This window comes from Marinactinospora endophytica (assembly GCF_054780875.1).
In genome coordinates this window covers 226,221-283,891 of the sequence record NZ_BAAGVM010000008.1, presented here as the reverse complement: position 1 = coordinate 283,891, position 57,671 = coordinate 226,221, and the positions used below count along the sequence as shown (strand labels likewise).

The window sequence follows — 57,671 nt, the reverse complement described above, 5'->3', positions numbered from 1 at the left end:
TCGCCGTCTTGGCCGGTGGCGCCGCGGAGGAGACCGCGGTCGAGCCGGAAGGGGACCGCGAGGAGGCGGGCAGGAAGGATGAGGAGAGCGGCAAGGACGGGGAGAGCGGGAAGGCGCCGGGCAAGGAGGGGCGAGCTCCCCGGCGCCGCGGCCTGTTGCTGCTGTGGCCGGTGTGGTGGACCGGGCTGGCGCTGGCGGGGACGGCGTTCGGCCTGGCCGGCGGATTCTCGGTGGACGCCCTGGTGGGGGCCGCGTCCGCGCCGGTCTTCCTGGGCGGGGTCATCGTGGCCGTCGGCCTGGCACTGCTGGTCGGGGCCTGGTTCGCCGACCCGCGCGGTCTGGTGGCGGTCGGCACGGTCCTGACCCTGCTGCTGGTGCTGGTGACGAGCGCGGACGTCGCCGCGATGCGGTTCGGCGACGTCACCTGGCGGCCGCGGGACGCCGTGGAGGCCGCGCAGGGGTACCGGTTGACGGCGGGCGTGGCGAAACTCGACCTGACCCGGGTCCCGTTGGAGCCCGGACGCGACGTGCGGGTACGGGCGCGGGTGGGCGTCGGCAGCCTGGAGGTGGCCGTTCCCGACGACGCCCGGGTCGTCGTGCGCGCCACGCTGGGGTTGGGGTGGGCCGAGGTGGAGGGGGAGTCCCGGCGGGGAAGCCGGCTGGAGATACGGGAGACGTTGGATCCTGGGCCGGAACGGGGCCGGGCCGTGGACGCTCCGGCGGAGCCGCCCACGCTCCTCATCGATCTCACGTCTCACATCGGCGATATGGAGGTGCGTCGTGTCTCGGCGTAGGACCGACTGGGGATCTCTCGTGGCGGGACTGCTGTTCGTCGGCCTGGGGGCCGCGTTCGTGGTCGCGGGCACGACGAACTGGGGTTTCGACGCGATCTGGGTGCTTCCGATCCTGGCGGTCGGCCTGGGGCTGGTGGGCATCGCCCGCGCGCTCTCGCGTACGCGGGACCGTCGCACCTGACCCCTTTCCCGAACAGGGGATCCGGGTGAACGCTCGCGCCGCACCCCTTCTTCCCACTTAGTTGGTAGGAAATATGGTTAAGTGGTCGCCGTGCACGTCAGCACCGATCGCCGCCGCTCCACGCCGGCCGGACGACCCCACACGGGCGTCCAACCCGGCACGCCGGAGCCCGGCCCCACCGACGTTCCCGGAAGGAGTCCGGCCCCATGAGCTCCATCGTCCACCCGTCCTCGCGCGCCGGCGGACCGACCCCGATGTCCCTGGACCGCCTCCTGGCCCTGACCCGCGCCACCGCCGAGGAGGTGCGCGCCGGCCTGCACGACCTCCGTTTCGACGCCGAGGAACGCTGGTCGACGCGGTTGCGCGGTGACGACTACACCGACATCTGGCTGATCACCTGGACCCGGGATCAGTCCACCTCGCTCCACGACCACGCCGGCTCGCTCGGAGCACTCACCGTGGTCTCCGGCTCCCTGACCGAGCAGGCGTGGCGGAGCGGGCCGCGCGGCGGAGGGCTGCGCGGGCGGAGGCTGACCGCCGGCCACAGTGCCGGATTCCCCGTGGGCCACGTCCACGACGTCCTCAACGTCGCGGACACGCCCGCGGTGAGCGTGCACGCCTACTCGCCCCCGCTGACCGCCATGTCCTACTACGTGGTGGACGACGCGGGCGCCCTGCGGCGCACCCACAGCGTCCTCACCCACGAACCCGAACCCGGCGCCCCCGTCCTCGACGAGGTGCCGAGGAGGGCGCGGTGAGCGCGGTCGACCGGCTGCTCCTGCGCAGCAGGGCCGGACTCGACCGGCTCACCCCGCACGAGGCCCACGCCGCCGCCTCCGCCGGTGCCCTCCTCGTGGACATCCGCCCGGAGGAGAACCGCCGCGCCGAGGGCGCCCTCCCCGGCGCCCTGGTGATCGACCGCAACGTCTTGGAGTGGCGGTTGGACCCCACGAGCCCGCACCGCGTGGCCGAGGCCGACCGCGCCGACCGACAGATCGTCCTGTTCTGCAACGAGGGGTACGCCTCCAGCCTCGCCGCGGCGACGCTGCGGGAGCTGGGACTGAGCCGCGCCACCGACCTCGTCGGGGGCTTCCGCGCCTGGGCGGCGGCCGGGCTCCCCGTGCTCCGGGACTGACCGCTTCACCCCGGCTCCCACGCGCCCGCCGGGAACACGATGGCCGGTCCCGGCCCTCGGCGGGCGCGCAAGTGCGGGAGGGGAGCCGGGTCGGCGATCATCGGGACGTTCGTTCCGAACCCACGCACCCGGTGTTCGGTGCCCCGACCCGAGGACCCCATGCCCCCTTCCCCGCCTCCCCACCCCGCCGCCGACGACTCCCCCCAACCGCCCCTTCCTCCCGAACTGTCCCCGCTCGAACCCGGAGCCCCCTCCTCGATCGGCCCCTACCGGCTGGTGGGACGCCTCGGCGCGGGAGGGATGGGCGTGGTCTACGGCGCCCTGGACCACACCGACCGTTGCATCGCGGTGAAGGTCGTCCACGAACGTCTCGCCGCCGATCCCGACTTCCGGGCCCGCTTCGAACGCGAGGTCGCGCTCCTGCGCAGGGTCGGCGGCCTGTGCGCCGCGAGCGTCCACGCCGCCGATCCCGGCGCCCCGCGCCCCTGGGTGGCCACCGACTTCGTACCCGGCGCGACGCTGAGCCGGCACGTACGGGAGAACGGCCCCCTCGACGGGGACAGGCTCACCGCGTTCGCCGCGGGCGTCGCCGAAGCGCTGTGCGCGATCCACGGCGCCGGGATCGTCCACTGCGACCTCGAACCCGGCAACGTGATCCGCTCCCCCTCCGGACCGAAGGTTCTGGACTTCGGGATCGCCCAGCCGCTCGCCGAGGCGACCGCGGCCTCCGGCGCGGTGTTCGGCTCACCCGGCTGGATGAGCCCCGAACGCTACTCGGGTGGCGCGGCCACCCCCGCGGCCGACGTGTTCGCCTGGGGCGCCGTCGTCGCCTACGCGGCGACCGGTCGGCTCCCCTTCGGGCGCGGCGACAGCGGTGAACTCGCCCGGCGCACCCGCGTGGAACCCCCCGACATCGTGGGCGTTCCCGAGGGGGTGCGCCCGCTCGTCGAACGCGCCCTGGCCAAGGACCCCGGCGAACGCCCCGGCTCCGAAGAACTGTTCGCGGCGCTGCTGGAACTCGCCGACACCGGGGCGGACGCACGGCCCCACCGCGCCCTTCCCCCGGTCGAGCGGCTGCGCGCGCTGCTCGGCGAGCGGTGGACGGGCTTCGGTGGCCGCCTGTACGACCCGGCGCTGTGGGTCGCGGCGGCACCGGTGCTCGGCGGGGCCGCGCTCGCCGGCGGTGCCGCGGTCGGTGGGGCCGCCTCCTCGGCGGCCGTCAGCGGGACGTCCGCCGCGGGAGCGGCGGGAGGCGCCGGCGCCCTGAGCGCGGGCGGCGCCGCCGCGGGCGTCGCCGGAGCCGCCACCGGAACCACCGCCGTCTCCAGCGGCGCGGTCACGATCACCGCGATCGTGGGCGCGGCCGTCGTCGTCACCGGCCTGGGCGCCGGCGGATACGTCGCCCTGGAGGCGGCGCGCAGCGACCCGGGGCCCACCGTCACCACGCCAAGCCCCTCCCCCTCCACCCCCGCGCAGACGGTACGCCACGCCGGGGAACTCGCGCTGGAAGCGGACAGCTTCGAGGTCGTCGTCACCCGCAGGCCCACGGAGGAGGCCGCCCTCGCCGGCGGCGGCACCATGGACGTCGAGGACCTGATCGCGCTGGGGACCGTCGTGGAACGCCACGCCTACACCAGCGGTCCCGTCCCCGTCTACACGAGTTCCATCAGCCAGGACGGCGGTGGCGTCACCCTCCAGCGGATCGACGGAGAGCTCTATGAGTACACCGTCGTCATGGACGCCTGGAACCGGCGGGCCGAGTCCGACGGGTCCCCCGGGACCACCGAGCACACCCCCGAGGCCCTGATGGCGCCGTTGGCCGCCGCGGCCGAGGCGACCGACCTCGCCGCCGCCGGCACCGAGGAGGTCGGCGGAACGCCCGCGACCCGCTACAGCGGAACGTTCCAGGTGGTCGAGTACCAGGGGACCCACCTGGAGACGACCAGCGACGATGTCCCGTTCGAGCTGTGGATCGGCGCCGACGGACACCCGCTCCGGCTGGAGTACGCCTCCTCGCACAACTCCTACGAGATCGACTACACCGGCTTCGGGGACCCGGTGGAGACCGGCTACTGCGGAACCGTGGACGGGCTCGGCCCCAACGGCGAGGTGATGGTGCTGACCCCCTCCTCCGCCGTCCCCTGCGACCAGGCCCGTTCCATCGTCGACCAGTACGTGGCCACCCCCCTGGAGCAGCGCGGCGGCAGCGGCCTGTTCGCCGAGATCGACGGCTGGGGATGCGCCCTGCGCTCGGCCGGCGACCTCGAACGGCGCCTCGACGAGCACGTGGGAGGCTGCTCGCGGCAGGACGCCGGATCGATCCACCTGCTGCGCACCGACTGACCCGACCCCTGGCATGCGACGGCCCCGGTCCCTGCCGGAACCGGGGCCGTCACGCGGCGGGATCACTCCCACTCGATCGTGCCCGGGGGCTTGCTGGTGACGTCGAGCGTCACACGGTTGATCTCGCGGACCTCGTTGGTGATGCGGTTGGAGATCGTCGCGAGCACGTCATAGGGAACCCGGGCCCAGTCGGCGGTCATCGCGTCCTCACTGGTCACCGGGCGCAGGACGACCGGGTGACCGTAAGTGCGGCCGTCGCCCTGGACGCCGACGGAGCGGACGTCGGCGAGCAGCACCACCGGGCACTGCCAGATGTCGCGGTCCAGGCCGGCGCGGGACAGCTCCTCGCGGGCGATCGCGTCGGCCTCGCGCAGGATGTCCAGACGCTCGCGGGTGACCTCACCGATGATGCGGATGCCCAGGCCGGGGCCGGGGAAGGGCTGGCGCCACACCATCTCGGCGGGGAGGCCGAGCTCCTCGCCGACACGGCGCACCTCGTCCTTGAACAGCTCACGCAGCGGCTCGACGAGCTGGAACTGGAGGTCGTCGGGGAGCCCGCCGACGTTGTGGTGCGACTTGATGTTGGCCGTGCCGGTGCCACCGCCGGACTCGACGATGTCGGGGTAGAGCGTGCCCTGGACCAGGAACTCCACCGACTCGTCGGACTCACCCGCCTCGGCGACGACCTCGCGGGCCGCCTGTTCGAAGACCCGGATGAACTCGCGGCCGATGATCTTGCGCTTGTCCTCGGGGTCGGTGGCCCCTGCGAGCGCGTCGAGGAACCGCTCCTGGGCGTCCACGACCTTGAGGGAGACCCCGGTGGCGGCGACGAAGTCCTTCTCGACCTGCTCGGCCTCGCCCTTGCGCAACAGCCCGTGGTCGACGAAGACGCAGGTGAGCTGATCGCCCACGGCGCGCTGCACCAGGGCCGCCGCGACGGCGGAGTCGACACCGCCGCTCAGCCCGCAGATGACGCGCTTGGAGCCGACCTGGGCGCGGATCCGCTCGACCTGCTCCTCGACGATGTTGACCATCGTCCAGTTCGGACGGCAGCCCGCCCCCTCGTAGAGGAAGTGCCGCAGGACGGCCTGGCCGTGCTCGGAGTGCAGCACCTCGGGGTGGAACTGGACGCCGTAGAGGCCGCGCTCGGGGTTCTCGATCGCGGCGACCGGCGTGCCGGCGGTGCTGCCGATGACGCGGAAGCCCTCGGGCGCCTCGGCGACGGAGTCACCGTGCGACATCCACACCGACTGCTGCTCGGGCAGCCCCTTGAACAGCACGGTGTCGCCCACCACGTCCAGGCGGGTCCGCCCGAACTCCGAGTGGCCGGTCCTGGCGACCGCCCCCCCGAGGGACTGCACCATGGCCTGGAAGCCGTAGCAGATGCCGAACGTGGGCACGCCCGTCTCGAACAGCGCGCTGTCGGCCTGCGGAGCGCCCTCGGCGTAGACCGAGGAAGGCCCGCCCGACAGGATGATGGCCTTCGGTTTCTTGGCGAGCATCTCCTCGACCGGCATGGTCGAGGGGACGATCTCGCTGTAGACGTGGCATTCCCGGACCCGCCGCGCGATCAGCTGCGCGTACTGCGCGCCGAAGTCAACGACGAGAACGGTGTCGAACGTGCTGTCGGCAGCACCGGCAACGGACACGTATCGGCCCTTCCCGCAGGTAGATGTGGATCGTTCCCAGTCTAGGGCCTGTCACGCGGATGTTTTCGTCCCGCTTCGTCGCCTGGGAGGGGTCCGGCACGTTCGAGGGCGGTTTTGGCGGGCGACCGGCCCGCCGGAACCGCCCAACGGGGAACAACGGGTGACCGGGAACACGGCGGCGCCCGCGGAACCGGCGAGGCGGGTCCGCGGGCGCTCCCCGGGTTCAGCGGATGCGCAGTCGCATCATCAGCCGGGCACCTCGCGTCATGAGCATGGCGAGCGTCTCGCCGTTCATTCCCGGCGGCCCTCCCAGACCGACGTAGTGCTGGCTGGCGATGGCCTGGGCCTCGGTGTAGCGCAGCAGCCCCTCCTCGCCGTGGCGGCGCCCCAGCCCCGACCTCTTCATCCCGCCCATGGGCGCCCCGTAGCTGGCGAAAGCGGCGCCGTAGCCCTCGTTGATGTTGACGGTCCCGGCCTGGAGGCGCTCGGCCAGGCGGCGGCCACGGGCCACGTCGCGGGTCCAGACGCTCGCGTTGAGACCGTAGGGGGTGTCGTTGGCCCGTTCGACGGCCTCGTTCTCGTCTGCGAAGCGGTAGACCGACACGACCGGTCCGAACGTCTCCTCCGCGCACAGCGACATCGAGGGGTCGACATCGGCCAGGACCGTCGGCTCGTAGAACAACGGTCCGATGTCCGGACGGGCCCGGCCGCCCGCCACGACACGCGCCCCCTTCTCCCGCGCCTCCTCGACGTGGGCGACGACCCGGTCGAGTTGGCGCTGGTAGGTCAGCGACCCCATGTCGGCGCTGTAGTCCAGGGCCGTGTTGAGCGTCATGGCCTCCACGGCGCGGGCGAACCGCCCGACGAAGTCGTCGTAGACGGCCTCGTGCACGTAGAGACGTTCCATGGCGATGCACAGCTGGCCGGCGTTGCTGAAGCAGGCGCGCAGCGCCCCCTCGACGGTGCGTTCGAGGTCGGCGTCCTCGCACACGATCATCGGGTTCTTGCCGCCGAGCTCGGCGGAACAGCCGACCAGGCGGGCCGCCGCGCGCTGGGCGATGTGCGCGCCGACGGCCGAGGACCCGGTGAAGGCCACGTAGTCGGCGAGGTCGACGAGGGGGTCGCCGATCTCCTCGGGGTCCCCGACGACCGGTATCCACAGGTCCTCGGGCAGGCCGGCCTCGGTCAGCAGGTCGATGGCCCACAGCGCGCTCAGCGCGGTCTGGGTGTCGAACTTGGCGACGACCGCGTTGCCCGCGAGCAGCGCGGGGATCGCGTCGGCCACCGGCAGCGCCAACGGGTAGTTCCACGGTGTGATGACGCTGACGACGCCCTTGGGCTGACGGTTGATGTAGGTACGGGTGGCGCCGGGGATCGCGCCGATGCTGCGGCGCCGGGCGAGCATGCGCGGGGCCCGGCGGGCGTAGTAGAGGGTCCCGGCCGCGGCGTCGTAGGTCTCCTCGAAGGCGTGCCTGCGGGCTTTGCCGGTCTCCAGCTGGAGGATGTCGAGGATCTGGCGTTGACGTTCCAGCACGAGGTCGTGGAAGCGCTGGAAGGGGGCGACGCGGTCGCGTGGCGGGCGCGCAGCCCAGGAGCGCTGGGCCGCGCGAGCCCTCTCGAACGCGGTGGCGACGTCGCCGGCGGAGCTGAGGGGGATCTCGGCGAGCGGCTTTCCGGTGAAGGGCGCGGTGGTGGCGGCGGCGCGGCCGGACGTGCTCAGGACGTACCGGGTGAGCCGGGTGACCAGCGCGGGGTCGAGGGATGCGGTCTCCGCGGAGCCGGCGGGGCTCCTGGTGGCGTTACCCATGCCGGGAAGCTTAATCCCGGGGTCTCGAATTGACTACCCGCCGGTAACCACCGTGTGGCAGGCGTTGCCCCCCTGACCGAATCATCCCGGCCGCCGATTTTCCCATTCGGGGATGGACATCCGGACCGCGGGGAGCTTTTATTTCATTAGGCGTTGAATTATTTTCCGCTAGCCGCCTGGAGGCCGCGATGACGCGACACGAGACCACCACCTGCGCCATCGCCGGCGGCGGGCCCGCCGGCATCGTGCTCGGCCTGCTCCTCGCCCGCGCCGGGGTCGAGGTCGTCGTCCTGGAGAAGCACGCCGACTTCCTGCGTGACTTCCGCGGCGACACCGTCCACCCCTCCACCCTGGAACTCATGGACGAACTCGGCCTGGGCGAACGGCTGGAACACATCCCGCACTCCAAGATCCGGCGGATCGGCATCCAGGCCGGCCCCCAGGGCGCCATAGGCATCGACCTGAAAGGGATGCCCGGCGCCTACCAGCACGTCGCGATGATCCCCCAGTGGGATTTCCTCGACATGCTCGCCGACGAGGCACGGCGCCATCCGGAGTTCACCCTGCGCATGCGCTCCGAGGCCATCGGTCTCCTCGACGAGGACGGCGCCGTGCGCGGCGTGCGCTATCGCGACGCCGACGGCGAACACGAACTGCGGGCCACGCTCACCGTCGCCGCCGACGGACGGCGCTCCACCCTGCGCGTCGCGGCCGGGCTGACCGTGCGGGACCTCGGCGCCCCGATGGACGTGCTGTGGGTACGGGTCTCCCGCGCCCCCACCGACCCGACAGGGCTCCTCGGCCGGATCGGCACGGGGAACATGGCCGCGGCCATCGACCGGGGCACCTACTGGCAGATCGCCTACCTCATCCCCAAGGGGTCCTACCACTCGGTACGAGCGGCGGGCCTCCCCTCACTCCAGGAGGCCATCCGCCGGCTCCTGCCCTTCCTCGCCGAGCGGGTCGCCGAGATCGACTCCTGGGAACACGTCGCCTTCCTCGAGGTCGGCCTGGACCGGCTCGCCGACTGGTACCGGCCCGGCCTGCTGTGCATCGGCGACGCCGCGCACACGATGTCGCCGATCGGCGGCGTCGGCATCAACCTCGCGGTACAGGACGCGGTGGCGACGGCCAACCTGCTGGCCGTCCCCCTGCTACGCGCCCAGGAGGACCCCGACCGGTTCGCCCGGACCCTCAATCCCGCCCTGCTCGCCCGCGTCCAACGGCGTCGGCTCCTCCCGACCGCCGCGACCCAGGCGATCCAGCGGGCCCTGCAGAGGCGGATCATCGGCCGGGCCCTGGACCGCCGGCCGCGAATCCCTCCGGCGCTGCGCGCACTGCTCTCCAGCCCCGCGGGGGGAATGGTGGTGGGCCGGGTGATGATGTACGGCATCCGCCCCGAACACGTGCGCTCCCCCGGACGATCCGGCGCGCGGGAAGAACGGACGACGCGGGAGCCGGCGACGGCCGGCCCGCCTCTCCCGGGGCAGGGGGCCGCGTCACCGCCGGGGCGCGGACCGGATCAGCCCGCGTAACCGCGGGGATTGGCCGACTGCCAACGCCAGGCGTCCGCGCACGCCTGCTCGATCGTGCGTGTGCTCTTCCAGCCGAGGTCCCGCGCCGCCGCGGCCGGATCGGCGTAACAGGCGGCGATGTCGCCCGGGCGGCGGTCCACGACCTCGTAGGGGATGTCACGCCCCGACGCCCGCTCGAACGCGGCGATCGCCTCGAGAACCGACACCCCCTCGCCCGAACCGAGGTTGTAGGCCCGTGCCCCCGGCCGGTCGTCGACGTGCTCCAGCGCGGCGACGTGTCCCTGGGCCAGGTCGACGACGTGCAGGTAGTCGCGCACACCAGTGCCGTCAGGGGTGTCGTAGTCGTCCCCGAACACCAGGAGCCGGTCACGCCGGCCGGCGGCCACCTGGGCGATGTAGGGGAAGAGGTTGTTCGGGACGCCGGTCGGGTCCTCGCCGATCAGGCCGCTCTCGTGCGCGCCGACGGGATTGAAGTAGCGCAGGGAGACGACGCGCCATCGGGGGTCGGCCGCCGCGAGATCGGCCAGGATCTGCTCGGCGAACACCTTGGTCGCCCCGTAGGGGTTGACGGCCCGCAGCGGGGCGTCCTCGGGAACCGGGACGGTGTCGGGGTCGCCGTACACCGTCGCCGAGGAGGAGAACACCATCCTGCGGACCCCGTGCTCCTCCATGGCCTCGCACAGGGTCAGCAGCGCGTCGAGGTTGTTGCGGTAGTAACGCAGCGGCCGTTGCGTGGACTCGCCCACCGCCTTGAACGCGGCGCAGTGCACCACCGCGTCGATCCGATGCTCGGCGAACACCCGGGCCACCACCGCGGGGTCGGCGCAGTCGCCGGCGTGGAAGGGGATGGGACGACCGGTGATCCGCTCGATCCTGCGCACCGCCTCGGCGGAGGCGGAGTACAGGCCGTCGAGGAGGACGACATCGTGTCCGCGGGCCACGAGCTCCACCGCGATGTGCGTGCCGATGTAGCCGGCGCCTCCGGTGAGCAGGACGTTCACGGGCTCACCTCGTTCTCCAGGATCGGGGACGTCCGTTGCCGTTTCAGCCTAGGCCACGTCGAGATCCGCCCCGGTCAGGACCCCTGGACCGTGATACTCCCGTCGGCGCTGTCGATCTCGATGCTGGCACGCGCGTCCGGGTCGTGGGGCACGCCGATGTCGACCGCGCCGTCGGAACCGGTGGCGGTGACCGCATAGGGGCCCCCGTCGGCGGGGGTGCGGACGGTGACGTTGCCGTCGTTCGTGGAGACGGCCAGCCGGGAGAATTCGGCGTCCAGGGTGACGTCGACGTCGCCGTCGCGGGACGTGACCTCGATCTCGGACGAACGCACCACGTCGATGTCGACGTCACCGTCCGAGGTGACGATCTCGGCCCCTTCCGTCTCGCCGGCCAACCGCAGATCGCCGTCGGAGGCGTCGGCGACGACCTTGCCACGCGGGTCGTCGAGCGTGATGTCGCCGTCCGAGGAGACCACCTCGACGGAGGTGCCGTAGGGAACGGTCACCGTGTAGTCGATCTCGCACCAGTGCGGGTCGAACCGCGCTTCGCGGTGCGGACAGCCCTCGCCTCGGATCTCCAGCCGGCCGCCGCTCCCCTCGGTGATGGACTCGGTCGGGGGGTGGTCGCCGCGGTGGGTGAGGGTCCGGATCACCTGGACCTCGGTGACGTCGGCTCCGACGATGGTGGTGGACCCGTTCTTGTTGGTCAGGTGCAGCTTGGTGACGTCGGCGTAGGAGTCGTCACGTATCTCCTCGTGGATCTCGGCCGGTTCCGCCCCACACCCGGCGAGGGCGGACGCCCCCAACGACATGGTCAGCGCGATCGCGCCTCCGCGTACCACCGTCGCGGCCCGGCCTGTCACGTTGGACATTCCGCCTCCTGCCTTTCTCGTCTCGTCGATTCTCCCTGGTCATAGTGGTGGCCGCGATGTCCCTGGCACCTCGGTGTGAGGTGGTGCGTGCCCTACCTCGGACGTGGGGTCCCGCACCGCCGGAAGCATCAGGACGGCTCGGGGCCTGCGGAGCGGGACTGTAGAGCGAGGGCCGCGAACACGAGCGGGTGGACCCGCCACAGGGGTTCGCCGGCGGCGTGCCGGGCCAGGGCCTCCACCCCCAGCCGATGTCCCATCAGGGCCGGCCCCGCCGCGCGCCCCAGACCGCGCCGGCGCGCTGTGCCCGGTGGAGCGGGAGGGGAGGGATCGAGGCCGCGGTCGAGAAGGAGGTCGTCGGGTCCGCGCACCTCCAGCCCCGGCTGGACGAGCCCCTTACGGCCCTCGGCGAGGGCCCCGGCCAACGGTTTGACCACCATGCCCGCGCCTCCCGTGGTGACCAGGTCCCGCCACCACGCCGTGGCCGACGCAACGGCCCGCGGATCGACGAGGTCGACGGCGAGGTAGCGGGGGGCCCGCACCCGACCGCTGTGTTCGGCCAGCCGTTCGACAACGCCCATGTGCCACAGGTGGTCGCGGTCGGTGAGCGCGTTCCCTTCGACGGCGAGCACCGCGAACAGCGCGTAGCACAGTCCGGCCGTGCCGTCGGTGGGCCAGACGTGCCGCCGGTAGGCGGCACTGTAGGACTCGACGGCGGCGGCACGTTGCCGGACCCGGTCGGCCAGCGCCTCGACGTCCACGCCGCGGGCCGCGGCGGCGGCCAGCGCCTCGGCCGCGGCCGGGAGCGTGGCGCGGGCCACGACACCGGCCGAGGCGTGATGACGGATCTCCGCACCGGCGCGGAGCGACCAGGGAAGGAACTCTCCGTCCAACGCGACCCAGTCGGTGTCGAGCTCCTCCCACAGTCCGGCGGCCTCGATGCCGGCACGCAGCTCGGCCAGCACGGCCGCCTCGACCACCGGATCGGGGAAGAAGGGCTCGCCCCTGCGGGTGTAGACCGTGCCGGGCTCACCAGGGACGAAACGGCGGGCGGCGGCCGCGGAATCGCGACAGACGATGGCGACGGCCCGTGTCCCCTTGCGCGACTCCTGGCAGATGACCACGTCGATCCCCTGCTCCCGGTAGTGGTCGAACGCCTCATCGGGACGTTCGGGGAACATCGGATCGGGTGAGGCCGGCACGGTGACGGCGGGCGGCGGGAGATAGATCAGCCATCGGGGATCGACGGTGGACCAGCTGGCCGCCTCCAGGGCCGCCAGGACGTGACCCGCGGGGACCCGTACCGGACCGTGCGCGGTGTCGAGGGTGCCCCCCGGTGTTTCCGGACCGGCGAGCACGTCACCGATGTCGAGCAGCTCGGGGTCGCGGGGCGCCGGGGCGTCGTCGGCCCCCAGCGGCCGGACCGGTGGAGACCAGACGCGCCGGGCGGGGACGTCGACGAGCCGCCGCTCGGGGTAGCGCAGCGCGGTCAGGCGTCCCCCGAACACGCATCCGGTGTCCAGGCAGATGGTGTTGTTGACCCACCGGGCCCGGTCGGTGGGCACATGACCGTAGACGACGGCCGCGGCGCCGCGGTAGTCCTCGGCCCAGGGATGGCGCACCGGCAGACCGTACTCGTCGGTCTCGCCCGTGACCTGGCCGTACAGCGCGAACGCGCGCACCCGTCCCGACGAACGCCCGTGGTAGGCCTCCTTCAGCCCCGCGTGCGCGACGACGAGCCGACCGCCGTCGAGCATGTAGTGGTCGACCAGACCGGCGCAGAAGGACAGCACGCGGTCGCGGAACTCCTCGGGCTCGGCGCTGAGCTGCTCCAGGGTGGCGGCGAGGCCGTGGGCGACCTTGACTTTGCCTCCCTTGAGGGCCCTGAGCAGCTTGTCCTCGTGGTTGCCGCGGGTGCACAGGGCGTCGCCGGACTCGACCATCCCCATGACCAGCCGCAACACGCCGGGGGTGTCGGGCCCCCGGTCGACGAGGTCGCCGACGAACACCGCGGTGCGCCCCTCGGCGTGGCGCGCTCCGACCGCCCGTCCCGAGCCGTCGCGCTCAAGGGTGTAGCCGAGGCGGGTGAGCAGCTCCTCGAGTTCGGCGCGGCACCCGTGGACGTCGCCGATGATGTCGAAGGGGCCGGTGCGAGCGCGCTGGTCGTTGTCCAGGGGCCGCGTGCGGACCACCACGGAGTCGATCTCCTGAGGATCGCGCAGGACGTGGATCTCGTGGAAGCCCTCGCCTTCGAGGCCATTGCGCATCTGCCGGTACTGCCGGGAGAGCGCGGAGTCGGGCAGGGCGCGGTCGGCGCGCGCGGCGCCACGGTCGCGGACCAGCTGTTCGGGAGGGTCGAGGACGACCGCGACAGCCGGGAGGTCGTTGTCGGCGGCGATGCGCAGCAGCCTCTTGCGAGCCGAGGAGTCGACGTTGGTGGCGTCGACGACCGTGAGCAGGCCACGGCGTAGCCGCGTGTCGACGAGGTGGTGGAGCAGTCCGAAGGCGTCGGCGGTGGCGCTCTGGTCGTTCTCGTCATCGCTGACCATCCCCCGGCAGGAGTCCGAACCGACCACCTGGGTGGGGGCGAAGTTCCGGGCGGCGAAGGTGGACTTGCCCGAACCGGAGACGCCGACGAGCACCACCAGCCCCTTCGCCGGAACGACGAGCTCGCGTTCGGGGGTCATCGGGTGAACACTCCCATCTCCGTCCGTGCCGTGTCCGGTCCTTCGAAGCCCGCGGGGGCGAGACGGAGGCGGTAGCCCCGCCGTGCGGCCACGCCGCCGGCCCAGTCGCGGAACCACCCGGTGGCCCGTCCGGGGGAGCGGACACCCGTGGCGACGGGGTTCCGATGATCGCCGGGACCCCCTTGCGGGAGGACCACGACGACGCGGGGGGCGGCGTGGCCGAACACGACGTGTTCCAGGGCCGCCAACCGGGAGGGGAGGACGTGGCCCACACCGCTGAGGACAGCGGCGTCGTAGCCGAGGAAGCGCGGGTCGCGGTAGAACGGGGAGCCCGTGAACAGCTCCAACCGTCCTCGCCCGTGGCCGGAGGCGGGGTCGACGCCGAGGAGGCGCGCGGCCGTGCCGACGTTGCCCGCGCGGGAGTCGGTCCCGGCGACCCGTTCGAAGGCGGGGTCGGCCAGGAGACGGCCGAGAAGCTCCCCCTGACCGCAGCACAGGTCGATCACGCTGGTCGCCCCCTCGGCTCTGAGCGCCGCGACGACCGCGAGCGCCCGCAGCCCGGCGGCGAGGCCCGTGGCAGCCGGGTCCGCCCCGGACGGCCCGGGCGTCATGGCGGTACGCGACCGCCCACGCCGGTCGAGGTAGCGGCCGATGATGAGGTCGCGGTCGGGGTGGGCGGCAAGCCGGCCGGCCTGCGCCCGCAGCAGCGGTTCGACCAGGTCGTCGGTCATCCCATGGCCTTCGACGGGATCGAGCACCGGAAGCAGGAGGCGTAGGTGCCCCAGCGCGTCGGCGAGCCGTTGCTCTCCTGTCAGGGTCAGCGAGGCGTGGTGGGAGTCGCCCCAGCCGGGCAGGCCCGGGTCGAGGGGCAGCGGAGCCGTCTCGGCCCGCCACCCGAGGGGTTCGAACAGCCTGCGTGGTTCCGTCGGATCCCCGTGGCAGGAGACCGCGGGAAGGCTCACCACCAGGGGGAGCCGTTCCCTGGCAAGGTCCGGCGCGTCCGCGCACCGTCCTTCGAGGGCGGCGTGGAAGACGTCGCCGAGAGCCGTGGCCAGCAGCGAGGACACGGTGTGGGGGTGCCGGCCGGAGCGACGCGCGGGACCCGCGTCCGCGCGCGCGGTGGGCCGGGGGGAGTCGACGTCGAGCAGCAGGGCGGCCGTGCAGCGGTCGGGGGTGGACTCGGGGAAGAAGACGTGGACGTTGCCATAGGGGCGAACCCACCTGAGCACCCGGCCGGGGTCGGCCCCGAGGAGGAGACCGAGATCGGTGGCCGGGCGGCGCGTGGTGGTGATCGTCAGGAACACGACCTCAGTCTGGCGGAACGGCGGACGCGGTTCGAGGGCTTTTTCCGGCCTGTGGACGGTGGCCGGAGGAGGCCAGGACCTTCGGCGGTCTCACGGAGTCGGACGGCGGCGCACGGCCGCGGGCCCGTTCCGGCCGGGAGAAACGCGGGGATCGGCCCGGACCCCCTGGGGCGGTGCGTCACGCCCGTCCCACCGGTGTCGCCTCTTCACGGTGGTGGTCCGCCACCTGGAAGACCGGTTTCCGCGATTGATGAAATATCCTCTCTTGGCGGTCGGGCCGCGGTTTCTCAGATCACGACGGGAATCTCCGTCGACGCGCGGGCCGGCCATTCGCGGCGTCGATCGGACGTCCCCGAACAGACACGTGGAGGTTCAATGCGCGTCGACGTCAGCCGCATCGTCGACGGGGACGCCCTGGAACTGGAACTCCTCGACCGAACGGCCGAAGACGCCCACCTGCTCCTTCTCCCGACGGGCAAGAACAAGGGGGTCGTCGAGGCGATCCCCCTCCCCCTCGACATCAAGGACGGCACGGCCCACGCCGATCTGGCCCGGGCGGAGATCCCCCCGGGAACATGGGTCGTCCGTTGGGTCGAAGCCGGTAAGAAGAGACCCATCATCACCTCGGACCCCTGCTACGACGTCGCCGAGGTCGCACGGGCGCTGTCCCGCCCCGCGGGCAGGCGCCACCTGCCCCTGAGGACCTCCGACGGGCGGCTGCGCATCCAGGTCCGCCAGACCAGGCCCTACGCCCGGATCGAACGGGTCGACGTCGCCGAATCCGAGATCACCCTCGCCGGGATCCTCGCCTACGGCCCCGCCCTCCGCGGCCCGGCCGAACTCGTCGCCCGCCAACGAGGGCTGAGCGGAGAACTCCGCGTTCCCGCGACCGTCGACGGATCCCGGTTCGGGGTCACCGTCCCCCTGGCGCCGCTGGCCGACGCCCACGTCCTCGAACGCCCCCACAACGAATGGGACCTGACCCTCGTCCTCCCCGACAGCGGCACGGACCTGCACGTGGGAACCCATGACGACGACATCGTCGGCCGCAAGGGACGGTTCAGCTATCCGGAGGTCCTCGTGGAGTCGGCCTCCGGCCGCCTACGCGTCCGGCCCTACTACACCGTAAAAGACCACCTGGCGATCCTCGCCGTCGCCAACAGTCCCGCAGAGGCACCGGCATGAAGATCGCATTCCTGATCGCCAACGTCTACGGCATGGGCGGCACGATCCGGGCCACCACCAACCTCGCCAACGGACTGATCCGACGACACGAGGTCGAGATCGTCAGCATGGCCAGGGGAGCCTCCGAGCCCTTCTTCCGGATCGATCCGCAGGTGCGGCTGCGCGACCTCACCCACGGCCGGGGCTGGAAGGAGCGCCCCGAGCCGGACGCCGAGACCCAACGGCTGGAGACGCTGCCGGCCGAGCATGTCCCACCGGACGAGGCCGCTCGCGACACGGTGTTCAACGCCCTGTCGGAGCGGGCCCTGCGGGACTATCTCGCGAACACCGACGCCGACGTCGTCGTCGCCACCCGCCCCGGCCTGAACTCCCTGCTCGCGCTGTTCGGGACGGGGAAGTACGTGCGGATCGGCCAGGAGCACCTCAATCTCGGACAGCAGCCAAAGGACGTGCTCGCCCACATCCGCGACCTCCACGTCCGGCTGGACGGGCTGACCGTCCTCACCGACTCCGACCGCCGTGACTACGCCCGGTTCCTCGGCCGTCCCGAGTCCGATCCGTGGCTGTTCACCATGCCCAACGCGATGCCCGAGGGGCCCTACGCCCGTTCCCGGCTGACCAACCCGATCATCGCCGCGGCGGGACGCCTCATCCCGGTGAAGCAGTACCCCAAGCTGGTGCGGGCGTTCGCGGCCGTCGCCGAGAAGCACCCCGACTGGCAGCTGCGGATCTACGGAAGCGGACAGGACGCCGCGCGGATCCGCTCGACGATCACCGAGCACGGGCTCAACAACCATGTCGTGTTGATGGGGCGGGCCGCCCAGACCGCGGCCGAGTTCGCCAAGGCGTCGATCGTCGTGTGCAGTTCCAAGCAGGAGGGGCTGTCGATGGTGATCCTGGAGGGGTTCGCCGTCGGGGTGCCCGTTGTCAGCTTCGACTGCCCCCACGGCCCCCGGGAGCTGATCGACCACGAGCGCACCGGTCTGCTCGTGGCCGACCAGGACGTCGACGCGCTGGCCGCGGGGATGCTCCGGCTGGTCGAGGACGAGGAGGAGCGTCGGCGCATGGGCGCGGCGGCCGTGGAGACGGCCCGGCGCTACCACGTCGAGACGATCGTGGAACGTTGGGAGACCTACCTCGCCCCGCTCCTGGCCCGGACCGCCAAGCGTTCGGGACTGCGCCGCTTCCTCCCCTGGTGACCGGGGCCCGGGTCGGCGCGTCATCACCTGGGAGGTGACCGCCGATCCGGCGGCCCCCACAGCGCGAGCACGGGGTGGGGCGTCACCGTCGCCCCGCCCGGACGAGGCCATCGGTCGGGGCCGGCGGCCCGGCAGGCCCTCTCGCGGGCCGCGCGCTGCGCCGCAGGCCGTCGATCAGGACGGGGCCCGCTCCAAGGGGAGGAGGGACGCGGCGGCGCCGCGCCCCGGCCACACCGCCCGCCCGACGCCCGGGAGACGCGACGGTCCACGGGACCTCGGGAAAGGCGGTCGACGGTCGCCTCCTTGGGCGGGATCCCACCGTGGACACCGCCCGCGGTGGCGGTGATCGATCCGCCGGGGAGCGTCGAAGTGGACGCGCTCGCCGCCGTCGACCGGCAGCGTCCGGCCCTCCTCGTGCGCGGCCCCGCGCCGAGCGCCCTGGTGGCGGCCTGCGTCGCGGCCGTCTCCGGACATGCCTCCTTCCCGCTTCCGGGGAACCCCCACCCCGAGAGGGTTCCCCGGCCACAGGTGCGCCCCGGGCCCCACCACGGTCCGCGGTGGGCCGGCCGCCCGTCGAGCACGCCACGCGACACAGCGGGGCACCGCGCGGTCCCGACGAGGACACCGGAATCCGGCCGTCGCCGTCAGCGCGACATCGACCGCGCCTGGGGGACGATGTCGGGCGCGCCGTGCTGAACGGCGTCGGCCTCGTGGTCGCTGTCCTGCTCCTGCGCGGCCCGCTCGGCCTCGATGCGCTTGCGGTAGTACTCGACCTCGCGGGCGACCTGCTCGGCGTCCCATCCGAGCGTGTCGGCCATCAGCTCCGCGGCCTCCTCGGCGACGGCCAGGCCCCGGTCCCACGTCTCGATGGACACGTGGGTGCGCCGCGACAGCACGTCGTCGAGATGGCGCGCGCCCTCGAAGCGCACCGCGTAGACCACCTCGGCGCGCAGGTAGTCGTCGGCCCCCGTCAGCGGCTCCCTCAGGTCGGGCCGCTCCCGCATCAGCTCCATGACCTCGTGGATCAGCGAACCGTAGCGGCGCAGCAGGTGCTGGATCCGGGAGACGTGCACACCCGACACCCGGGCCAGCGTGTGCCGCTGGTTCCACAGCGCCGCGTACCCCTCGGCCCCCACGAGCGGGACCCGGTCGGTGACCGACTTCGGCACGCCGCCCCCCAGACCGTGGGCGACCGCGTCGACCGCGTCCTTGGCCATGACCCGGTAGGTGGTGTACTTCCCCCCGGCGATGAGGACCAGCCCCGGCACAGGGTGGGCGACGGTGTGCTCCCGGGACAGTTTGGAGGTCTCGTCGGACTCCCCCGACAGCAGCGGGCGCAGCCCCGCGTACACCCCTTCCACGTCGTCCCGGCTGAGCGGGACCCGCAGCACCTGGTTGACGTGGTCGAGGATGTAGTCGATGTCGGTGCGGCTGGCCGCGGGGTGGGCCTTGTCCAGGTCCCAGGCGGTGTCGGTGGTGCCGATGATCCAGTGACGGCCCCAGGGGATGACGAACAGGACGCTCTTCTCGGTGCGCAGGATCAGCCCCGAGGACGCCTGGATCCGGTCACGCGGCACGACGAGGTGGATGCCCTTGGAGGCGCGGACGTGGATCTGGCCGCGACCGCCCACCATCTCCTGGATGTCGTCGGTCCACACCCCGGCCGCGTTGACCACCTGCTTGGCCCGGATCTCGAACTCGCCGCCGCCCTCCAGGTCCACGACCCGCGCGCCGGTGACGTGCTCGCCCTCCCGCAGGAACCCGACCGCCTGTACCCGTGAGGCGATCCGCGCCCCGTAGGTGGCGGCGGTGCGCAGCAACATGACGACGTAACGGGCATCGTCGACCTGGGCGTCCCAGTACTGCACGGCGCCGACCAGCGCGTCGCGCCGCAGCGCGGGGAAGACCCGCAGCGCCCCGCCACGGGAGAGGTGGCGGTGGTGGGGCAGCCCACGGGAGGTTCCCATGGACGTGGAGAGGGTGTCGTAGAGGGTGACGCCCGCGCCGACGTAGGCCCGCTCCCACAGATGGTGGCGGAGCGGGTAGAGGAAGGGGACCGGGCGGACCAGGTGGGGGGCGATGCGCTGGAGGAGCAGCCCTCTCTCGGTGAGCGCCTCGCGGACCAGCTCGAAGTCCTTCTGCTCCAGATAGCGAAGACCGCCGTGGATCAGCTTGCTCGACCTGCTGGAGGTGCCGGAGGCGAAGTCGCGCGCCTCCACCAGTCCCACGGACAACCCCCGCGAGACCGCGTCCAGCGCCACTCCCGCGCCCACGATCCCGCCCCCCACGACGAGGACGTCGAGTTCGTCAGTGGCCATGTGCGCGAGCGCTTCGGCTCGTTCCTCGGGGCCCATCCGCGCTGCCGTCATCTCACGCCTTTCCGATACGGGTACCTATCAGGCGATTACCCGATTCTCGCCGGGGCCATCAGGCTATACCGCTGAGTAATCGCCCACTCCCGTGCCGCCTTCAGCGTGTCAGTCCCCTTCGGTGGCGCGGCTCGCCGCGTCGGCGTAGGAGTTCGCGGCGTCCAGGACGTCCCCGCCGTACTCCTCGGACTGGTTGTAGGACAGGATCGCCTCCCACCATCCGCCGCTCTCGGTGAGGACGCGGCGCTCGGCGCACAGGTAGCGGGCCGCGGCCAGGGCGGTGTCGTCGATGTCGTGCGGGTCGGCGACGCCGTCACCGTCGCCGTCGGCCCCCCACCGCGCCCAGGTCGTGGGGATGAACTGCATCGGCCCGACCGCCCGGTCCCAGACGGTGTCCCCGTCGAGCTCGCCTCCGTCGGTGTCGCGGATGACGGCGGTGTTGTTCTCCCCGTTGAGGGGGATGCCGATGATCTCGACGGTGGTGCGGCCGTCGGGACCGATCTCGCCACCGGCGTAGGTTCCGTGGACGGACTCCACCAGTCCGATGCCCGCCAGGGTGGGCCAGGACACCTGGCAGGAGGGCTGCTCCTCCATGAGCGTCAGCTGGGCCGCGGCATAGGCCTGGAGGGCTCTGCGCGGCACCCCGGTGTACTCGGAGACGCGGTCCAGCCAGACGGGGCTGATCTCCTCGGCCACGGAGCGGGGTTCGGGAGAGGGACGGGAGTCGGCCGTCGTCTCGCCCTCGGAGGGGCCCGCGGCGAAGACCCCCTCCTCGGAGCCGGTCACCGTGTCGACGTGGCCGCCCTGGTCGCGGGGGCCGGGGGGCATCACGTCGGGGGCAGCCGAGCCCACCACGTGGACGACGGTTCCGGCGACGGCGCCGGTCACACCGAGGGTGGCCAGCACCGCCGCGGAGGCGGCGAGCGCCGGCTTCCAGGAGGCGGGGACGCGCCCGGGGGCGCGGGCGGCCTCGGAGCGCGGGGTTTCCTGTTGTGTGTCGCCGCCTGTGGTGGGGGTGGGGGGCAGGGTCACGGACACCTCACTCGTTAACACAAGAGGCAGGATCGCGGCCAACGGGAGAACAAATTACTTCACGTACGCGATCCCGCACAGATCAGTCTCGAATTCAGGCCCTGGGGTGGGGCCCGGCCGGGACCAACGCGAAGGGCACCCCCCGCCGGACGGCGAGGAGTGCCCGAAACGGTCCTGCGGGACTCAGTGTGGCGCCACCACGACCTCGACCCGCTGGAACTCCTTCAGGTCGGTGTAGCCGGAGGTGGCCATGGTGCGCCGCAGGGCACCCATGAGGTTCATCGAGCCGTCGCTGGTGGAGGCGGGCCCGTGCAGGATCTCGGCGAGCGTGCCGATCGTGCCGACGGCGAGCCGCTCGCCGCGCGGCAGCTCGCTGTGGTGCGCCTCGCTGCCCCAGTGGTAACCGAAGCCGGGCGCCTCCTGGGCGCGGGCCAACGGCGAGCCGACCATGACGGCGTCGGCCCCGCAGGCCAGGGCCTTGGCGATGTCGCCGCTGTGCGTCATCCCACCGTCGGCGATGACGTGGACATAACGCCCACCGGACTCGTCGAGGTAGTCGCGGCGGGCCGCGGCGACGTCACCGATCGCGCTGGCCATCGGCACGGCGACTCCCAGGACGCTGCGCGTGGTGTGCCCGGAACCGCCCCCGAAACCGACGAGGACGCCGGCCGCGCCGGTGCGCATGAGGTGCAGCGCGGCGGTGTAGGTGGCGCACCCGCCGACGACGACCGGGACGTCCAGGTCGTAGATGAACTGCTTGAGGTTGAGCGGCTCGGCGCGGCCGGAGACGTGCTCGGCCGAGACCGTGGTGCCGCGGATGACGAAGATGTCCACGCCGGCGTCGATGACGGCCTTGTGGTACTGGGCCGTGCGCTGCGGCGACAGCCGCGCGGCGGTGACCACCCCCGCGCGACGCACCTCCTCGATACGCCGGCCGATCAGCTCCTCCTGGATGGGGGCGGCGTAGATCTCCTGGAGCCGCCGGGTGGCCGCGACGTCGTCGAGTTCGCGGATCTCGGCCAGCAGCGGCTCGGGATCCTCGTAACGCGTCCACAGACCTTCGAGGTCGAGCACGCCCAGACCGCCGAGACGGCCGATCTCGACGGCGGTCTTCGGCGAGACGACACTGTCCATCGGGCTGACCATGAGCGGTGTCTCGAACCGATAGGCGTCGATCTGCCACGCGATGGACACCTCTTCGGGGTCGCGCGTGCGGCGGGCCGGCACGATCCCGATCTCGTCGAGCTCATAGGCCCGACGCCCGTTCTTGCCCAGCCCGATCTCCACCTGAGCCAACGCTTCGATCCCCTCTCATCCTTCCCGCGCGGTCACCGTTGGGTGCCGCAGCGGCGAGTCTACCCCCGGACCAGCGCCGACCTGCGGGCCGCAGGCCCCCGACGGCGGTGAGACCGCCGGGGACCCCCTCCCTTGGGCGGGCGCCTACGGTCCGGCTAGCGGCGGCCGTGGTAGTTGGGCGCCTCGACCGTCATCTGGATGTCGTGCGGGTGGCTCTCCTTGAGCCCCGCCGAGGTGATCTGCATGAGCTGGCCACGCTCGCGCAACTCGTCCACGGTGCGGGCACCCGCGTACCACATGGACTGGCGCAGGCCGCCGACGAGCTGGTGGGCCACCGCCGCGAGCGGTCCACGGAAGGGGACCTGCCCCTCGATGCCCTCGGGGATCAGCTTCTCCTCGGTGGTGACATCGGCCTGGGAGTAGCGGTCCTTGGAGAAGGAACGGCCGCGCATCGCGCCGAGGGAGCCCATGCCGCGGTAGGACTTGAACTGCTTGCCGTTGATGAAGATGAGTTCGCCGGGACTCTCCTCGACACCGGCCAGGAGGCTGCCGAGCATGACCGTGCTCGCACCGGCCACGATCGCCTTGGCGATGTCGCCGGAGTACTGGAGACCGCCGTCGGCGATGACCGGCACGCCCGCGGGACCGGCCGCCTTGGCCGCCTCGAACACGGCGGTGACCTGCGGCGCGCCGACACCGGCGATGACACGGGTCGTGCAGATGGAGCCCGGGCCGACCCCCACCTTCACGGCGTCGGCGCCGGCGTCGATGAGAGCCTGCGCGGCGGCGCGGGTGGCGATGTTGCCGGCGATGACGTCGGCGCGGGTGTTGGCCTTCAGCTTGGCGACCATCTCCAGCACGCCCGCGGAGTGGCCGTGCGCGGTGTCGACGACGATGAAGTCGGCGCCGGCCTCGACCAGGGCGCGCGCCCGCGACTCGGCGTCGGGCCCCACCCCGACGGCGGCGCCGACGACCAGGCGGCCCTCGGCGTCCTTGGTCGCGTCGGGGAACTGCTCGCTCTTGGTGAAGTCCTTGACGGTGATGAGGCCGCGAAGCCGTCCCTGGTCGTCGACCAACGGCAGCTTCTCGATCTTGTTGGCCCGCAGCAGGGCGAACGCCTCGTCACGCGAGACCCCCACCGGGGCGGTGACGAGCGGCATCGGGGTCATGACGTCGCGCACCTTGCGGCCGCGGTCGTCCTCGAACCGCATGTCGCGGTTGGTGACGATGCCCACGAGACGCCCGTCGGCGTCGGTGACCGGGGCGCCGGAGATGCGGTAGTGGGCGCTGAGCTTCTCGACGTCGGCGAGCGTGTCGTCGGGGCTACAGGTGACCGGCGCGGTGATCATCCCGGCCTCGGACCGCTTCACCAGGTCGACCTGCGCCGCCTGGTCCTCCGTGGAGAGGTTGCGGTGCAGGACGCCGACACCGCCCTGGCGGGCCATGGCGACGGCCATCCGCGCCTCGGTGACGGTGTCCATGGCCGCGGAGATCAACGGCACGCGCAGCGTGATGTTGCGTGAGAGACGGGTCGTGGTGTCGGCCTCGCCCGGCTGGAGGTCGGAGTAGGCCGGAACCAGCAGGACGTCGTCATAGGTCAGGCCGGGCGGCAGGATCTTGCCGGTCGTCTCTGATGGGTTCAAGGTCATGAACACTCCCCCGGCGCGAGAACCCGGAGCCGGGTCGAGCACGCCTTCCCTGTCGGCATCCGTTACTGGTGTGAAGAACTCCGCGGACGCGCGGGGGATTCCCGGCGCCTGAGGCCATGCGATGCGGGGGCACGGCGGCGGAGTGGGCCCCGTGGGTGGTCGGCCGTCCTCCCCCGACCAGGGGCGAACCGCCTTCCGACCACGCGAGGTCGGTGGTCACATCCTAAGGCGCGCCCGTTCCGGGTATCGCCGCGTGGTGGAAAAACCGGCCCCCTCATCGGCCGACGGTGGGGGGTCTCACAATTTGCAGTAACGCCGGTAACGGACCCGCGGGGGGCATCCGTCACCGCGCGGCCCCGGCACACGACGAGCGTGGCGGGCCGGATCACAGGAGGCGGTTCGCGACGGCCACCTCACGCAGCCGGGCCAGGGCCCGGTGCTGGGCGACCCGTACGGCTCCCGCCGACATCCCCAGAACATGTCCCGTCTCATCAGCAGATAGTCCAGCGATCACACGCATGACGAGCAGCCGTCGCTGCTGCTCGGGCAGCTCTCCCAGCAGGGCCCGCGCCCGTTCGGCCTCGGCCGTCCGAACGGCGAACTCCTCGGGGCCGGGGCCGTCGTCGGGCCGGTCGGGCACCGTGTCGGTGGGCACGTCGGCGCGGTGGGAGCCGCGCAGCGCGTCGGCGACCTTGTGCGCGGCGATGCCGAAGACGAACGACGCGAAGGGCCGCCCCATGTCGCGGTAGCGCGGGAGCGCCGCCAGCAGGGCGATGCAGACCTCCTGGGCGACGTCGTCGGAGTAGTGCACGTAGCCGGCGACGCGGGCGAGTCGCGCCTGGCAGTAGCGCACCACCATGGGACGGACTTCGCGGATGAGGGAGTCCACGGCGCCGAGGTCGCCCTGGACCGCCAGGCGGGTCAGGTGGTTCAGCTCCGTGTCGTCCGCTCTCGGCAGGGTCGCCGTCCGTCCCGCGAGCGTGCCCCCCGCGACGCGTAGATCCGTCACGTTACGAATGATGCCCGCAGGCACGGACTTACACGTCACGATTACCGGCAACAGAATGATCACATTTAGGGCGTTACCCACCTAAAAGTACGTGTGTCCCGGGGGTAGACCGGGACACACGTGGTAATGCGGATCTCCTGGGAGTCAGGGCCTAGTGGCCGTGCCCGTGACCGTGGCCGGCCTCCGCCTGCTCCTCTTCGGGCTTGTCCGCGACGAGCACCTCGGTGGTCAGCAGCATCCCGGCGATGGAGGCCGCGTTCTGCACCGCGGAACGGGTCACCTTGACCGGGTCGATGATGCCCTGCGCCATGAGGTCGCCGTACTCGCCCGAGGCCGCGTTGTAGCCGTGGCCCGGCTCCAGCTCGGCGATCTTGGCCGTGACGACGTAGCCCTCGGCACCGGCGTTCACCGCGATCCAGCGCGCCGGCTCGACCAGCGCCCGGCGGACGATCGCCACACCCGTGGCCTCGTCACCGGACAGCTCCAGCGAGTCCAGCTCCTTGGCGGCGTGCACCAGGGAGGCGCCGCCACCGGCGATGATGCCCTCCTCGATCGCGGCGCGGGTGGCCGAGATCGCGTCCTCCAGGCGGTGCTTCTTCTCCTTCAGCTCCACCTCGGTGGCCGCGCCGACGCGCAGCACGCTGACGCCACCGGCCAGCTTCGCGAGGCGCTCCTGGAGCTTCTCGCGGTCCCAGTCGGAGTCGCTCGCCTCGATCTCCTTGCGGATCTGGCGGATGCGGTCGTCCACCTCGGACTGGCTGCCACCACCGTCGACGATGGTGGTGGCGTCCTTGGTGACGGTGATGCGGCGGGCGGTGCCCAGCGCGTCGAGCTCGGCGTTGTCCAGGGTCAGGCCGACCTCCTCGGCGATGACCTGGCCGCCGGTGAGGATGGCGATGTCCTGGAGCATGGCCTTGCGGCGCTCACCGAAACCGGGGGCCTTGACGGCGGCGACGTTGAGCGCGCCGCGGATCTTGTTCAGCGCGAGCGCGCTGAGCGCGTCGCCCTCGATGTCCTCGGCGATGACCAGCAGCGGCTTCTTCGTCTGGACGACCTTCTCCAGCAGCGGCAGCAGCTCCTGGAGGTTGGAGATCTTGCCCTGGTTGATCAGGATGAGGGCGTCCTCGAGGACGGCCTCCTGCCGGTCGGGGTCGGTGACGAAGTAGGGCGAGACGTAGCCCTTGTCGAACTGCAGGCCCTCGGTGAACTCCAGGTCCATCCCGAAGGTCTGCGACTCCTCGACGGTGATGACGCCGTCCTTGCCGACCTTGTCGAAGGCCTCGGCGATGAGGTCGCCGATGACCTTGTCCTGGGCGGAGTTGGTGGCGACGTAGGCGATGTCGGAGCGCTCGCCGACCTCGCGCGCCTGGGCCAGCAGCGCCTCGGACACCTTCTGCGCCGCGGCGTCGATGCCCTTCTTCAGCGACATGGGCGAGGCGCCGGCGGCGACCGTGCGCAGGCCCTCGCGGACCAGCGCCTGGGCCAGGACGGTGGCGGTGGTGGTGCCGTCACCCGCGGCGTCGTTGGTCTTGGTGGCGACCTCCTTGACGAGCTGGGCGCCCAGGTTCTCGTAGGGGTCGTCGAGCTCGACCTCGCGCGCGACGGTCACACCGTCGTTGGTGATGGTGGGGGCACCGAACTTCTTGTCGATGACCACGTTGCGGCCACGCGGGCCGAGCGTGACCTTGACGGCGTTGGCGAGACGGTCGACGCCGCGCTCGAGCGCGCGCCGCGCGTCGTCCTCGAACTCCAGGATCTTCGGCATTGGTTGGGTCCTCAGTCCTTACAAGTACGTCACGGGTACGTCGGAAAACGGGACCGCCCCGCCCGGCATGAGCCGGCCGGGGCGGGAGACATCCGTAAGCTCCGGGCTTACTTCTCGACGACCGCGAGCAGGTCGCGAGCGGAGAGAACGAGGTACTCCTCGTTGTTGTACTTCACCTCGGTGCCGCCGTACTTGCTGTAGAGGACGACGTCGCCGACCTTGACGTCCAGCTCGATACGGTTCTTGCCCTCGTCGTCCCAGCGGCCCGGGCCGACCGCGAGGACCTCGCCCTCCTGGGGCTTCTCCTTGGCGGTGTCCGGGATGACCAGGCCGGAGGCGGTGGTCTGCTCGGCCTCGAGCGGCTTGACGACGACGCGGTCCTCGAGCGGCTTCAGCACAGTCTTGGTGGCGGTCGACACTGTGTGACCTCCCCCTTCAGGTTCGATGATTCGAAACGGCATGCTGGGAAAAGGGGCGACCACGGCGGCCTGTCGTCGCGGGTGCCAGACCGGCCTCGTCGCGGTTAGCACTCTACCCTTGAGAGTGCCAGTATGGAACAGTAGCCGTGCCCATCCAGCTCGTCAAACAACAGGTCACGGGGGAACAGCAGGGTGTCTAACGGGCAAATCACGGGTTTGCGTGCGCTTCTCACTCCACTTGGGCAACGTCTGCTCACCCGCCTGGACCCCACCGAGATCGACGCCGACCCCCTGGGAGCGGCCACCCGGCTGCGCCGCGACCCCGAGCTGACCGGCGCCACCTCCCAGGTTCCGGTCACCGACCTGGTCAACGCCGCGCTCACCCAGGCGCGATTGCGCGGCCGGGCCCGCGAGAAGTTCGGCGCGGCGGCCGAACGGATGTACTTCACCCCCAACGGGCTGGAGCAGGCCACCCGCCGCGTGGTGGCGCGGTACCGCGCGCGCCGGTTCGCCGCCACGGTGCCGGCCTCCCCCGACCTCCCCGTCGGCGACCTGTGCTGCGGCATCGGCGCCGACCTGATCTCGATGGCCGAGGCCGGCCTCCCCGTCGAGGGGGTCGACCTCGATCCGTTCACCATCGAGGTCGCCCGGGCCAACATCGAGGCGTTCGGCCTGACGGACCGGGCGCGGGTCCGCGAGGGCGACGTGACCCAGGTCAAACCGGGCTCCTACGCCGGGGTCTTCTGCGACCCCGCGCGCCGCAGCGGCCGTGGCCGGGTGTTCAACCCGCACGCCTACTCCCCGCCCTGGCCCTCGGTGCTGGAGCTGGTGGGCGGGGCGCCCGCGGCGTGCGTGAAGGTCGCGCCGGGCATCCCCCACGATCTCGTTCCCGAGGGCGTCACCGCGGAGTGGGTGTCGGTGGACGGGGAGGTGAAGGAGGCCGCGCTCTGGTTCGGGGCCTCCGCCGACGCGGGGACCCCCCGGCGCGCGACGCTCCTGCGCGCCCGCGGCGGGCAGGAGGATCCGGAGCCGATCATCCTGGAGCCCGACCCTGGGCTGGGCGCGCCGGAGGTCCGGGCCCCCGGCCGCTACCTCTACGAACCCGATGGCGCGGTGATCCGGGCCCACCTGGTCGCCGAGGCCGCCGCGGCCGTCGACGGCGCGCTGCTCGACCCGAACATCGCCTACATCACATCGGACCGTCTCGTCCCGACCCCCTTGTGCCGGGCCTACGAGATCACCGACGTCCTCCCCTTCTCCGTGAAGCGACTGCGGTCGGCGCTGCGGTCCCGGGACGTCGGAACGGTAACGATTAAGAAACGCGGCTCGGCCGTCGACGTGGAACGGCTCCGCCGCGACCTCAGGCCGTCAGGGTCCCGATCCGCGGTCGTCGTCCTCACCCGGATCGGCGAACGCCCCGTCTGCCTGCTGTGCGACGAGGTCGAGGCCCCTCGGGAGCCGGAAGGCGCCTGACCCGTCCGCCGCTCCCCCCGCCTATGAAGGGCATCACGAACACCACGCCCCTCCTTTCCGATTCCCCGAAAAACCCGTAACTTTGGCACTCACCGGGAGAGCGCGACCCCCCTGTCGTTAGACTGACCCCACTGAATCTTTCCCCCTTCTCGTGGATCTGTCCGGCGATGCCCGGGTGCGGTCGGCCGTGGCACCGGCCCACCGATCCGTTCGCCATGACCTTTTCCCCCTACGGCCAGTAGGCGGATCGGTGCCTTGTGTGACACGCCCCCAGCGGCGCGACGCCTCTCCCACGGCCGTGCCCCAGTCGGACTCCCGCGAGAACACGCCCATCCGAGGTCCAAGAGGATGGGTGGCGCCATATCAAAAGGAGCACCTCGGTGGAACAGACCAACCACAACTTCCTCAACGGGGGAGGTCAGACCGGGATCTCCGACCGGATGCGGGAACTCCTCTCGCGGGCGGCGCAGGACCACCTCTCCGAGCAGAAGTCGCAGGGCGCGGTGACCGAGGAGATGCGCCAGCGCCTCGAAGGCATGGAGTGGTTGCTGCGCGAGTTCCGGGAACGCGAGTTCTCCACCCTGGCCGAGGCCGTCGCCACGGTCCAGGCTCGCGTCGACGAGCTGTCCGCCCGCCCGCCGGAGTGGGCCGAGACGCTCGCCGAGCACATCGAGCAGGTCGGAGAACGGGTCAAGCCTCTCGCGGAGATGCCCGAGCTGCGCTCGGACGTCGAGAAGGTCCAGAGCCGTCTGGACACGGCGCTGGGCCGTCTCCAGGGCATCACCGAAACCGCGCTGCGCACCGCGAACCAGGTCGACTCCCTCCACGAGCGGATGGAGTCGTTCGCCGCCGGTGTCGAGGCCCGCCTCACCCAGATCGACGAGGCGCTCGCCTCCCTCGCCTCTCGCGGCGCGGCGCTGGAGACCTCGTTGGAGGCCGTCGGCGAGCGGATCGACCGTGGGAACGACGCGGCCCGGGAGCTCGCGACCGAACACCACGCCTTGCTCTCCGGCAGCGTCGAAGAGGGACGCGCCACCCTGGAACGCGCCATCACCGAAGGCCGCGAAGCCATCGAAACCACGCTCCAGGAACACCGCGACGCCCTCACCACGACCGTCGAAGAGGGACGCACCACCCTGGAACGCGCCATCACCGAAGGCACCGAAACCCTCAGCACGGCCATCTCCGAGCGCCACGACGCCCTCACCACGACCGTCGAAGAGGGACGCACCACCCTCGAGCGCACCATCACCGAAGGCACCGAAACCCTCACCACCGCCTTCACCGAGCGCCACGACGCCCTCAGCGGCAAGCTCGACGAGGGACACGCCACCCTGGAACGCGCCATCACCGAAGGCCGCGAAGCCATCGAAACCACGCTCCAGGAACACCGCGACGCCCTCACCACGACCGTCGAAGAGGGACGCACCACCCTCGAGCGCACCATCACCGAAGGCACCGAAACCCTCACCACCGCCTTCACCGAGCGCCACGACGCCCTCAGCGGCAAGCTCGACGAGGGACACGCCACCCTGGAACGCGCCATCACCGAAGGCCGCGAAGCCATCGAAACCACGCTCCAGGAACACCGCGACGCCCTCACCACGACCGTCGAAGAGGGACGCACCACCCTCGAGCGCACCATCACCGAAGGCACCGAAACCCTCACCACGGCCATCTCCGAGCGCCACGACGCCCTCAGCGGCAAGCTCGACGAGAACCTGCACACCCTCGTCGGCAAGGCCGACGAGCACCACGAAGCGCTGAGCGGCGAGGTCGCCCGTAGCACGGGACTCCTCACCACGCAGGCCGAGGAGAACCACGCCGAGACGGCCGCCGCCATCGCCGACGCCAACAGCGCGGTGGTCAAGCTGTCCGGCACGACCGAGACCCAGCTCGCCGACCTGCGCACGCACCTGCGCAAGCAGCAGAACGAGCTCCAAGAGCGGCTGGACGCCCAGCACGCAGAGCTGCGTGAGCGGGACGACGCCCAGTACGAGGGACTGGCGGCGAAGCTCGCCGAGGCCGCCGCGAACCTGCGCGCCGCCGCCGAAGGCGACCACAACGCCGCGATCGCGGCCATCGCCGAGGTCGGAGCCGCGCTGGCCGAGACCAACCTGGCCATCGCCGCCGTGGAGGAGCGCGACGAGGCCCGCTCCGCCGAGCTCCGCTCCGCCTTCGACGAGCGTGTCGAGTCCCTGACCGCCCAGGGGCGCGAGCAGCACGGTGCCCTGCTGGAGCTCATCGCCGAACACCGCGACTCCGTCGGGGCGCGCCTGGAGCAGCAGCGCGAGGAGCTGTCGGGCAAGGTCGACCAGCACCTGGCCTCGGTCACGGCCAAGATCGACGGACGCTACGAGGCGCTCACCGCGAAGTTCGAGCACGGCCTGGGCCGGCTCAGCGACCGCTTCGACACCTTCGAGGGGCACTTCGACGGAAGCTTCGAGGGGGTCGAGGGCAGGCTCGACGGTCTCAACGGCCGCCTGGACGGACTGGACGGACGGGTCACCGGCGTCGAGGGCAAGTTCGAGGGGGTCCACGGCCAGTTCGACGGTGTGGACGGCCGCCTGGAGGCCATCGACGACCGTCTGGAGGCGCTCAACCAGCGCCTGGGCCAGCTCCCGGCCTCCCTGGAGGTCTCCGAGGTGCACCGCCGCCTGTCCGAGCTGGTCGAACGGCCGATCATCGACCACTCCGAGCGGTTCGACGCGATCGACCAGCGGCTCGGCGAGTCCCTGGACCCCCTGCTGAACGAGATCCGGACGCGACCGGACCGTCACGAGTTCGAGGAGACCATCAGCGACGCCGTGGAGACGTCGCACGACGACATCACCAAGCGCCTGGCCGCGCTGGAGGAGACGATGCTCGCCCTGGCCGAGGCCCTGCTGCGCCCCGGCCGCGACGGCAAGCGCAAGCGCCGCCCGGTCGACGACGACGAGGACTGATCCTCGCCGTCCACGCCGAAGGGGCCGTCCCGTTGGGACGGCCCCTTTCCCGTTGTGCGCCCCGGCTCAGCCGGCCAGGGGGCGGTTCACCGGCAGGGAGGTGTCGGTGGCGAGGTCGAGCCGGGAGGGCGGCAGGCCCGCGGCGACGACCTCGGCGCCCAGGGCGGCGATCATGGCACCGTTGTCGGTGCACAGACGCGGGCGCGGGACCCGGAGTTCGATCCCCGCGGCGGCGCACCGCTCCTCGGCCAGGGCCCGCAGCCGGGAGTTCGCGGCCACCCCGCCGCTGATGACCATGTGCTCGACGCCGTGCTCGCGGCAGGCGTCCACGGCCTTGCGGGTGAGGACGTCGACGACGGCCTCCTGGAAGGCCGCCGCGACGTCGGGGACCGGCACGGGCCGACCGTCGCGTTCGGCGTCCTCGACCCAACGGGCGACCGCCGTCTTCAGGCCGGAGAAGGAGAAGTCGTAGGTGCCATCGCCCCACTTGCCCCGCGGGAAGCGGATCGAGCCGGGGTCGCCCTCGCGCGCGGCGCGGTCGATGGGCGGCCCGCCCGGGTAGGGCAGGTCGAGCAGGCGCGCGACCTTGTCGTAGGCCTCGCCCGCCGCGTCGTCCACGGTGTCGCCGAGGAGGCGGACGTCGGTGGCGAGGTCGCGTACCAGCAGCAGCGAGGTGTGTCCGCCGGAGACGAGCAGCGCGACCGTCGGCTTGGGCAGCGGACCGTGCTCCAACTGGTCGACGGCGACGTGGCCGACCAGGTGGTTGACGCCGTACAGCGGTTTGCCGAGGGCGAGCGCGTAGGCCTTGGCCGCGGAGACGCCGACGAGCAGGGCACCGGCCAGCCCCGGACCGGCGGTCACCGCGATGGCGTCGACGTCGGACAGCTTCACCCCCGCGCGGTCCAGCGCCCGTTGCACGGTCGGCGTCATCGCCTCCAGGTGCGCCCGGCTGGCCACCTCGGGCACCACGCCGCCGAAGCGCGCGTGCTGGTCGACGCTGGAGGCCACCTCGTCCGACAGTAGTTCGCAGCCGCGGACGAGGCCCACGCCGGTCTCGTCGCAGGAGCTCTCGATTCCCAGGATCAGTGGCAGGTCGGTGTTGCTCATCGGGTCTTCTCCTCGCCGGCGTCCCCCGCCGGGGCCGAGCGCCTCATGACGATCGCGTCGGCGTCCTTGTAGTAGCCGCGCCGCACGCCGAGTTCGGTGAAACCGAACCGGCGGTACAGCCGTTGGGCGCGCGGGTTGTCGGAGCGCACCTCCAGGAACACGTCGGTGACCCCGCGCCGGTGCGCCTCGGCCAGCAGCTCGGTGAGCAGCGCGGTGCCGACGCCGCCGCCCCAGTGGGCCGCGTCGACGGCGATGGTCTGCACGTCTCCCTCGGGCGGCACCGCGCGCAGTCCCGCGTAGCCGATGATCCGCCCCTCGGCGACGGACTCGGCGACGACGTAGTGGCGTCCGTCGCCGGTCATCTCGTCGCGGAGCATGCCCTCGCTCCAGGCGTCGCCGGGGAACAGGGCGCGCTCCAGCCGCATCACCTCGGCGATGTCCGCCTCGGTCATGGAACGCAACCGGTGCCCGGTGGTCAGGCCTGCCATTGCCGCACCTTCTTGGGGGCGCCCGGCTCCTGGGCGTCGGGACGGCGCAGGTAGAGGGGCAGGGGCTCGGGCAGCTCCCTCCCTTCGACCAGGCGTCGTACGGCGAGCTCGCCGAGGGCGGCCGCGTCGGGGTACAGCGGTTCGGCCTGCGCCGCGTCCTGGCCGAACACGTCGGCGTACAGGTGCGCGCCGTGCCCGATGACGGGCAGGCCGCCGGTGTCGACGTCGGCGGGACGGTCCACGGCGATGTCGCCGACCCGGGTGAGGGCGTCGTCGTAACGCGCCCAGAACACCTCCTTGCGCCGGGCGTCGCTGGCCGCGACGAACGGCGTGGTGCGTCCCGACGCGAAGGCGATGGCGTCGAGCGTGGCGACCCCGTGGCAGGCGATGCCGAGCGCCTCGGCGAGGGCGTGCGCGGTGGCCAGGCCGACGCGCAGCCCGGTGTAGGGGCCGGGTCCGATACCGACCGCGATGTGGGTGAGGTCGGCCATCTGGGCACCGGAGCGTTCCACTACCTCCTGGATGCCGGGGGCCAGCAGTTCCCCGTGTCGGCGGGCGTCGACGGAGGAGACGCTCGCGCGCACCCGGACGCCGTCGCCGACGGGTTCACAGACCGCGGCGGTGACCGCGGGGGACGCAGTGTCGAAAGCCAGAAGCAGCACGATCCACCAGCCTATTGCGCGGTCGGCAGTGCGTCGTGCCAGCGGGCGCCGACGCCGGTCAGACGGACGGTGCGGGTGTCGTCGGGCAGCCGGTCGATCACGATCTCCAGCCGTTCGTCGGAGAGGCTCTCGGCCAGGCCCTCGCCCCATTCGACGACCGTGACGGAGTCGGGGATGGCGGCGTCCAGGTCGAGGTCGTCGATCTCGGCCGCGCTTCCCAGCCGGTAGGCGTCGACGTGCACGAGGTCGGGCCCCCCGGTCAGGGAGGGGTGGATGCGCGAGATCACAAAGGTGGGTGAGGTGATCGGGCCCCGCACTCCCAGCCCCTCGCCCAGCCCCTGGGTGAAGGTGGTCTTGCCCGCGCCGAGCGGGCCGGTCAGGATCAGCACGTCACCGCGGCGCAGCCCGGAGGCGACGCGCCGGGCGAGCGCGCGCATCTCGGCGTCGGTGGCCGCCGTGACGGTGGCGGCGGTGGTGTCGGTCGGTTCGGTCATGGGCTCGCAACGTCTCGTGGGTGGAGAGGGCGGCCTGCGGTCGCCGGGGCCGCACGCGCTCCCTGGACGCTCCCGCCGGCGCGGTCCCGTGCCGGTGGAGGGAGACCACGCGGCCGCGGACCCGGGAGGCGGGGATCCGCCGTCGTAGGGGTCCGTTGGGACGCTCGCCGGGATCGGTGGGCGCCGTGCGGTCTCGGTCGCCGCACACCACCAGGGTAGGCACTTCCGGGAGAAGGTGGGGCCGCTTACCGCGAGGTCCGGATCAGCTCACCGCCCCGGACCGGTAGGTTCGCGGGACGCGCACGCCGACGCGGGTGACGATCTCGTAGGGGATGGTGCCGAGCGCCTCGGCCCAGTCCTGCGCGGTGGGCACGCCGTTCTCCCCGTCGCCGAAGAGAACGACCTCATCGCCCGCCTCGACCGGGTCGTTCCCGACGTCCAGGACGAACTGGTCCATGCACACGGTGCCGGCGATCACGTGCCGCCGGCCGCCGAGGGCGGCCGGTCCGATGTTGCTCGCCGCGCGCGGCACCCCGTCGGCGTAGCCGAGGGGGACGAGGGCGAGCGTGGTCTCCCGGTCGGTGACGTAGCGATGGCCGTAGGAGACGCCGCTGCCCGCGGGAACGCGCTTGACCAACGCGACCCGCGCGGCCAGGGTCATCGCCGGCCGGACACCGATGTCGCGCAGGTCGGGCATGGGGCTGAGACCGTAGGCGGCGATGCCCGGACGCACCAGGTCGAAATGGGAGTCGGGGCGGGTGAGCAACGCCGCGGAGTTGGCGATGTGGCGCACCTCGGGGCGCAGTCCGGCCTTGTCCGCGAGGGCCAGGGCCTCGTCGAAGGCGTCGAGCTGGGCCTGGACGGAGTCGCGCGCGCCGGGGTCCGCGGGCTCGTCGGCGCGGGCGAGGTGGGAGAACACTCCGGTGACCTGGAGCACCCCGGCCGCCTCGGCCCGGGCCGCGGCCTCGACGACCTCCGGCCAGCCTTCCCTGGTGATGCCACCCCGGTTGAGCCCGGTGTCGGCCTTCAGGTGGACACGCGCCGGCCGTCCCGCCGCGCGCGCCGCCGCGACGGTCGCGTCGAGGACCCAGGGGTCGCTGATCCCGAGCTCGACGCCGGCCTCGATGGCGGCGCCGATGGGCGCGCCCGGCGGGACGATCCAGGCGAGCAGCGGGGTGTCGATGCCGGCCCGGCGCACCTCCAGGGCCTCCTCGATGAAGGCGACGCCCAGCCAGGTCGCGCCGCCGGCCAGCATGGCCCGGGCGGCCGGGATCATGCCGTGCCCGTAACCGTCGGCCTTGACGACTCCCATGAAGTGGGAGTTCGGGGCGCGCTCGCGCAGCGCGGCCACGTTGGCGCTGATCACGTCCAGGTCGACGCGGGCTTCGGCAAAGGCAGGCATGTCTCTTAGTGTGGCACGCGTGGGGAAGGGCTCCCCCGCGCGCGAGGTGACAAGGGGCACGTCACCACGTGTTGCGGGCGTGGGGAGGACACCGGCCCGGTCAGCCGCGCGGGCGCAGCAGGCGGTCGGTCCGCGCGGGAAGCGCGAACCCGACGAGCCCGGCGACCCCATAGGGCACCTGGCCGGGAGCCAACGCCCCGAGGAGACCACCGAGGTTGCCGCGCGGATCACGGAGGAAGTGCCGGACGCTGGGATGCTCACGCGGCACGCTCCACCCGCTCACCAGCAGGCTCGCCAGCGCCACGCCGCCCGCCCACACCCACGGCCGGGTCCCGGCCGGCAGCGCGGCAACCCAGTCGGACAGCGCGCGCAGCGACATCAGCGCGTAGGCGCCGTCGGCGTGGGGGACCGATCCCGAAAGCGCGGGGTGGGCGAGGGCCGTGGAGACGGCCAGCACCGCCACCGCGGCGATCGAGGCCGAGCGGGGGCCGACCCCGAGCCGGGTCGCGAGCTGGACCTCGGTCTCGGCCAGTTCCTCGCGCGACGGGCTGCGTCGCCACGGACGGCCGGCCGCGCGGGCGGCCCCCATGGCGTACTCGCGCCGACGGCGCAGGAAGATCCAGGAGCGGCACAGCGTCGCCGGTCCCCGGCTGGCGGCGACGACCATCACCGCGTACTCGTGCAGGATCGTCGCGAGCGTCTCGACCAGGGCGACCGGGATCCGCGCCCACAGCAGCCCGAAGTGGCGGAAGGTCGGGGCGATGTCCCCGGGGACGCGGACCCGGACGCGCACCGCGCGACCGTGCGCGGCGCGTACCAGGGCGGCCAGCGGCGGACGGCCGGGCAGCCGCGGCACCTCGGCGGTGGCCGACCGGGCGACCCGGTAGTCCAGGAGCACCGCGAGGACGAGCAGGAGCAGCAGCAGCCAACGTGTCGCCGCGCCGTCACCGTAGAGGGCGAACACCGCCGTGGTGAGCGGGGTGGGGTCCAGCCCGGCCACGACCGCGTTGAAGTTGAGGTGTTCCAAGGCCGCGGCGCCCAACGCGAGCGGGGGCAGCGCCCACAGCCAGACGCCGTAGCGGCGGGCCCCCACGAGCGCCAGGCCAAGTGCGGCCCCGACCAGTCCGCTGGTGACCGCGTGCCCGGAGAACCTCAGCAGGGCGACCTCCTGGAACGGCTGTGTCGAAACGGCGGCCACCGGAACCTCGACCCACCCCGGCAACAGCGCGAACATCCCCAGATGGGCGGCGAACGGATCGACGGAGCCGCCGGCGACGAGCATCGCCCGGACGGCCTGCTCCGCCACGTGGAACCCCGCGCCGGACGCCGCGGCGAGCAGGAGCAGGTCGACGGCGGCGAGCCTGCGGAACCTGCGTCGCGCGACGAACAGGCACAACAGCAGCGGGAGGAGTTTGCCGACCTCCTCCACCGGCACGGCCACGTAGGCGTAGGCGTAGGGGTCGTCGGCCGCAAGCCCCAGCGCCCCGGCCAACGCCAGCTCGGCGAGCGCCATCGGCCAGGCCAGGAAGGCTCCGAACGCGAGCGTGCGCACCAGCGTGGAGAAGGCCACGGTCCGCGAACGCGCCAGCCAGGCGAGCTGGGCGAGGAGCCACACCATGGCGAGGACGACCGGCAGTGCGGCGGGCACCCCTGGGACGAACACCCCGGCCAACAAAAGCACCACGAGCATCGCCCACCCCCATGCGCCGCGCAGGGCGCGCAGCGCGGTGGTGGCCCGCGGCGAACCACGACGCAGCGAGTCCAGTCTCTGCTCGATCCGTTCGGCGAGGTCGGGGCCGGGCCCGCGGGTCCCGCGGGCGTGCCGGGCCCCCTGTTCCAGGCAGGCGTAGCGCTGGGCCGCGCGCAGCAGCTCGGGGTCGCGCGAGGTTCGCGCCTCCTCCCCGAAGGCGATCCGGGCCGCGGCGAGGTCGGGGCCGACCAGTTCACGGACGAACACGTCGGGTCCCGCGGCGACGGTGAGCTCGGTGGTGGTCACCAGGACCCCGGCGGAGATGTCCTCGATGGCGACGAGGAAGTCGGTCGGCTCCGCGCCCCAGCCGCGTACCAGGGCGATGAGCGCCTCGGCGTCGACGGGGACCTCGGTGACGGGTTCGTAGGCGTATTCGGCGCGGGTCCGGCACACCAGGAGCCGTTCCACCCCCAGCGCCTCTCCCGCCGAGACGATGGCTCGGATCAGGGCGGTGTCGCGTGAGGCGGTGAAGGGGACGACCACTTTCGCGTCGTCGTCGATCCATGCCTCGTCGAACTCGGTGGCGTTGGCACACAGGCGCAATACGAGATCGCGCGTGAGCATGGCCTGTTCGTCCATGACCCTCGTTTTTCTCGTGCCCGATAACGGTTGCCCCCGGCCCCGTTCACGGCGTGGCCGGCCGCTCCCAGGGAAGTGACTACGCTACCGCGCCGATTGCACGGAAATGGAGTCCTGGTCCTTATCCTCTTACCTATGCCCGTGATCGGTCATGGACAATTCGCTGCACCGATACACCATCGTGATCCGTGAGAATGGCGTTTCCCGTGTTTTCGGCCTTTCCCCACGCGATTCATCCGGTGGGGATGACCGTCTTGGCCCGTCTGTGCATCGGGCCCCTGGCCGGCGGGGCCGGGCCCCTCGGCTCTCCCCGGACGCGTGTCGGCACCTCCTGGGGCGTCGGATCCCCCGGTACGGCCTGCCGGGCGTTTCTCGGGGCGGAGCCGGTTCCCGCGCGCCGGGCACGTCGGCGCGGGTTCCGTGAACCAGGTCGGGCGCCATCTCGGGGGCTCCCCGAACAGGATGTCAGCGGGGTCCACGGCCGCGTCCCTCACCGGGGATCGATCGGGGCGGGGAGCGCACGAGGCCGGCGAGCTGCGCCCGCCCTCCCGAGTAGGCGCGAGGCCGGCGCCGGGAGCGAACGCCGCCTCGGGCCGGGCCCGACCGCTACGGCGGACGCTCCGGGGCGGGGCGTGCCCCGTGTCCGGGCGGCGTGGCCCACGAAGGTCTGTCGGCGAGTGCGGCGACGGTGGCCGCGACGGGCCGCGAGAGCACCGGAGGAACGGGGCCGCCCGGCGCGCGTGTAGGGTCGGGCGCGCACGAGAGCGAGGGGAGGCGCGGTGGTGGACGTCCGGATCGCGGAGGGGGTCGAGGTCCCCGAGGTCAGCGGGGACCGGCGCTGGGTCGTGGGCGCGGTGATCATCGATGATCGCGGACGCGCGTTCGCGCAACGCCGCTCCCCTGAGCGCCGGCTCTTCCCCGGCTGCTGGGACATCGTCGGCGGTCACGTGGAGGACGGCGAATCGGTCGTGGAGGCCCTCGCGCGGGAGATCGCCGAGGAGACCGGTTGGCGGCTCACCGAGGTCGTCGCGGACCTGGGGGCCCTGGTGTGGACGCCCGACGACGGGGTGGAGCGTCACGAGGTGGACTACCTGGTGCGCGTCGCCGGGGACATGACCGCTCCGGCGCTGGAACCGGGGAAGCACACCGAGTTCGCCTGGGTGGAGGAGACGCAGATCGGCATGCTCGTCGACCCCTCCGACCCGGGGCACACCTTCGTCGCGGACCTCGTCGCCCGTGGGCTGCGCAGCGCGCGGGCCCTTGACGGCTGAGGCCGCGCGGTCGCTCCTTTGGCCGCCGTGTTGCCCGGTCGGGTCCGCGGCCGCCGGGCCGTCCCGCTAACGGCGGCCGCCCGCCTCCTCGACGAGGCGCACCGCCGCGGGGATCGCCCCGATGAGGTCCGACGCCGACACCGGGGCTCCGTCGTGGGCCAGCCTGCCCGCCAGCCCGTGCAGGAAGGCCCCGCACATGGCCGCCGCTCCCGGCGTCAGCCCTCCGGCCAGCAGGGCGCCGGACAGGCCCGACAGCACGTCCCCGCTGCCCGCGGTCGCCAGGAGCGGGGTCCCCGTGGGGTTGGCCACCGCGGGGGCGCCGGGCTCGGCGATGACGGTCGTGGAGCCCTTCAGGAGCACCGTGCAGCCGTACTCCTCCGCGGCGCGGGTGGCGTGCTCCAGCCTTCGGGCCTCGATGTCGTCGCGTTCGGTGCCGGGCAGGAGCCGGGCGAGCTCGCCGGCGTGCGGCGTGAGCAGCGTGGGCGCGGTGCGGTCGCGTACGAGGTGGGGGCGCCGTCCCAGCAGGGTGATCGCGTCGGCGTCGACCAGGACGGGGCGATCGCCGGCCAGTACCGTCTCCAGCTCCACCTCGGCGGCGGGGTGCAGGCCCCGCCCGGGTCCGATGACCCAGGCGCCGACGTGTGTGGGAAGCCGTCCCGCGGGGTCGGTCGGTTCGAGGACCGAGGCCACCGCCTCCGGCCAGTGCCGGATCACCTCGGCGGCGACGCTCTCCTGGCCGATGTAGCGGACCATCCCGACGCCCGCGCGCAGCGCCCCGCCGACCGCGAGCACGGCCGCCCCCCGATAGCGGCCGCTGCCCGCCGCCACGGCGAGCACTCCGCGGCGGTACTTGTCGGATTCGACCCCCGGCCGGGGCAGCAGCGCCGCGATGTCGTCCGCGCGGGGCGCGCACAGCCGGGGTGCGGGAAGCTCGGGTCCCAGTCCGATGTCCACGAACTCGACGACCCCCGCGTGTCCGGCGCCCGGGTCGACGAACAGTCCCGGTTTGTGGGTGCCGAAGGTGACCGTGACGTCGGCGTGGACGGCCTCCCCCTCCACCGCCCCGGTATCGGCGTCCACCCCGCTGGGAAGGTCGACGGCCAGGACCGGCGCTCCCGAACGGGTGGCGTATCCGGCGAGGACCGCGTGGGAGGCACGCAGCCCGCCCCGTCCCCCGATGCCCACGAGCCCGTCGATGACGAGGTCGGCCGCCGAGATCTCGCCCTCGGCCTCCTCCGCCCCCACCAGGCGTCCCCCGGCCGCGCGTAGCGCGGCGAGCCCTGCCTCGTGCACGCGAGGGCCGGCCGGCACGGCCCGGACGGCGGCGCCCCGACGGGCCAGCGTCGCGCCGGCGTACAGCGCGTCGCCTCCGTTGTCGCCGCCTCCGACGAGCAGCGCGACGCGGGCGCCGTACACCCGCGGCAGCATCCGCGCGGCGACGGCGGCCAGGCCGGCGGCCGCCCTTCGCATCAGTGCCCCTTCGGGCAGCCGTGCCATGAGCGCGCCCTCGGCCCTGCGAACGGTGTCCACGGTGTGTGCCTCGCGCACCCGGCCTCCCTCGTCGTCCCGGCGGTCCCGTGCCCCGGTCCGCCCACGATATTCCCGTCCAGGGCGGGGACCTCGCGCGGCCCGGCCCCGCCCGGCCGGGAAACCGGTTCCACGGTGCCGGGCGATGTCGCGTACGGTCTGAGGAATCGGTCCTCCCCCCGGGCCCGTACCGGCGCCACCCCGCCACTGATTTACTTTGTTCCAGCCAAAATTCGTTTTCCGGCATCGAATAGCAGCACGGGACTGTCCCCATGACCTATACCGACGACCGCGTCGCGGCCGACGCCGGCCTCACCGACCGAGTCGCACTTCTCCAAAACGCCATCCACAAACTGGGCGCGGACGTCATCAGGCTGCAGACACAGCTCTCCGAGCTCGCCGCCACCAACGCCCAACGGCCCGAGGAACCCCGCTCCGCCACACCGTTCATCTTCAACATGTCCCGGGACGCCTACCGGGGGGAGCTCGCCTCCCTGGTGGGCTGGGTGGACGACTTCCTCGTCCCGGTCTACCTGGGCTCCACCGGCGCCTGGTGTCCGGTGTGGTGGGAGCACCACGAGGCGGTGGGACGGTTGCACGCCCTGCGGCTGGCCTACATCGAGCTGTCCGACACCTCGACGGCGGGCCCGTCGGGGCCGGGGTTGTGGCACCGCGACCATCTCGACCCGACCCTGGACCGGCTGCGTTCGCCCGACGGCCCGTTCGCCGCGTGCCTGTCCGCCGCCGGGCACGTGGAACGTCGGCAGGCCGGACACGTGGAGAGACGGCCCACCGGCTCGATCTGACCCCTGGTGCCCCGGGACGGGGAACGTCCCGGGGCGCCGCCGGCCTAGACCCGGATCACGTGGGGCACGAACGACGAGGTGTCGTCCGTGATGAGACCGGTCGTCTCGCGGATCCCCAGGCCCGCGGCCTCGTCGCCGACCACCCAGGTCCCCAGCGTCGGGTGCTGCCCGTCGTGCTCCGGCAGCGGGTGGAAGTCCTGGAAGACGTAGCCCTCGGCGCCGTAGTCGCCGGGCGTCCGCACCAGCTCGCCGTGCGGCGTCACGATCCGCATGCTCGCCCCCTCGCGGCCGAGCAGGGGTTTGGCGACGTAGGACTCCAACGGCCCCGGGTCGCCGAGGTAGGCGGGCAGCAGGTTGGGGTGGTCCGGGTACATCTCCCACAGGATGGCCAGGATCGCCTTGTTGGACAGCACCATCTTCCAGACCGGCTCGATCCAGGGCAGCGTCTGGAGGTGCTGGAGGATGAGGGGGCCGAACCTGTCCTTGACCAGCCACTCCCACGGATAGAGCTTGAAGACGGCGGTGATCGCGCGTTCCTCCAGGTCGACGAACTCGCGCGCGGCGTAGTCCCAGCCGATGTCCTCCAACGCGATCTCGACGGTGGGAAGGCCGGCCTGCTCCGCGGTCTCCTGGAGGTAGGCGGTGGTCAGGGCCTCCTCACCGGTCTCGTCCTCGTTCGTCCAGGCGAAGTGGAGGGTTCCGGAGGGGAGCCGGGGGCCGAGCTCGGCCCACCGGTCGACGAGCCGCTCGTGCAGCGAGTTCCACTGGTCCCCGTCGGGGAACCGGTCGCGCATCCAGTGCCACTGGATGATCGCCGACTCCACCAGGCAGGTGGGGGTGTCGGCGTTGTACTCCAGCATCTTCGGCGGGGCGGAGCCGTCGTAGACCAGGTCGAAGCGGCCGTAGAGGTGGGGGTCGCGGCGCTGCCACGAGGCCCGGATGGACGGGGCGACCCAGTCGGGGATGCCCAGTTCGGCGAACCGGTCCTCGGCGACGACGTGGTCGACCGCCTCCAGGCACATGCGGTGCAGTTCCTCCACCACCGCCTCCAGGCGCAGGACCTCCTCCATCTCGAACTCGTAGTGCACCGACTCGTCCCAGTAGGGCCGGGACAGGTGTCCGGGGTGGACGGCCCGGTGGAATCCCAGGCCCTGTGACTCGACGATCCGCTCCCAATCGGGGCGGACCGCCCCTCCGCTGCGTCGGATCACGGCCGTTCAGCCTCCACCGCTGCCGCCGCGGCCGCCGGCGCCGCCGCGGGAGATGGTGGTGCCGCGCTCGGTGACGATCGTGACGCCGCTGGGGCGCGTGACGGTGCCGCCGCTGACCCGCTGCCCTGAGCGTGAACCGCCGTAGTAGTAGTGGTATCCGCCACCACCGCCGCCGGCGGTGGCCCCGTTGTCGTCGCAGCGGTCCTCATCGACGGTGCGGTAGGACCCGTCGGAGTTCCGGCTGTCACGGTCGACGCAGTAGGCGGTGACGGTGTCGTTGCTGGAACATCCGGCGATGGTCAGGGAGAGCGCACCGACCGCGCCGATCAGGACGGCCGGCGAGCTCTTGCGTGGTCTGGGGCTCGGGGGGTGGTGCGCCATGGGGGTATCCGGCCTCCTCCGGGGTCTGCTACGGGAGGGAGAGTTCTCCGCGCATCAGGGATGGGACGGGTCTGTGCATGACGGCGTTCCCTCACGCAGAAGGATTTTTCTTCTTAAATCGTCCGGAACCGGTCAGGTCTTACGCAAGCGGACACGGCGCACCCGGTGCCCCTCCCCCTTGTACAGCACCAGCGTGGCCCGTCCCCGGGTCGGCACGATGTTCTCGACCAGGTTGACCTCGTTGATGGTCCGCCAGGTGTTCATCGCGAACGCGCGCGCCTCCTCCTCGTCGACGCTCGTCGCCATCGAGTGGAAGTAGGAGCGCGGATCGGAGAACGCGGTACGGCGAAGCTCCAGGAAACGCTCCAGGTACCAGGAGCGGATGTGCTCGACCCGCGCGTCGACGTAGATGGAGAAGTCGAAGAAGTCGGCCACCGCCAACCGTCCCGCCGAGGGCGGCTGGAGCACGTTGATGCCCTCGACGATGAGGATGTCGGGGCGCCGGACGGTCTGCACCGCCCCCGGGACGATGTCGTAGGCGAGGTGGGAGTAGACCGGGATGTCCAGCTTCGGGGCACCGGCCTTCATCTCGGAGACGAAGCGCACGAGGGCGCGCCGGTCGTAGCTCTCCGGAAACCCCTTGCGGTTCATGATGCCGCGCTCGGTCAGCACCGCGTTGGGGTACAGGAAGTTGTCGGTGCTGACCAGCTCGACGTGGGGGTGGTCGGGCCACTGGGCGAGGAGGGTGCGCAGCAACCGCGCCGTGGTGGACTTGCCGACCGCGACGCTGCCGGCGACACCGACGATGAAGGGCACCGGCCTGTCGTCCTCGCCGAGGAAGTCCCGCACCGCCCCGTGGCGCTGCCGCGTCGCCTTGACGTAGAGATTGAGCAACCGGGACAACGGCAGGTAGATGTCGCGCACGTCGTCCAGCGAGGTCGGGTCGGCCCTGCCGCGCAGCTCCTCAAGCTCGGCCTCGGTCAGCGACAGGGGGGTCGCGGCGCGCAGCGCCGCCCACGCCTGACGGTCGAGCTCAACGTACGGCGTCGAAAAGCCGTTTTTCGTCGGTTGATACACGTTTGCCCACCCTAGATGAGGGGGGATGGTGCCCCGACAGTCGCCCTCCGGCACGGACGTCCCCGGCCACTCCCCCTCCACCCCATGCCCGCCCCGGAGACGTTCAATGGATCGGCGCGGCACGCGCCGGGATCGAGGGGGAAACTCCAAGGACCTCTTGTCCGGCGCAAAGAGATGACACGTCCCCGCTCTCCCCGGCCCTCGGCATGGTTTATTGAAGAGGTCGAAGCGGTCGATACGCAGGACGGGAATCGGTCACCATGTCCGGCACCGACATCCGTAGTGGACATGCGCCTCGCCGGCCGGAGGGACCCGCGGCCTCCTCTCCGGTCGCCGGCCGTGTGTGGGCGGCGACGCGCATCTGCCTTGGCCTGGTCTATCTGTGGGCGTTCTTCGACAAGACGTTCGGGGCCGGGTTCCCCACACCACCCAAATACGCCTGGCTCACCGGCAACAGCCCGACCCTGGAGTTCCTCAGTGGTGCGCGCGGGCCGTTGTCCCACCTGTTCCGTTCCCTGGCCGAGAACCGTCTCGTCGATCTGGTGTTCATGGCGGGCCTGTTCGGGATCGGCGCCGCCCTGCTCCTCGGCATCGGCATGCGCGTGGCCGCCGCGGCCGGGGTGGTCATGATGGCGCTGCTGTACCTCACGGCCCTGCCGCCACGCGTCAACCCGCTCATCGACGAGCACGTCGTCTACGCCCTGGTCGGTGTCGGGCTGGCCGCGGCCAACGCCGGCGACGTCTGGGGGTTGGGGCGCCCTTGGGCCGCCACCCGGCTCGTGGGCCGGTTACCCTGGTTGCGCTGACCGGACACGGCCGGAATTTTTTACCCGGCCGGAGGGATGTCCCCCGCGGGGGCTCCCTATGCCGTGACGTGCGCGAGGAGCTCTCTCTTTACCAATTGGTCTATACCGCTACCTGCGAAAATTCCGAATGGCCTAGGTCTGAGAACTCTCCTCCATTGGTTACGCTGACGCTCATGTGTGGAATCGTTGGCTACGTCGGGCCGAAACCGGCGCTTGAGGTCGTCGTGGACGGCCTGGCAAGGCTGGAGTATCGGGGATACGACTCCGCGGGTGTCGCCGTCCTCTCCGACGGCAGGCTCGAAACCGAGAAGCGGGCGGGCAAGCTCGCCAACCTGCGCGCGGCGCTGGAGCAGACCCCTCGCTCCGCCGACGGCATCGGTATCGGACACACCCGCTGGGCCACGCACGGCGCCCCGACCGACATCAATGCCCATCCCCATGTCGACAACGACAACCGGGTGGCGGTCATCCACAACGGCATCATCGAGAACTTCGCGCCGTTGCGCCTCGCCCTGGAGGAGCGTGGCTGCAAGTTCACCTCCGAGACCGACACCGAGGTCGTCGCCCACATGCTGGGCGAGGAACTGAAGGAGCGCGGCGACGGCGATCTCGCCGCGGCCCTGCGTTCGGTCTGCAAGCGCCTGGAGGGCGCCTTCACCCTCGTCGCGGTCTGCGTGGACGACCCGGACCTGGTCGTGGCCGCCCGCCGCAACTCCCCCTTGGTCGTCGGCCGCGGTGACGGCGAGAACTTCCTCGCCAGCGACGTCGCCGCCTTCATCGCCCACACGCGCAACGCCATCGAGCTCGGCCAGGACCAGGTCGTGGAGCTGCGACGCGACTCCATCACCGTCACCGACTACGACGGCGCGCCCGCGCCGATCCGCGAGTACCACGTCGACTGGGACGCCTCGGCGGCCGAGAAGGGCGGGTACGAGTACTTCATGCTCAAGGAGATCGTCGAGCAGCCGCGCGCGGTGGCCGACACCCTCCTGGGTCGTGTCGGGGTCGACGGCACGCTCACGCTGGACGAGATGCGCCTGTCACCGGCCGACCTGCGCGACATCAGCAAGATCGTGATCATCGCCTGCGGCACCTCCTACCACGCCGGGCTGATCGCCAAGTACTCGATCGAGCACTGGTGCCGGATCCCCTGCGAGGTCGAGGTCGCCAGCGAGTTCCGCTACCGTGACCCGATCCTGGACCGCCAGACCCTGGTCATCGCCATCTCCCAGTCCGGCGAGAGCATGGACACGCTCATGGCGGTCCGCTACGCGCGCGAGCAGCGCGCCCGCGTCCTGGCGATCTGCAACGTCAACGGCTCCACGATCCCCCGGGAGTCCGACGGGGTGCTCTACACCCACGCGGGGCCTGAGGTCGGGGTCGCCGCGACGAAGACGTTCCTGACCCAGCTCGTCGCCTGCTACCTCGTGGGCCTCTACCTGGCCCAGGTGCGCAACCTGAAGTTCGGCGACGAGATCAACGCGATCATCGAGCAGCTCGCGAACATGCCCGAGCAGGTCGAGAAGGTCCTCGACACCGTCGAGCCCGTCCGCCGGCTCGCCCGTTCCCTGGCCGACGCCAGCACCGTGCTGTTCCTGGGGCGGCACGTCGGCCACCCGGTCGCCATGGAGGGTGCGCTCAAGCTCAAGGAGCTCGCCTACATGCACGCCGAGGCGTTCGCGGCCGGAGAGCTCAAGCACGGCCCGATCGCGCTGATCGAGGACAACCTGCCCGTGGTCGTGGTGGTGCCCAGCCGCGAGGGCCGCAGCGTGCTCCACGACAAGATCGTCTCCAACATCCAGGAGATCCGTGCCCGGGGTGCCCGGACGATCGTCATCGCCGAGGAGGGGGACGAGACGGTCCGGCCCTTCGCCGACGAGCTGATCGAGATCCCGGCCGTGCCGACGCTGCTCCAGCCGATCGTGGCGACCGTGCCGCTCCAGGTCTTCGCCTGCGAGTTGGCGCTGGCCAAGGGCAACGACGTGGACCAGCCGCGCAACCTCGCCAAGAGCGTCACCGTGGAGTGACCCGAGGCATGGTAGGCGTGGGGGCGGGCCGCGGGCCCGCCCCCTGTCTTTTCCCCTCCCCGGTCGTGCCGGCCGCGTCGCGGACCTGGCGGGTGACACCGGGGAGGAGGTGCGCGGTGCCGGGTTCGGGGAGGGAGCGGCGCGCCGGGCGCGACCGCGTTCAACGCCCTCCCGCTCCGTCCGGCTTCCGCGTCGGCGGCCACGGCGATCGGGGACTCCCGCCCTCTCGAACCGGGTGATCCCGCGCCGGCATCGGGCGCGGCGAGGAGGTCACCCGTTCACCTCGTCCGGCCCCGCCCCTCCGACGCGGTGGGCGATACCGCCGCCGGAGCCCGGATCGGCTCCGCTTCGGCGGCCCGGCCGGTCTCCTCACCGGCCCTCTTCGGGGACGGCCCCGGCACCCACGCCGTTGCCCGCGGGAGCGCCCACCCGCGGTTCGGCACCGGCGTCTGCGGCCCCCTGACGCGGCATCCGGCCGGACGGGAAGAACGGGCCTACGCCGGATGACGGTGCTCCGCGGAGAGAAGCGGGGGATCGCCCTGGAGCTCGCCGCCTCTCGCCGGGCAGCGGCGTGTGCCACCGGGCGGCCCCGGGCGCGGAGCGCTCACGGTATACACGCTACGGAGCGAGGCCGGCGGCCCCGCCTTCTTCGTGGACCCGGCAAGCCCGCGGCACCGCCACGGCGACGCCGCCCCGCCCGGAGCGCCCCACTGGGCCGGACATGGCAGCGCGCCGGCCCCCTTGGGGGAGCCGGCGCGCGAAGGACCTCGGACGGGTCAGCCGAGCGCGGACTTGACCACCCCGGCCAGCCGGTCGGCGACCCGCTGGGCCTGTTCCTGGTGGGGGGCCTCGACCATGACGCGGACCATCGGCTCGGTGCCGCTCGGGCGGATGAGAACGCGGCCCGAGGAGCCCAGCTCCGCCTCGGCCTCGGCGACCGCCCCGGTGACCTCGCTCGACGTCGCCACTCGGCCCTTGTCGACGTCGCGCACGTTCACCAGGACCTGCGGCAGCCGGGTCATGACCTTGGCCAGTTCGGCCAGGGCCAGGCCGCGCCGGCTCATCGCGCCGAGCAGGTGCAGACCGGTCAGCAGGCCGTCCCCGGTGCTCGCGTGCTCCAGCAGCACGACGTGGCCGGACTGCTCGCCGCCGAGCGAGTAGGAGCCGGCCCGCATCGCCTCCAGCACGTAGCGGTCCCCGACCGGCGTCTCCACCACGGTGACGCCGGCCTCCTTCATCGCCAGTTTCAGTCCGAGGTTGGACATCACCGTCACGACGAGCGTGTTCTCGGCGAGGCGGCCGGCCTCCTGGAGTTCCAACGCCAGGATCGCGAGGATCTGGTCGCCGTCCACGACGGAGCCGTCCGCGGCGACCGCCAGGCAGCGGTCGGCGTCGCCGTCGTGGGCGATGCCGGCGTCGGCGCCGTGCTCGCGCACCGCCGCGCGCAGGGCGTCGAGGTGGGTGGAGCCGCACCCCTCGTTGATGTTGAGGCCGTCGGGAGCGTCGCCGATCGTGATCACCTCGGCGCCCGCGCGGCGCAGCGCCTCGGGCGCGACGCGGTGCGAGGCACCGTTGGCGCAGTCGACGACGACCTTGAGCCCGTCCAGGCGGTTCGGCAGGGAGGCGACGACGTGGGCGATGTAGCGTTCGGCCGCGTCGGGGGCCTCGGTGACGCGCCCCACCGCGTCGCCCACCACCGGCTCCACGGGGACGCCGAGCCGCGCCTCGATCTCGTCCTCGACCGCGTCGGGCAGCTTGTGGCCGCCTCGGGCGAAGAACTTGATGCCGTTGTCGGGGGCCGGGTTGTGGCTGGCCGAAAGCATCACGCCGAAATCGGCGTCCAGCTCGCCGGTGAGGTGGGCGACCGCGGGCGTGGGGAGCACTCCGAGGCGGATCACGTCCACCCCCGCGCTCGCCAGTCCCGCGACGACCGCGGCCTCCAGGAACTCCCCTGAGGCGCGCGGGTCACGGCCGACCACGGCGAGCGGCCGGGGACCGGTGTGCCGGCCGTCGGACAGCACTCGCGCCGCCGCGATGGAGAGGTCCAGCGCCAGCGAGGCGGTGAGATCGCGGCCGGCGACCCCCCGGACTCCGTCAGTACCAAACAACCGAGCCACGAACCAATCGCCCCTTTTCGTCCTGGAGACAATGGAGAACACTGTTTTGAGACCGGGGTGCACGGATTCTGTTGAGTACACCCGGGATGACGATGTCGAGAAACAGCTATGGCCCGCACTGGCCACCCGTTCTCGAAAAACGGGTGCCCGGCGGGCCGTAGCTGGAACCGGCGCGAACAGCGACCGGGATACCAGACGGAGTGGTTACCGCTTGGAGTACTGCGGGGCCTTGCGGGCCTTCTTGAGACCGGCCTTCTTGCGCTCGACCTCGCGGGCGTCGCGGGTGAGGTAACCGGCCTTCTTCAGGGTCGGACGGTTGTTCTCCGGGTCCAGCCCGGCCAGCGCGCGGGCAAGACCGTGGCGCAGCGCACCGGCCTGACCGCTGGGGCCACCACCGTTGAGGCGCGCGAAGACGTCGTAGGCCTCCTCGAACCCGAGGGCGACCAGCGGTTCCTTGATGATCTGCTGGTGGACCTTGTCCGGGAAGTAGACCTCGAGCGGCTTGCCGTTGATCTTCCACTCGCCGGAGCCCGGGGTGATCCGGACGCGGGCGATGGCGCTCTTACGGCGGCCGGTACCGGCACCGGGGCCGGACGCGGTGGGGACGTACCCGGCGGCCGGGGCGTCCGGCGACTCGCTGGTGTACTCAGCGGGGTACTCTTCGGGGTTGTCCTCGAAGTCCTGGGTGGCGACGTCTTCGATGCCGGTGGGCTCGACCACGGTTCTCCTCGTACTTCCTTCAGTCTCGCAAACGCCTAGGCGGGCTGCTCGATCTTGGTGATTTCGAACGGCACCGGCTGCTGGGCCTGGTGCGGGTGCTCCGAGCCGGCGTAGACCTTGAGCTTCTTGGCCATCTGGCGGCCGAGGGAGTTCTTCGGCAGCATGCCCTTGACGGCCTTCTCGATGGCGCGCTCGGGGTTCTTGGCGATCAGCTCGCTGTAGGCGACGGAGCGCAGACCGCCGGGGTAACCGGAGTGCCGGTAGGCCCGCTTCTGCTCCAGCTTCTTACCGGTCAGCGCCACCTTGTCGGCGTTCACGACGATCACGAAGTCGCCGGTGTCGATGTGGGGCGCGTAGTACGGCTTGTGCTTGCCTCGGAGCAGCGTGGCAACGTGGCTGGCCAGCCGCCCGAGCACGACATCGCTGGCGTCGATGACGTGCCACTGACGCTGGACATCGCTGGGCTTAGGGCTGTATGTGCGCACGATCGTATGCCTTCGTCTCAGTCGGCGGGGTCCATCCCCGCGAACGGAGATGGGGAACTCGTATTACTGGCCGGGCCGCCCATTGCGGGGACTCACCCGGTGATTGAGTGCGCAGACGGTGATGCGTGATCGGCGCCCAACGCGAATGTGGGAACCCACGGCAACTCAACGCACAACGACGGAGAATCATAGCCGTCGGACACGCCACAGGTCAAAACGACCCATGATCATACTGCTTTCCGTCATGGATCGGCCAGTGGCCGCGTCACACCGCTCGATTACTCCACTCTCATTATGCCTTGCCGTAGGAGTGCTTGGGCCACACCACGGGGACCCGACGCGGTACTTCGGGGCGTCGGTGAGGTCGCTCTTCCCCGCGGGACAGGCGACGCCGGCCGGGAGGTGAGTTCGGGGGAGACGCCCGTCATATCCTCCCACTGCGCCGGGAAGCGACCGCTACAGTCGCGTTCAGGGGCCTTGCCGCACGCCGCCGAACAGGCGTCCCGTGGGGCCGGGACCCCTACGGTCCCGGGGCACCGACACGAGGAGGTCGGAAGGCACAGTGAGCATAGCGCGTGACCGCGGTGGCGCCATCCCCGAGAAAGGCGCGCGGGGAGGAGGCGCGCCGCCCTCCCCCGGCCGCGTTTCCCGGCTCCGCGAGGGCGCCGGTCCCCGGAACGGGCGCCCTCGCCCCGAAAGGGCTATCCTCACCCCGCACGACCGGCTCCACCGGTCGTGTCCGCCCCGGGTCCGATGATCCCCAGGTGTCCTTCGACCGTCCCGGGTGGCCGGGACCGGCCCCGCGGACAGCGTCGCCCCCTCATCTCCCCGGCCGTGTCCTCCCCGCCGAGGTGGGGGCCGGGGACGCCGCCGGCGCGGGCGGCCGGCCGAAGGACGATCGCGGGAGACCGAGGGCGGCACCCGACCGATCGTCTCCACCCCGCTTCCCCGCCCCTCCCACCCGGGGCCACCCACCCCCTCCACAGGGCGGCGGCCCTGCCGGCGAGAGGCCGGTGAGTCCCTTCCACGGGAGGGGCGCACCCCCCGAGGATCCAACCGCCGCCCCAGGAAAGTCTCCGGAGTTCTCCCATCGCAGCACATCCGAACGAGCCCGCAGGTGGCCAACCAGACCCTGCCGGCCGACCACCCCAGCCCCCCACGCCGCCCGCGGGACAGTTCCCCCCGGACGGTTCAGGTCGCCCCTCCGGGCCGCAGCCCCCTTGGGGTGCGCCTCCCCCGCCTCCCGGCGCGTGGAACGGCCCCTCGGGAGCGCAGCATCCCCCGGGGCCTCCGGTCCCCCCTACCGGCGCGCGGCAACCGATGACGCCCCCGTCCGGCCCCGGCGCTCCCCCTCAAGGGCCGCCCCCCGGGGCCGGAGGCCCAATGCCCCGGCCCGGGCAGCCCCCGCAGCCCGCCTGGCACGGCCAGGGGCCCCCGCCGACCGGCCCGCAGCGGCCGCCGCAGGGTCCACCCCCGGGGCCTCCGCAGGGCTTTCAGGCCCTGCCTCCGGCCTCGGGCACCCCCTCCGCGCCCTCCTCGCCCGGAATGGGTGCGCCCGGCCCGCAGCGGCCACCTCAGGGGCCCCCGCCGGGGATACCCGGCCCCGCGGGACCGCCGCCCGGCCCGGGGGCGCGGCCTCCCCTGCCGCCGGGGATGCCCGGTGGTCTTGGCATGCCGTCGTATCCCACCGGTCCCCAGCAACCGCGCCACCCCGGCCGGCAGGCCGAGGGGGGCGGCCCGGGTGAACCCCTGCGCGGCCGGGTCATCCCCCCGGGTGGCGAGGCCCCGGCCGCCGAGCCCGTGTTCAACGCCGCCCCCTCCCCCGCCGAGGCCGACGACGAGGGGGCCACCCAGGTCTTCTCCCCCGTCTCCGAGGAGCCCGTAGGCGCGACCCAGGCCATCCCCCCGGTTCAGGACGACTTCTACGGGGGCCGGCCGATGTTCCGGGACGAGGTGCCGCCGCGTTCCGCCGAGTCCACCGCCCAGTTCGACCTGTCGGGCATGGACGCCCCCGGGGAACGCCCGTCCCGGCGGCGTTCCGGCTCTGAGCGGCCCCACCGCCCCAAGGGCCCGGGCAGGTCGGGCGGCCTCCCCCGGAACAAGGGGCTCCTCCTGGCCGGCGGATTCGCCGCGCTGCTCCTCCTCGGTGGCGGTGGCGCGTTCCTCGTGGCCTCTGGGGGGTCGGGAGAGGGCTCGGGAGAGTACGACGTCGCCCGGGTCTCCAACGAGTCGACCGACGGCGATCCCCTGTCCGCCGGCGCCCTGTTCCCCGACACCGAGATCGAGGCCGCCGGCGAGACCTTCACCCTGGTCATCACCGACGAGACCGACCAGTGCGCGACCACCGCCCACGGCGACTACGGCGACGTCCTCACCGAGAACGAGTGCCGTCAGGTGCTGCGGGCCTCCTACGTCAACGAGGCGGGGGACCACGCGGTCACGGTGGGGGTGGCGGCCATGCCCGACGCCGACAAGGCCGGCGCGGCCCAGGAGGCCCAGAACCTCGCCGAGAGCCGCTGGTTCTCGGGACTCGCCGGCGAGGAGGGCAGCGGCACCGAGCGGATGGACATCGCCGGCGGCCACGGCGCGGGTGGCACCTGGGGGCGCTACATGGTGTTCGCCCTGGCCGCCAACAGCGACGGACGGGTCTCCGAGGCGGACGCCTCCCAGCTCGCCGAGATCAGTCAGGAGTTCGTCAACGTCCCGTTGAAGGCCCTGGGCGAGCGCGCGCGGGACTGACCCGGCCGGTCCCACGGAAACGGGGCGGCCCCCGGACCACATCGGTGGTCCGGGGGCCGCCCCGTGTCACGTGCCCGTGGCGCTCACCCCTCACCGGCCGGCGTGCGCACCCGGCGGGTCGCCACCGCGCGCGCGGCCAGCTCGGCGTCGGGCGGATAGGCGACCTCCTCCAGGGACAGGCCGTGCGGGGGAACGACGTGGACCGCCGAATCACGTACCCCCGCGGCCAGCACCCGCCCCGGCCAGTCGGTCTCGCGACGGCCGTCGCCGACCGCCAGCAGCGCGCCGACGAGCGCGCGGACCATGTTGTGGCAGAAGGCGTCGGCCTGCACCGTTCCGGCGTACAGGTGGGGTTCCTCCTCCACCCACTCCAGTCGCAGCAGCGCCCGGATCGTCGTGGCCCCCTCGCGACGGCGGCAGTAGGCGGCGAAGTCGTGCTCGCCGAGCAGGGCCGCGGCGGCCTCGTTCATCCGCGCCAGGTCAAGGGGTCGCTTGTGCCAGAGCACGTCACGGCGGCGCAGCGGGTCGACTCCTCCAGGAGCGTCGCTGACCCGGTAGACGTAGCGCCGGAACAACGGGGAGAAGCGGGCGTCGAACCCCTCGGGGGCCGGGCCCACCGCCCGCACCCGGACATCGGCCGGCAGCACCCCGGCCAGCCGGCGCAGCAGCCGATCGGCCTCCTGCTCCCACAGCGCGGCGGGCACGTCGAGGTGGGCCACCTGGCCACGGGCGTGCACCCCCGCGTCGGTGCGCCCGGCGACGGTCAGCTGCACCTCGTCCAGCCGCAGCACCCGGGCCAGCGCGCTCTGCACCTCCCCTTGGACCGTGCGCCGGCCCGGCTGTTCGGCCCAGCCGGAGAAGTCGGTGCCGTCGTATGAGATGTCCAGCTTCAACCGGACCAGGTCGTCGGGGCTCATGCCGGTGCTCCGTCCTTGGGTCGGGCGCGGCCGTGGCGGATCGGCGGCGTGCCGGCCGCGCGGGGGTGGGACGACGAGGTGCCCGGCCCCCTGTGCGGGGACCGGGCACCTGTTCGCCGGAAAGGCAGGACGGGTCCTACTTCTCCTCGGGCTTGGTCTCGCCCTCGGCCTGGGAGGTCTCCCCCGCCTGAGCGGTCTGCTCGGAGGTGGTGTCCTCGGCCGGCTGGTCCGCGGCCTCCGGAGCGGCGGCGGTCTCCTCGGCCGGCTCGGCCGGGGTGGAGACGACCTTCGCCGGAGCGGCCTCGACCAGCTCGATCACGGCCATCGGGGCGTTGTCGCCCTTGCGCGGGCCGATCTTGGTGATGCGGGTGTAGCCGCCGTCGCGGTTCTCGAACCGCGGGCCGATCTCGGTGAAGAGCTCGTGAACGACGCTCTTGTCGGCGATCTTGGCCAGCACCAGCCGACGCGCGTGCAGGTCGCCGCGCTTACCGAGGGTGATGAGCTTCTCCGCGTACGGACGCAGGCGCTTGGCCTTGGCCTCCGTGGTCTTGATGCGACCGTGCTGGAACAGCGAGGTCGCCAGGTTCGCCAGCATGAGCCGCTCATGTGCCGGGCCGGAACCCAGGCGAGGCCCCTTCGTTGGCGTGGGCATGGTGTCGTTCTCCTAGTGATGCGGTCCTCGACCAGGCACGCGGCCGTGGACCATCGGGCGACGTCTTCTAGTACTGCTCGGTCTCGACGTAGGACTGGTCGTCCTCGTCGGCACCGTAGGAGTCGGCCGCGCTCGTCGGGTCGAATCCGGGCGGGGAGTCCTTGAGCGACAGCCCCATGTCGATGAGCTTCTGCTTGACCTCCTCGATGGACTTCGCACCGAAGTTGCGAATGTCCAGGAGGTCCTGCTCGGAGCGGGCCACGAGCTCACCGACGCTGTGGATGCCCTCGCGCTTCAGGCAGTTGTAGGAACGGACCGTGAGGTTCAGGTCCTCGATCGGCAGCGCCAGGTCGGCGGCCAGGGCCGCGTCCGTCGGCGAGGGGCCCATGTCGATGCCCTCGGCGTCGACGTTGAGCTCGCGCGCCAGGCCGAACAGCTCGACCAACGTCTTGCCGGCGCTCGCCACCGCGTCGCGGGGGCGGATGGACGGCTTGGTGGTGACGTCCAGGATGAGCCGGTCGAAGTCGGTGCGCTGCTCGACACGGGTCGCCTCGACCTTGTAGGTGACACGCAGGACCGGCGAGTAGATCGAGTCGATCGGGATGCGACCGATCTCCTGACCCGGCTGCTTGTTCTGCGTCGCGGAGACGTAGCCGCGGCCGCGCTCGACCGTGAGCTCCATCTCCAGCTTGCCCTTGCCGTTGAGCGTCGCGATGTGCAGGTCGGGGTTGTGCACCTCGACACCTGCCGGCGGCGCGATGTCGGCCGCCGTGACGACGCCCGGCCCCTGCTTGCGCAGGTACATCAGGACCGGCTCGTCGTGCTCGGAGCTGACCACGAGACCCTTGAGGTTCAGGATGATCTCGGTGACGTCCTCCTTCACGCCGGGCACGGTGGTGAACTCGTGCTCGACGCCCTCGATGCGGATGCTGGTGACAGCCGCACCGGGGATGGAGGAGAGCAGGGTACGACGCAGCGAGTTGCCGATGGTGTATCCGAAGCCCGGCTCCAACGGCTCGATGACGAACCGGGACCGGAATTCGGAGATCGACTCCTCGGTCAGGGTGGGGCGCTGAGCGATCAGCATGATCCGTGTTTCCTTTCCCACGACCGCCCGCTATATGACGGTCACTGGACGGCCCCGCGGATGCGGGGCCTTCTGCCCTGGCCCCGGGAACCACGAGAGGTCCCGGGACCGGTGCGACGAGGGCCGCTCGGTCGGGTCAGACCCGGCGGCGCTTCGGGGGACGGCAGCCGTTGTGCGGAACCGGCGTGACGTCCTGGATGGAGCCGACCTCCAGGCCGGTGGCCTGGAGCGAGCGGATCGCGGTCTCACGACCGGAACCGGGGCCCTTGACGAAGACGTCCACCTTGCGCACCCCGTGCTCCTGGGCACGGCGCGCGGCGGCCTCGGCGGCCATCTGCGCGGCGAAGGGGGTGGACTTACGCGAGCCCTTGAAGCCGACCTGCCCGGAGCTCGCCCACGAGATCACCGCGCCGGTCGGGTCGGTGATGCTCACGATCGTGTTGTTGAACGTGCTCTTGATGTGAGCCTGTCCGTGGACGATGTTCTTCTTTTCCTTGCGGCGCACCTTACGCGCGGCGCCCTGACGGCCCTTAGGCGGCATTCCTCAAACTCCCAAGATCATCGGTCCGTGTCTCACCGGACGCGAAACGTCGTGTCCGGACGGACTACTTCTTGCCGGCCTTCTTCTTGCCGGCCACGGTCTTCTTCTTGCCCTTGCGGGTACGCGCGTTGGTCTGCGTCCGCTGACCGTGGACGGGGAGGCCACGGCGGTGACGGATGCCCTGGTAGCTGCCGATCTCGATCTTGCGGCGGATGTCGGCCTGGATCTCGCGGCGGAGGTCACCCTCGACCTTGTAGTTGGCGTCGATCCAGTCGCGCAGCTTGACGAGGTCGTCCTCGGTGAGCGCGTGGACACGGGTGTCGGGGTTGACGCCCGTGTTGCGGAGGGTCTCGGCGGCGCGGGTGCGACCGATCCCGAAAACGTAGGTGAGAGCGATCTCCACCCGCTTGTCGCGGGGGAGGTCAACGCCGGCAAGGCGTGCCATCTGGGCGAGCTCCTTCGTGGTTGCGGAGGTCTCTCCCGTTGCCGTGGCCCTCTCGTCGCCCAACGACGAGGCCCCGGCCTCCGACCGGGGGTGGTTCCCCAGTGCCGTGGCACCCGGGGAAACGGAACGGGACTTCGAACTACCGCCGCCGGGCCGTCGGACCGGTGCGGCGGGGTGATGCGCTCAAGAAGGCTGGGTCAGCCCTGACGCTGCTTGTGCCGCGGGTCCGAGCAAATGACCATGATCCGGCCGTTACGGCGGATCACCCGGCACTTCGCGCAGATCTTCTTGACGCTCGGCTTGACCTTCATGGTGGCTCCGAACTCGGTGCGCTCCCCTGGACCACGGCGGACGCGGCCGGGGATGCGCGTTACTTGTAGCGGTAGACGATGCGCCCGCGCGTGAGGTCGTACGGGCTCAGCTCCACGACGACACGGTCGTCGGGAAGGATACGGATGTAGTGCATCCGCATCTTGCCGCTGATGTGGGCGAGGACCTTGTGCCCGTTGTCGAGCTCCACACGGAACATAGCGTTGGGTAGGGACTCGATAACGGAGCCCTCGATCTCGATGGCGCCGTCTTTCTTAGCCATGTCCTCCACGCTTCGTTCATCGACTGAGTTGACTGAATTGACCCGACGCGGGGATCACCCCCGCATACGCGAGGAGCACGAGAGAGACGTCAGCCTCTGACCCGGTAACCCGAACTACGTCGGGATTCTGATCACTGGAAGA

The 57,671-nt window shown here is 72.0% G+C and carries 48 protein-coding genes (1 of these 48 only partly in view); 15 read left to right on the top strand and 33 right to left on the bottom strand.

Going from position 1 to position 57,671, the window contains the following annotated elements:
* The 5 genes from ACYVHU_RS17145 to ACYVHU_RS17125 form a co-directional block, all read left to right on the top strand.
* Positions 1 to 794, top strand: partial view of a PspC domain-containing protein gene (locus ACYVHU_RS17145; RefSeq protein ID WP_498948980.1) — the 3' portion only. 595 nt of this gene lie to the left of the window's left edge; only the last 794 of its 1,389 coding nucleotides appear in the window; the start codon falls outside the window, past its left edge; it ends in the stop codon at positions 792 to 794.
* Positions 781 to 975 (top strand): hypothetical protein, encoded by a 195-nt coding sequence (locus ACYVHU_RS17140; protein ID WP_078764133.1) that lies wholly within the window; start codon positions 781 to 783, stop codon positions 973 to 975. Before ACYVHU_RS17145 ends, ACYVHU_RS17140 begins: the two co-directional genes overlap by 14 nt.
* A 206-nt stretch (positions 976 to 1,181) precedes the next feature.
* Positions 1,182 to 1,733: a cysteine dioxygenase gene (locus ACYVHU_RS17135; RefSeq protein WP_078764134.1), complete on the top strand. Its 552-nt coding sequence runs from the start codon at positions 1,182 to 1,184 to the stop codon at positions 1,731 to 1,733.
* Complete coding sequence (locus ACYVHU_RS17130; RefSeq protein ID WP_432937006.1) at positions 1,730 to 2,110, top strand: rhodanese-like domain-containing protein; 381 nt, start codon at positions 1,730 to 1,732, stop codon at positions 2,108 to 2,110. The genes ACYVHU_RS17135 and ACYVHU_RS17130 overlap by 4 nt, the downstream gene beginning before the upstream one ends.
* Before the next feature lie 159 nt (positions 2,111 to 2,269).
* Entirely contained in the window at positions 2,270 to 4,453 is a 2,184-nt protein-coding gene (locus ACYVHU_RS17125) for a serine/threonine-protein kinase (RefSeq protein WP_498948977.1), read from the top strand.
* A gap of 62 nt (positions 4,454 to 4,515) precedes the next feature.
* Here ACYVHU_RS17125 and guaA read toward each other — a convergent pair whose 3' ends face one another.
* Both guaA and ACYVHU_RS17115 read right to left on the bottom strand, forming a co-directional pair.
* Entirely contained in the window at positions 4,516 to 6,102 is a 1,587-nt protein-coding gene (gene guaA / locus ACYVHU_RS17120) for a glutamine-hydrolyzing GMP synthase (RefSeq protein WP_078764137.1), read from the bottom strand.
* Between the two features lie 223 nt (positions 6,103 to 6,325).
* Positions 6,326 to 7,909 (bottom strand): succinic semialdehyde dehydrogenase, encoded by a 1,584-nt coding sequence (locus tag ACYVHU_RS17115; RefSeq protein ID WP_432937013.1) that lies wholly within the window; start codon positions 7,907 to 7,909, stop codon positions 6,326 to 6,328.
* A 188-nt stretch (positions 7,910 to 8,097) separates the two neighbouring features.
* Between ACYVHU_RS17115 and ACYVHU_RS17110 the strand changes: the two genes are divergently transcribed.
* On the top strand, positions 8,098 to 9,444 hold the full coding sequence (locus ACYVHU_RS17110) for an FAD-dependent oxidoreductase (protein ID WP_078764139.1): 1,347 nt from the start codon (positions 8,098 to 8,100) through the stop codon (positions 9,442 to 9,444).
* Here ACYVHU_RS17110 and galE read toward each other — a convergent pair.
* The 4 genes from galE to ACYVHU_RS17090 all read right to left on the bottom strand — a co-directional run bounded on the left by galE (position 9,432) and on the right by ACYVHU_RS17090 (position 15,305).
* Positions 9,432 to 10,445, bottom strand: a complete 1,014-nt coding sequence (gene galE, locus ACYVHU_RS17105) for a UDP-glucose 4-epimerase GalE (protein WP_078764140.1) — start codon at positions 10,443 to 10,445, stop codon at positions 9,432 to 9,434. The two genes, ACYVHU_RS17110 and galE, sit on opposite strands and share 13 nt — an antisense overlap.
* Positions 10,446 to 10,519: 74 nt before the next feature.
* Entirely contained in the window at positions 10,520 to 11,317 is a 798-nt protein-coding gene (locus ACYVHU_RS17100; RefSeq protein ID WP_078764141.1) for a DUF4097 family beta strand repeat-containing protein, read from the bottom strand.
* Positions 11,318 to 11,445: 128 nt separating this feature from the next.
* Positions 11,446 to 14,001, bottom strand: a complete 2,556-nt coding sequence (locus tag ACYVHU_RS17095; RefSeq protein WP_498948975.1) for a polynucleotide kinase-phosphatase — start codon at positions 13,999 to 14,001, stop codon at positions 11,446 to 11,448.
* The gene (locus tag ACYVHU_RS17090; RefSeq protein WP_078764143.1) at positions 13,998 to 15,305 is read right to left on the bottom strand and encodes a hypothetical protein; all 1,308 of its coding nucleotides are present in this window, start codon (positions 15,303 to 15,305) and stop codon (positions 13,998 to 14,000) included. The genes ACYVHU_RS17095 and ACYVHU_RS17090 overlap by 4 nt, the downstream gene beginning before the upstream one ends.
* Positions 15,306 to 15,680: 375 nt before the next feature.
* Here ACYVHU_RS17090 and ACYVHU_RS17085 point away from each other — a divergent pair, with 375 nt between their 5' ends.
* Together ACYVHU_RS17085 and ACYVHU_RS17080 are read left to right on the top strand one after the other, a co-directional pair.
* Positions 15,681 to 16,490 carry a hypothetical protein gene (locus tag ACYVHU_RS17085; RefSeq protein WP_498948974.1) on the top strand — a complete coding sequence of 270 codons (810 nt, stop codon included), beginning with the start codon at positions 15,681 to 15,683 and terminating at the stop codon, positions 16,488 to 16,490.
* Positions 16,487 to 17,689 carry a glycosyltransferase family 4 protein gene (locus tag ACYVHU_RS17080; RefSeq protein WP_078764145.1) on the top strand — a complete coding sequence of 401 codons (1,203 nt, stop codon included), beginning with the start codon at positions 16,487 to 16,489 and terminating at the stop codon, positions 17,687 to 17,689. Before ACYVHU_RS17085 ends, ACYVHU_RS17080 begins: the two co-directional genes overlap by 4 nt.
* A gap of 644 nt (positions 17,690 to 18,333) precedes the next feature.
* Here ACYVHU_RS17080 and ACYVHU_RS17075 read toward each other — a convergent pair.
* The 7 genes from ACYVHU_RS17075 to groES form a co-directional block, all read right to left on the bottom strand.
* Positions 18,334 to 20,058 carry a glycerol-3-phosphate dehydrogenase/oxidase gene (locus tag ACYVHU_RS17075; RefSeq protein WP_078764146.1) on the bottom strand — a complete coding sequence of 575 codons (1,725 nt, stop codon included), beginning with the start codon at positions 20,056 to 20,058 and terminating at the stop codon, positions 18,334 to 18,336.
* 108 nt (positions 20,059 to 20,166) lie between these two features.
* Positions 20,167 to 21,090 carry a lytic transglycosylase domain-containing protein gene (locus ACYVHU_RS17070; RefSeq protein ID WP_235001207.1) on the bottom strand — a complete coding sequence of 308 codons (924 nt, stop codon included), beginning with the start codon at positions 21,088 to 21,090 and terminating at the stop codon, positions 20,167 to 20,169.
* 183 nt (positions 21,091 to 21,273) lie between these two features.
* A complete protein-coding gene (locus tag ACYVHU_RS17065) occupies positions 21,274 to 22,377 on the bottom strand; it encodes a GuaB3 family IMP dehydrogenase-related protein (protein ID WP_078764147.1) in 1,104 nt (367 codons plus the stop codon).
* Positions 22,378 to 22,541: 164 nt separating this feature from the next.
* Positions 22,542 to 24,035 carry an IMP dehydrogenase gene (guaB, locus tag ACYVHU_RS17060; RefSeq protein ID WP_078764148.1) on the bottom strand — a complete coding sequence of 498 codons (1,494 nt, stop codon included), beginning with the start codon at positions 24,033 to 24,035 and terminating at the stop codon, positions 22,542 to 22,544.
* A 385-nt stretch (positions 24,036 to 24,420) separates the two neighbouring features.
* Positions 24,421 to 25,044, bottom strand: a complete 624-nt coding sequence (locus ACYVHU_RS17055; RefSeq protein WP_078764149.1) for a sigma-70 family RNA polymerase sigma factor — start codon at positions 25,042 to 25,044, stop codon at positions 24,421 to 24,423.
* A 151-nt stretch (positions 25,045 to 25,195) separates the two neighbouring features.
* Positions 25,196 to 26,809, bottom strand: a complete 1,614-nt coding sequence (groL, locus tag ACYVHU_RS17050; RefSeq protein ID WP_078764150.1) for a chaperonin GroEL — start codon at positions 26,807 to 26,809, stop codon at positions 25,196 to 25,198.
* Positions 26,810 to 26,916: 107 nt separating this feature from the next.
* A complete protein-coding gene (gene groES / locus ACYVHU_RS17045; protein WP_078764151.1) occupies positions 26,917 to 27,228 on the bottom strand; it encodes a co-chaperone GroES in 312 nt (103 codons plus the stop codon).
* 216 nt (positions 27,229 to 27,444) lie between these two features.
* Here groES and ACYVHU_RS17040 point away from each other — a divergent pair, with 216 nt between their 5' ends.
* Both ACYVHU_RS17040 and ACYVHU_RS17035 read left to right on the top strand, forming a co-directional pair.
* A complete protein-coding gene (locus ACYVHU_RS17040) occupies positions 27,445 to 28,701 on the top strand; it encodes a class I SAM-dependent methyltransferase (protein WP_235001208.1) in 1,257 nt (418 codons plus the stop codon).
* A 380-nt stretch (positions 28,702 to 29,081) separates the two neighbouring features.
* Positions 29,082 to 31,646 (top strand): apolipoprotein A-IV repeat region-like domain-containing protein, encoded by a 2,565-nt coding sequence (locus ACYVHU_RS17035; protein WP_498948971.1) that lies wholly within the window; start codon positions 29,082 to 29,084, stop codon positions 31,644 to 31,646.
* Between the two features lie 66 nt (positions 31,647 to 31,712).
* On the opposite strand, the gene tsaD is transcribed toward ACYVHU_RS17035, so the two are convergent.
* From tsaD to ACYVHU_RS17005, 6 genes are all read right to left on the bottom strand, one after another.
* On the bottom strand, positions 31,713 to 32,753 hold the full coding sequence (gene tsaD, locus ACYVHU_RS17030) for a tRNA (adenosine(37)-N6)-threonylcarbamoyltransferase complex transferase subunit TsaD (RefSeq protein ID WP_078763298.1): 1,041 nt from the start codon (positions 32,751 to 32,753) through the stop codon (positions 31,713 to 31,715).
* A complete protein-coding gene (gene rimI / locus ACYVHU_RS17025; RefSeq protein WP_078763297.1) occupies positions 32,750 to 33,241 on the bottom strand; it encodes a ribosomal protein S18-alanine N-acetyltransferase in 492 nt (163 codons plus the stop codon). Before rimI ends, tsaD begins: the two co-directional genes overlap by 4 nt.
* Positions 33,229 to 33,903 carry a tRNA (adenosine(37)-N6)-threonylcarbamoyltransferase complex dimerization subunit type 1 TsaB gene (tsaB, locus tag ACYVHU_RS17020; RefSeq protein ID WP_078763296.1) on the bottom strand — a complete coding sequence of 225 codons (675 nt, stop codon included), beginning with the start codon at positions 33,901 to 33,903 and terminating at the stop codon, positions 33,229 to 33,231. The genes rimI and tsaB overlap by 13 nt, the downstream gene beginning before the upstream one ends.
* 11 nt (positions 33,904 to 33,914) lie before the next feature.
* Positions 33,915 to 34,397 (bottom strand): tRNA (adenosine(37)-N6)-threonylcarbamoyltransferase complex ATPase subunit type 1 TsaE, encoded by a 483-nt coding sequence (gene tsaE / locus ACYVHU_RS17015; RefSeq protein ID WP_078763295.1) that lies wholly within the window; start codon positions 34,395 to 34,397, stop codon positions 33,915 to 33,917.
* A 262-nt stretch (positions 34,398 to 34,659) separates the two neighbouring features.
* Entirely contained in the window at positions 34,660 to 35,799 is a 1,140-nt protein-coding gene (gene alr, locus ACYVHU_RS17010; protein WP_078763294.1) for an alanine racemase, read from the bottom strand.
* A 100-nt stretch (positions 35,800 to 35,899) separates the two neighbouring features.
* Complete coding sequence (locus ACYVHU_RS17005) at positions 35,900 to 38,128, bottom strand: PrsW family glutamic-type intramembrane protease (RefSeq protein ID WP_432937040.1); 2,229 nt, start codon at positions 38,126 to 38,128, stop codon at positions 35,900 to 35,902.
* 779 nt (positions 38,129 to 38,907) lie between these two features.
* Between ACYVHU_RS17005 and ACYVHU_RS17000 the strand changes: the two genes are divergently transcribed.
* On the top strand, positions 38,908 to 39,399 hold the full coding sequence (locus ACYVHU_RS17000) for an NUDIX hydrolase (RefSeq protein WP_498948967.1): 492 nt from the start codon (positions 38,908 to 38,910) through the stop codon (positions 39,397 to 39,399).
* A 66-nt stretch (positions 39,400 to 39,465) separates the two neighbouring features.
* Here the strand turns inward: ACYVHU_RS17000 and ACYVHU_RS16995 are convergent, their stop codons facing one another.
* Complete coding sequence (locus ACYVHU_RS16995) at positions 39,466 to 40,947, bottom strand: NAD(P)H-hydrate dehydratase (protein ID WP_078763292.1); 1,482 nt, start codon at positions 40,945 to 40,947, stop codon at positions 39,466 to 39,468.
* A gap of 251 nt (positions 40,948 to 41,198) precedes the next feature.
* Between ACYVHU_RS16995 and ACYVHU_RS16990 the strand changes: the two genes are divergently transcribed.
* On the top strand, positions 41,199 to 41,732 hold the full coding sequence (locus ACYVHU_RS16990) for a DUF4913 domain-containing protein (protein WP_078763291.1): 534 nt from the start codon (positions 41,199 to 41,201) through the stop codon (positions 41,730 to 41,732).
* Between the two features lie 44 nt (positions 41,733 to 41,776).
* Here ACYVHU_RS16990 and ACYVHU_RS16985 read toward each other — a convergent pair whose 3' ends face one another.
* From ACYVHU_RS16985 to coaA, 3 genes are all read right to left on the bottom strand, one after another.
* A complete protein-coding gene (locus tag ACYVHU_RS16985; RefSeq protein WP_078763290.1) occupies positions 41,777 to 42,943 on the bottom strand; it encodes a glutathionylspermidine synthase family protein in 1,167 nt (388 codons plus the stop codon).
* Between the two features lie 6 nt (positions 42,944 to 42,949).
* Entirely contained in the window at positions 42,950 to 43,324 is a 375-nt protein-coding gene (locus ACYVHU_RS16980) for a hypothetical protein (RefSeq protein ID WP_078763289.1), read from the bottom strand.
* A 132-nt stretch (positions 43,325 to 43,456) separates the two neighbouring features.
* Positions 43,457 to 44,401, bottom strand: coding sequence for a type I pantothenate kinase (gene coaA, locus ACYVHU_RS16975; protein ID WP_078763288.1), 945 nt, complete (start codon positions 44,399 to 44,401; stop codon positions 43,457 to 43,459).
* A 341-nt stretch (positions 44,402 to 44,742) separates the two neighbouring features.
* Between coaA and ACYVHU_RS16970 the strand changes: the two genes are divergently transcribed.
* Together ACYVHU_RS16970 and glmS are read left to right on the top strand one after the other, a co-directional pair.
* Positions 44,743 to 45,207, top strand: coding sequence for a hypothetical protein (locus tag ACYVHU_RS16970; RefSeq protein ID WP_498948965.1), 465 nt, complete (start codon positions 44,743 to 44,745; stop codon positions 45,205 to 45,207).
* A gap of 173 nt (positions 45,208 to 45,380) precedes the next feature.
* A complete protein-coding gene (glmS, locus tag ACYVHU_RS16965) occupies positions 45,381 to 47,234 on the top strand; it encodes a glutamine--fructose-6-phosphate transaminase (isomerizing) (RefSeq protein WP_432937051.1) in 1,854 nt (617 codons plus the stop codon).
* A gap of 776 nt (positions 47,235 to 48,010) precedes the next feature.
* Here glmS and glmM read toward each other — a convergent pair.
* The 3 genes from glmM to rplM form a co-directional block, all read right to left on the bottom strand.
* Complete coding sequence (glmM, locus tag ACYVHU_RS16960; RefSeq protein WP_078763285.1) at positions 48,011 to 49,351, bottom strand: phosphoglucosamine mutase; 1,341 nt, start codon at positions 49,349 to 49,351, stop codon at positions 48,011 to 48,013.
* Positions 49,352 to 49,555: 204 nt separating this feature from the next.
* The gene (gene rpsI, locus ACYVHU_RS16955; RefSeq protein WP_078763284.1) at positions 49,556 to 50,071 is read right to left on the bottom strand and encodes a 30S ribosomal protein S9; all 516 of its coding nucleotides are present in this window, start codon (positions 50,069 to 50,071) and stop codon (positions 49,556 to 49,558) included.
* A gap of 35 nt (positions 50,072 to 50,106) precedes the next feature.
* Positions 50,107 to 50,556, bottom strand: coding sequence for a 50S ribosomal protein L13 (gene rplM, locus ACYVHU_RS16950; RefSeq protein ID WP_078763283.1), 450 nt, complete (start codon positions 50,554 to 50,556; stop codon positions 50,107 to 50,109).
* Between the two features lie 1,671 nt (positions 50,557 to 52,227).
* Here rplM and ACYVHU_RS16945 point away from each other — a divergent pair.
* Positions 52,228 to 53,295 carry a hypothetical protein gene (locus ACYVHU_RS16945; protein ID WP_432937056.1) on the top strand — a complete coding sequence of 356 codons (1,068 nt, stop codon included), beginning with the start codon at positions 52,228 to 52,230 and terminating at the stop codon, positions 53,293 to 53,295.
* An 83-nt stretch (positions 53,296 to 53,378) separates the two neighbouring features.
* On the opposite strand, the gene truA is transcribed toward ACYVHU_RS16945, so the two are convergent.
* From truA to infA, 7 genes are all read right to left on the bottom strand, one after another.
* Positions 53,379 to 54,212 (bottom strand): tRNA pseudouridine(38-40) synthase TruA, encoded by an 834-nt coding sequence (truA, locus tag ACYVHU_RS16940; protein WP_078763282.1) that lies wholly within the window; start codon positions 54,210 to 54,212, stop codon positions 53,379 to 53,381.
* 136 nt (positions 54,213 to 54,348) lie between these two features.
* Positions 54,349 to 54,864, bottom strand: coding sequence for a 50S ribosomal protein L17 (gene rplQ / locus ACYVHU_RS16935; RefSeq protein ID WP_078763281.1), 516 nt, complete (start codon positions 54,862 to 54,864; stop codon positions 54,349 to 54,351).
* Between the two features lie 67 nt (positions 54,865 to 54,931).
* The gene (locus ACYVHU_RS16930; RefSeq protein WP_078763280.1) at positions 54,932 to 55,951 is read right to left on the bottom strand and encodes a DNA-directed RNA polymerase subunit alpha; all 1,020 of its coding nucleotides are present in this window, start codon (positions 55,949 to 55,951) and stop codon (positions 54,932 to 54,934) included.
* Between the two features lie 136 nt (positions 55,952 to 56,087).
* A complete protein-coding gene (rpsK, locus tag ACYVHU_RS16925) occupies positions 56,088 to 56,492 on the bottom strand; it encodes a 30S ribosomal protein S11 (RefSeq protein WP_078763279.1) in 405 nt (134 codons plus the stop codon).
* 64 nt (positions 56,493 to 56,556) lie between these two features.
* Entirely contained in the window at positions 56,557 to 56,937 is a 381-nt protein-coding gene (gene rpsM, locus ACYVHU_RS16920; protein ID WP_078763278.1) for a 30S ribosomal protein S13, read from the bottom strand.
* 197 nt (positions 56,938 to 57,134) lie between these two features.
* Positions 57,135 to 57,248 carry a 50S ribosomal protein L36 gene (gene rpmJ, locus ACYVHU_RS16915; RefSeq protein WP_013156136.1) on the bottom strand — a complete coding sequence of 38 codons (114 nt, stop codon included), beginning with the start codon at positions 57,246 to 57,248 and terminating at the stop codon, positions 57,135 to 57,137.
* A 59-nt stretch (positions 57,249 to 57,307) separates the two neighbouring features.
* A complete protein-coding gene (gene infA, locus ACYVHU_RS16910) occupies positions 57,308 to 57,529 on the bottom strand; it encodes a translation initiation factor IF-1 (protein WP_017593374.1) in 222 nt (73 codons plus the stop codon).
* Positions 57,530 to 57,671 lie beyond the last annotated feature (142 nt).

Coding starts and splice junctions, on each gene's coding strand:
- ACYVHU_RS17135 (WP_078764134.1), top strand. CDS start 1,182: ATGAGCTCCATCGTCCACCCGTCCTCGCGCGCCGGCGGACCGACCCCG.
- ACYVHU_RS17125 (WP_498948977.1), top strand. CDS start 2,270: ATGCCCCCTTCCCCGCCTCCCCACCCCGCCGCCGACGACTCCCCCCAA.
- ACYVHU_RS17115 (WP_432937013.1), bottom strand. CDS start 7,909: ATGGGTAACGCCACCAGGAGCCCCGCCGGCTCCGCGGAGACCGCATCC.
- ACYVHU_RS17110 (WP_078764139.1), top strand. CDS start 8,098: ATGACGCGACACGAGACCACCACCTGCGCCATCGCCGGCGGCGGGCCC.
- ACYVHU_RS17100 (WP_078764141.1), bottom strand. CDS start 11,317: ATGTCCAACGTGACAGGCCGGGCCGCGACGGTGGTACGCGGAGGCGCG.
- ACYVHU_RS17095 (WP_498948975.1), bottom strand. CDS start 14,001: ATGACCCCCGAACGCGAGCTCGTCGTTCCGGCGAAGGGGCTGGTGGTG.
- ACYVHU_RS17085 (WP_498948974.1), top strand. CDS start 15,681: ATGCGCGTCGACGTCAGCCGCATCGTCGACGGGGACGCCCTGGAACTG.
- ACYVHU_RS17080 (WP_078764145.1), top strand. CDS start 16,487: ATGAAGATCGCATTCCTGATCGCCAACGTCTACGGCATGGGCGGCACG.
- ACYVHU_RS17075 (WP_078764146.1), bottom strand. CDS start 20,058: ATGACGGCAGCGCGGATGGGCCCCGAGGAACGAGCCGAAGCGCTCGCG.
- guaB (WP_078764148.1), bottom strand. CDS start 24,035: ATGACCTTGAACCCATCAGAGACGACCGGCAAGATCCTGCCGCCCGGC.
- groL (WP_078764150.1), bottom strand. CDS start 26,809: ATGCCGAAGATCCTGGAGTTCGAGGACGACGCGCGGCGCGCGCTCGAG.
- tsaD (WP_078763298.1), bottom strand. CDS start 32,753: ATGAGCAACACCGACCTGCCACTGATCCTGGGAATCGAGAGCTCCTGC.
- rimI (WP_078763297.1), bottom strand. CDS start 33,241: ATGGCAGGCCTGACCACCGGGCACCGGTTGCGTTCCATGACCGAGGCG.
- tsaE (WP_078763295.1), bottom strand. CDS start 34,397: ATGACCGAACCGACCGACACCACCGCCGCCACCGTCACGGCGGCCACC.
- alr (WP_078763294.1), bottom strand. CDS start 35,799: ATGCCTGCCTTTGCCGAAGCCCGCGTCGACCTGGACGTGATCAGCGCC.
- ACYVHU_RS17005 (WP_432937040.1), bottom strand. CDS start 38,128: ATGGACGAACAGGCCATGCTCACGCGCGATCTCGTATTGCGCCTGTGT.
- ACYVHU_RS16990 (WP_078763291.1), top strand. CDS start 41,199: ATGACCTATACCGACGACCGCGTCGCGGCCGACGCCGGCCTCACCGAC.
- ACYVHU_RS16980 (WP_078763289.1), bottom strand. CDS start 43,324: ATGGCGCACCACCCCCCGAGCCCCAGACCACGCAAGAGCTCGCCGGCC.
- glmS (WP_432937051.1), top strand. CDS start 45,381: ATGTGTGGAATCGTTGGCTACGTCGGGCCGAAACCGGCGCTTGAGGTC.
- ACYVHU_RS16945 (WP_432937056.1), top strand. CDS start 52,228: ATGCCGTCGTATCCCACCGGTCCCCAGCAACCGCGCCACCCCGGCCGG.
- truA (WP_078763282.1), bottom strand. CDS start 54,212: ATGAGCCCCGACGACCTGGTCCGGTTGAAGCTGGACATCTCATACGAC.
- rplQ (WP_078763281.1), bottom strand. CDS start 54,864: ATGCCCACGCCAACGAAGGGGCCTCGCCTGGGTTCCGGCCCGGCACAT.
- ACYVHU_RS16930 (WP_078763280.1), bottom strand. CDS start 55,951: ATGCTGATCGCTCAGCGCCCCACCCTGACCGAGGAGTCGATCTCCGAA.
- rpsK (WP_078763279.1), bottom strand. CDS start 56,492: ATGCCGCCTAAGGGCCGTCAGGGCGCCGCGCGTAAGGTGCGCCGCAAG.
- rpsM (WP_078763278.1), bottom strand. CDS start 56,937: ATGGCACGCCTTGCCGGCGTTGACCTCCCCCGCGACAAGCGGGTGGAG.
- rpmJ (WP_013156136.1), bottom strand. CDS start 57,248: ATGAAGGTCAAGCCGAGCGTCAAGAAGATCTGCGCGAAGTGCCGGGTG.
- infA (WP_017593374.1), bottom strand. CDS start 57,529: ATGGCTAAGAAAGACGGCGCCATCGAGATCGAGGGCTCCGTTATCGAG.